The organism is Microbacterium sp. Ru50, assembly GCF_002920555.1.
Lineage (GTDB): Bacteria > Actinomycetota > Actinomycetes > Actinomycetales > Microbacteriaceae > Microbacterium > Microbacterium arborescens.
In genome coordinates this window covers 337,691-393,965 of sequence record NZ_PQSV01000002.1, presented here as the reverse complement: position 1 = coordinate 393,965, position 56,275 = coordinate 337,691, and the positions used below count along the sequence as shown (strand labels likewise).

Sequence of the window (56,275 nt, the reverse complement as noted above, 5' to 3'; positions counted from 1 at the left end):
GTCGGTGACGTGCATCCCGGGACGCACGTACTCTTTGGACAGGCGGCGCAGACGGCGACGCGTGGCGCCGTTCATCTCCGGGGTGTCGCGGCGGGTCGAGTGCGCCTCGATGAGGTCGCCCAGCGGACGCTCGAAGACGGTCAGGCTGAAGCGGTCGAGCGAGGCGCGGATGCCCTGCAGCAGACGGATGTACGCGCCGAGCTCGGCGAGCGTCGTGAACGGCCGCATCCGGGTCTGTCCGATGAGCTCATACCCGCGCTCGAGGATCTCCGGGATCTCGGTGCGGTGCAGCCGACCCGCCAGAGCGTGCGCGGCGCGTGCCTGCTCGGTCGTCTCGAACGCGACGCCGTACCAGGGCGAGTCGTCGGGACCGAAGCGGAACTCCCCCAGCCGCGCAGCGGTCGCGAGCGAAGCGGCGGCTTCAGCGCGTCGTGTCGAGAGGCGCTGGAGGGTCGCGGAATCGAACCGGGTGGCAGCCGAGGGCTGCGGAGACTCGGCGGCGATCGTCGTCAGCTTCTGCAGCACCTCGAGCGGCGAGACGCCGAGCATCGGATGCCGCTGCGTCAGCGAGACGCGATAGTCGCGCAGCACCGTGCGCAGGCGCACCAGCGCGTCGTCGATCTCACCCATCTTGGGGTGCTGCGCCTTCTCGTTCCGGGCGATCGCGCGAATGAGGTCGCGGTGGACGCCGCGAGGCGAGACGGCGAGCCCGGGCAGCCCGATGCCGGCGAGGCGGTGGCGGACGCCCTCCAGAGTGGAACGGCGGGCGCTGACCACGAGGACGCGCTTGCCTCGCCTGACCAGCTCGCCGACGGCGTTGATGATCGTCTGCGTGCCCCCCGTGCCGGGGAGCGTGTGGACGACGAGCGACTGCCCCGCGACGATGCGGTCGAGGACGCCTTCCTGCTCGGCGTCGGCGTCGAGCAGCAGGCGGTCGGATGCGGGCGGGCGGTCGTCCGAGGGAACGGCGTCGGGCACCGGGTACCGCGTCGCGATAAGAGCGCGGTCGTCCTCGTGGCCCGCGAGCGCATTGAGCACGGGCACGTCGAGGTCGGCGGCGTCGCGTTCCGCGCGGGCGGCGACATCGGCGAACGTCGAGACGATCAGGCGCGGCTGCACGGTGAACGTGTCGACATGCGCCGTCAGGGCGCGGAGGTGGTCGATGACGGGCTGCGGCTTGAAGACGCCGCCGTCGTACGCGAGCGCGGCCAGCCCGCGCCGGTCGAGGTCGATGCCGAAATGCGTGCGGGCGATCTCGACGAGCTCGGGGTTGACCGAGAAGGAGCCGTGGAGCTTGAGATCGAAGTCGCCGTGATGACGGCGGATGGCGAGCGGTCGCAGGAGGACGGGCGCGTTGTAGGTGAGTCCCCCGGCACGCCACGAGGCGAACCCGACGCCGAGATGGACGGTGTCGAGGCCGCGCGTCGTGCGGAGCTCGACGTCTTTCGCGGTGATGCGCCCGGCCGCGAGCCGTGCCGTGCGCAGTCCGACCTCGTCGCGGAACAGGTTCGACAGCAGCGTCGACCGGCCCGTGATGAACTGCGGCAGACTGCCGGGATGCGCCTTGGTGATGTCGATGCCGACGTCGTCGGAGGCGATGTAGTGCAGCAGCGTCGACCGGCCGCCGAGCTGAGCCGCCTGCACGCGGATGCGCTCGCGCTCCGGGTCGGCGACGTGCGCGACGGCGACGTCCTCTTCGGCGACGTCGAGCTGCGCCGGGGTCACCGATTCGACCCGAACCTCGTCGGCTGCGTCCGGACGGACGGCTCCTCGATCTCCTCGCCACACAGCACACACCCTAAGCGGCGCGACCGCATCCGACACTCAGGCGCCGCCGAGTTTCGCGCTATTGCCGACACGCCGGAGGATCGGCGTTTCCTCCCCAGCCTTCCCGCCGGCGATCTCCTCCCCCGGTTCGCTGACCCCGCCCGTCGTGCGCGAGGCCGCCCGAGATGATGGAGCAATGATCGACGCAGCTTTCGCGGTGCACGCCACGCCGATCGGCGACGCCCTCCTCGTGGTGACCGGAACCGGCCTGGTGCACCTCGACATCCTCGACCGCCCCGCCGACATTGCCCTCGTCGACCTCGCTCCCGCCCTCGGAGCGTTGCCGGTGCACGATCCCGGCGCGACCGCCGATGCCGCGGCAGAGCTCGACGCCTACTTCGCGGGACGGTTGCAGCGCTTCCAGACCCCGATCGACTGGCTGCTCGCGCCGACCGGATTCGCCGGCGAGGCGCTGCGCGCCGTCTGCGACGTCCCGTACGGCGAGGTCGCGACGTACGGCGAGATCGCGATCGCCGCCGGCTCGCCGCGTGCGCACCGCGCCGTCGGATCGGCCTGTGCGCGGACACCGATCTCGATCGTCGTGCCCGCCCACCGCGTGGTCCGCAGCGACGGAGCGATCGGCGAGTACGGCGGCCACCCCGAACGCAAGCGCTTCCTGCTCGACCTCGAGAGCGGTGCAGGCTCCGGCCGCGTGTAGGCCGCGCCGGAACGACGACGGCCCCGGGCAGCGCACGCCCGGGGCCGTCGTTCGATCGGCGGTGTCACTCCCTCTAGTGGTCGACCGCCTTCTCGGCGCCGTGGCCGGTGAGGGATCGCACGTCCATCTCGGCGGCCTTGACCGGGTCCTCCTGGCGGCGCTCGGTGACCGAGCCGAGCCAGCCGAGGAAGAAGCCCAGCGGGATCGAGACGATGCCCGGGTTGTTCAGAGGCCAGATCGCCGTGCCGACGTTCTTGAACACGCTCGTCTCGGTACCCCAGAACACCGGCGACAGGACGATGAGGATGATGGCTGCCGCCAAGCCGCCGTACATGCTCCACACCGCGCCGCGCGTGGTGAACCTCCGCCAGAACAGCGAGTAGATGATCGTCGGCAGGTTCGCCGACGCAGCGACCGCGAACGCCAGGGCGACGAGGAAGGCGACGTTCTGTCCCTGCACGCCGATACCGCCGACGATCGCGAGGATGCCGATCACGATCACCGTGCGACGGGCGACCTTGACCTCGCCGTCCGGCGGCACATCGCCCTTCTTGACGACGTTCGCATAGATGTCGTGCGCGAACGAGGCCGCCGCGGTGATGGTGAGACCGGCCACGACCGCGAGGATCGTCGCGAACGCCACCGCCGAGATGAAGCCGAGCAGCAGGGGGCCGCCCAGCTCGAGGGCCAGCAGCGGGGCCGCGGAGTTGACGCCGCCGGGCGCCGATGCGATGCGCTCGGGGCCCACGAGCGCACCCGCGCCGTAGCCCAGGACGAGAGTGAGGAGATAGAACAGACCGATCAGCCAGATCGCCCACACGACCGAGCGCCGGGCCTCCTTCGCCGTCGGCACCGTGTAGAAGCGCATGAGCACGTGCGGCAGGCCCGCGGTTCCGAGGACGAGCGCCACGGCGAGCGAGATGAAGTCCCACGGGTTGGCACCGTACTGCAGGCCGGGTCCGAGGATCGCCTCGCCCTTCGGCGACGCGGCGACCGCGCTCTCGAGCAGGGTGTTGAGGTTGAACCCGTTGATCGCGAGCACCCAGATCGTCATCACGAGCGCGCCGCCGATGAGGAGGAACGCCTTGACGATCTGCACCCAGGTGGTGCCCTTCATGCCGCCGATCAGCACGTAGACGATCATCAGCACACCGACGACGGCGACCACGATCGACTGCCCGACCTGCTCGGTGATGCCCAGCAGCAGCGAGACGAGCCCGCCGGCACCCGCCATCTGCGCGAGCAGATAGAAGAAGCACACGGCGAGCGTCGTGATGGCGGCCGCCATGCGCACCGGCGTCTGCTTCAGCCGGAACGACAGGACGTCGGCCATCGTGAACTTGCCGGTGTTGCGCATCAGCTCGGCGACGAGCAGCAGGGCGACGAGCCAGGCCACGAGGAATCCGATGGAGTACAGGAAGCCGTCGTAGCCGTTGATCGCGATCGCGCCGCAGATGCCGAGGAAGGATGCCGCCGACAGATAGTCACCCGCGATCGCGAAGCCGTTCTGCGGACCGGTGAACGAACGGCCCGCGGCGTAGTAGTCCGCGGCGGTCTTGTTGTTGCGGCTGGCGCGGATGACGATGAACAGCGTCACGGCGACGAACGCACCGAAGATCGAGATGTTCAGCACCGGATTGTTGTCGACCGTCTCGCCCGCCGCGACGACGGCCGCTCCGACGCCGTGCACCGCTTCCCAGAATCCGTTCACGAACCCGCCTCCTGCCGTTCGAGGTCATGCCGGATCGACGCCGAGATCGGGTCGAGCTTGTGATTGGCGTACCAGACGTAGCCCATGGTGATCGCGAACGTCGTGACGAACTGGCCGAGTCCGAACAGCAGACCGACGGTGATGTCACCCCAGACGCGCTGGGCCATGAAGTCGGTCGCGAACGACGACAGCAGCACGTAGACGAAGTACCAGACGAGGAAGACGATCGTGAGGGGCCACACGAAGCTGCGGTGTTTGCGCTTGAGTTCCTGGAACGGCGCCGACTCTTCGACGGCGACATAATCCACTGCGCCGGGCGGCGGCGAGTGGGTGGGCGATGCGGACATGTGGCCTCCTTGCCTCATGGTGAGCAGCTCTCCAGCGGTCGTCGTCGTCGAGCGACCGCGATGGTAGGGTCGACGCTACGAAAGGCGGCAACGAGGCCGTCACCCCCGGAAGTAGGTAGTGCGTGACGGCACTGGCGGCACCCGAGAACGACGCGCAGCTGGTCTCCCGCGCGGTGGACGACCTCGCACGCAGCACACGCTTTCCCGTCGTGTTCGGCGGCCTCGAGAGCCAGGGCTCGGTTCACGTCACCGCGATCGCCGGAGCGCGGTCGCATTCGATCGACGACCTGGTGGTGAGGATCGGGCGCGGACTGGGCGGCGCCGCGATGGTCGAGAAGCGCCCGCGCCTCGCCCTCGACTACCGCACCGCGCGCACCATCACCCACGACTACGACCGGGCGATCCTCGGCGAGGGGATCTCCACGCTCTTCGCCGTCCCGATCGTGACCGATGGCCGAGCCCGCGGGGTGCTGTACTGCGGTTCGTGGTCGCAGGCTCCCGTCGGAGACCTCGTCGCACGGCCGGCGTTCCGCGCGGCGGATGCGATCAGCACCGAGCTGCGCATCCGCGACGAGGTGCAGCGACGGCTCGTCCTGGCCCCGACGCCCGAAGCGGCGACGGGCCTGTCCGCCGCGGCTCGTGAAGACCTCCGCGAGAGCTTCGCCGAGCTGCGCAGCATCGCGGCGACCGTCGACGACGCCGACCTGCGGGCGCGGCTCGCCGCGATCGAACGCCGCCTGACGACGGTCGCGGGCGACGGAGCGACCTCGGCGAAGGACGCCGACGTGCAGCTCTCGCCACGCGAGCTCGACGTGCTGGCGTGCTGCGCCCTCGGCTCGACGAACGCCGAGATCGGCGCGGCGCTGAGCCTGAAGGAGGGCACCGTGAAGTCGTACCTTCAGTCCGCGATGGCCAAGCTCGATGCGTCGACGCGGCACGCGGCCGTCACACGCGCTCGACGCCTCGGTCTGCTCCCCTGACCCGCGACGCCCGCCGATATTCGCTGACGTCGTTGCCGGACCACGCCGCGACGCGCAGGATCAGGCCGCGATGCGAAGACGGCCGCGGTGCTGCTCGATGACCGCCGCGTACTCCGCGATCATCCGGTCGCGACCCAGTCGGCTGCGGGCGGCGAGCGCGGCAGCGGCGAATCCTTCGCGTTCGAGGGCGGCACGTCGCCACCCGGCCGCAACAGCGTCGGGGTCACGCGGGGTGACGATGCCGATCCCCTCGACGAGGCGGGCCGCGTCGCCGACATCCGTCGTCACCGGCACCGCGCCGCTTGCCGCTCCCTCGAGCAGACAGAGGGGCGCCGCCTCGCCGAAGGCGCTCGTGAGCGCCACGACGTCGGCCGCCCGGTAGATCGCGGGCATGTCGTCGCGGATGCCGAGGGCGTGCACGCGGTCACCGCCCTCGGCGGAGAGCATCTCGACCAGCCGGGGGTTCTCGCGCGTCATCCCCGCGCCGCACATGACATAGTGCGCATCCGGCACCATCCGGCGGTGCGCGGCGACCGACCGCAGGAAGAGCTCGGGATCCTTCATCTCGTCGAACCGGGCCGCGTAGGCGACGACGACCGCTTCCTCCGGGATGCCGAGCTCGCGGCGCACGGGGTCATCCCCGCGGGTGATGGCCGGGCGGAACCGCGAGAGGTCGATGCCGTTGTCGACGACGTGGCGCCGCGCACTGCCGAGAAGCGGCGCGTACGCGGCATCCGTCGACTGCGCGCACGAGACCGCCGCCGTGACGATCCCGCGCCGGACGCTCTCGCCGAGCCACGCGAGGGCGTCGCCGGAATGCTCGGGATCGGAGCGATGGAGGCAGGTCACGACGGGCCGAGCGGGCATCATCATGGCGTCGTCGAGCGCGAGCAGCAGTCCGAGCGGCTGCTCCTTGAGCGTGAGCACGACGTCCGCTGCGGCGATCGCCCGCGACGCCGCGCGCAGCTGTCGTGATGAGTACGCATGCGGCGCATGCGGCACCGCCCCCGCGGTCTTTCCCAGCGAGGCGACGGCGATGCCCGCCGAGCGCAGCGAGCGATAGCGCGGATCGGCGGCCATGTGCTGCACCGTGGACTCGCGCCTGGCCCGCGACGCGATCGAGAGCACGCTGTGGTGCTGTTCGCCCCGCGCGTGCAGGCCCGCGACGACGTCGCTGTGGAGGATCCGAGCCCCGCCGGCGAAGAAGCCCTCGGTGAGGGAGAGGACGCGAAGCGGAGCGCTCATTCAGGACCTTCGGGATCGACGCGGCGGGTGCGATCCATCGTGCGGCAACGCCCGCCCGCGGCGAGTGAACCGCGGACGAGCGTTGCGTGAACGAACGGCGCCGGACGCCGATCCCGAGCGCCGGGCTCAGAGGATGGGCTTGCCTCCCGTGACCGCCAGACGCGCGCCCGAGATGTACGACGCCTCGTCGGATGCGAGCAGCACGTACGCCGGAGCGAGCTCGGCGGGCTGGCCGGCCCGTCCGAGGGGTGTCTGCTCGCCGAAGCTCTCCACCGCGTCGGGCGGCAGCGTGGCCGGGATCAGCGGGGTCCAGATGGGTCCCGGGGCGACGCTGTTGGCGCGGATGCCGCGCTCACCGAGCATCTGCGCGAGCGAGGCGGTGATGCTCGCGATGGCGGCCTTCGTCGCGGCGTACGGCAGCAGGTTCGGCGAGGGCTGATCGGACTGCACGGAGCTCGAGCCGATGATCGACGATCCCGGCCCCATGTGCGGCAGCGCCGCCTTCACCAGGTGGAAGTACGCGTCGACGTTCGTCGCCCACGTGAAGTCCCACTCCTCGTCGGGGATCTCCTCGAGGGTCTCGCGGTTCATCTGGAACGCGGCGTTGCTGACCAGGATGTCGATCCCCCCGAGCTCCTCGACGGTGCGCCGGACGACCTCGCGGCAGTGCGCCGGGTCGGAGATGTCGCCGGGGATGAGAACGGCGCGACGGCCCGCATCCTCGACGAAGCGCTTGGCCTCTTCGGCATCCTCGTGCTCGTCGAGGTAGCTGATGGCGACATCCGCTCCCTCGCGGGCGTAGGCGAGCGCCACCGCCTTGCCGATGCCGCTGTCGCCACCGGTGATGAGGGCGCGCTTTCCGGTGAGCTTTCCGGAGCCGCGGTAGGTCTCTTCGCCGTAGTCGGGCTTCGGCACCATCTCCTGGTCGGTACCCGGGACGTTCTGCTGCTGGGGTTCCATGGTCATCCCTCTCTTTCGTCGAACGGTGAACGGTTGGTCTACCCGATCCCGACTGGGCTCCGGATACACGGGGCTTGACACCCGGTCGCCCGATCCGGCATCGCGTCGCCCGGGCGACCGGCGCGTCAGTCGACGCCGCGGGAGCGGGCGATCGACACGGCAGGCGCGATGCCGCCGTCCTCCCAGACGGCGCCGTGACCCGGAAGGACGAGGCGGGCGCCCGTCTCGGCGAGCCGGCTCAGCGAATCGAGCGCCTCGCGGCTGTGCGCGGTCGCGGCCCGGGCCACGACGCGCGGGCCGACGCGCCCCGTGTAGGGATCGAGGGTGACAAGGGCGTCACCGGTCAGCAGGATGCCGCGGGACTCGAGAAGAAAGGCGCAGTGCCCATCGGTATGACCGGGCGTCGCGATCGGAAGGATGCCGCCGGCGAGCGGGATGGAATGTCCGGGCACGATCGACGGATCGGTCCGCACGCCCTTCACGCCCAGCGCTCCCGCACTCACCATCCGGGCGAGGATCGGCATCGCCGCCGGATACCGGAACGGGTAGGGGAATCGCGGAGCTTCGTGCGCGTACCGGTACGGATGCCGCGCCAGCTCCTCGTCGCCCGGGTGCACGTCGGCCACGAGGTGGTGCTCGTCGGCGAGGCGCTCGCACATCCCCACGTGATCGAAGTGCCCGTGGGTGAGCAGAAGCATGTCGATGTCGGACGGGCGGGCGCCCACGGCCGCGAGGGCCTGCTCCAGGAGCGGCCACGTGCGCGGGAGTCCCGCGTCGATCAGGACGAGCCCGTCGTCGGAGGCGATGAGGTAAGCGTTCACGCCGCCGCGAGCGAGCTGGAACACGCCCTCGGCGACCTCGGACACCCGCGGTCGGTGATCGGTCGTCATGATGCTCCCTCCGGTCCCGCACGATGATCCGCAGCCCCTCGGCCGAGCGCCCGGGGCTTGACAGATCGATCCGCGGTCACCCGCCGCGCGGGCGCGATGGTCGCACCGACCCCGGGACCAGTCAAGGCCCGTGGCTGTCGCGGAGGGGCAGACGTACGTTCGCGGCGCCGGCGCACTCGGCGCTCGGCCGATCCCCAGGAGGCGAGATGTTCTTTCATCGACAGGAACTGCAATTCGAGGCCCGTCCGGAGAAGCCCGACGCGATCTTCGCGCGACGGATGCAGGAGGTGCTCGGCGGCCAGTACGGCGAGATCACCGTGGCGATGCAGTACGGGTTCCAAGCGTGGAACGCCCACATCCCGGGCAAGTACCGCGACCTGCTCTACGGCATCGGGGCCGAGGAGTTCGGCCACGTCGAGATGCTCGCGATCATGATCGCGCAGCTGCTCGAGAAGGCCCCGGCCGAGCAGTCCGAAGCCGCCGCGAAGTCCGACCCCGTCCTCGGCGCCGTTATCGGCGGCATGGACGTGCAGGCTGCGATCGTCGCCGGCGCGGGCGTGCGCCCGGTCGACTCGAACGGCAACCCGTGGCAGGGCTCGTACGTGACGGCCAGCGGCAACCTCCTCGCCGACTTCACCGCCAACGCGAACGCCGAGATGCAGGGGCGCCTGCAGGTCGCGCGGATCTATCACATGACCGACGACAAGGGCGTGCGAGACATGCTCTCGTTCCTCTTGGCGCGCGACACGATGCACCAGAACCAGTGGATCCGGGCCGCCCAGGAGCTGCGCGAAGAAGGAGTGGAGGACATCCCCGTGCCGTCGAACTTCCCGCTCTCGAACGAGGCGCGCGAGCACGCCTACAAGTACATCAACTTCTCGGACGGTGCCGCAGCCGCCGAGGGTTCGTGGGCCTCGGGACCCACCCCCGACGGCAAGGGCGAGTTCACCTACCTCGACGGGCCCGACACCTCGGTTCCCATGCCGCCGCCCACGCAGCCGGACCCCCGTTTCTACGGCACCGACGCGAAGCCGAACATCATCGACAAGGCCGAGGGCGTCATCCGCGACAAGCTCTGACCTCGAGGGGCACGGCCGCGGGCGACGCGGCCGTGCCCCGATGCAAGGGATCTCGCCCGACACCCCGGCCGGAACGGCATCCGATCGGGGTGTCGGCAACGATCCCTTGCATCGACGCGCAGCTCAGAGCGGCCGGGAGCGGGCTCAGTCGGCGGTGAAGCCGGCGAGCTTGTGGGTGCCGTCGCAGAACGGCTTGATCGCGCTCACCCCGCAGCGGCAGAGCGCCACCGTGCGGCGGGTGCGCGGAATCGGGTTGCCCGCGTCGTCGAGCAGCTCGACGTCGCCGCGCACGAGCAGCGGCCCGTCGGGGCAGGCGGTGATGGTCACGGATGCACCCTGGTGCTCGCTCATCGTCTCTCCTTCTTCCTCAGTGTCCTCATGCTGTTCGCCGCTCGCCGCAGCCGCGTGCCGCGATAGCGCACCCCGCCGCGCAGCCGCAGCGACAGCGCTACCCAGCTCGCCAGACCCCGCTCGATGACCCACGGCACCGCCCACAGGGCATCCGTCCGCCCGAAAACGCCACGTCCGCCGTCACGGCGGCGCCCGACCTCGGCGGCGACGATGACCGCTGTCCCGGAGAGCGCCAGGGCAACCGGCCGGCGGCGCAGCGCGAGGATGAGGGGAACCACCGCCAGCTCCAGCGCGAGGCGAGCCGGCTGCGCGAGGCTGTCGTACGCCTGGCGCACGCGCTGTTCCCGGAAACGGCCTGCCGTCGCGGGCAGGCGGGCGACGAAGATGTCGCGCGCGATGCGCCGGCGGCCGCCACGGGCGATGATCGTGCGCTCGAGCTCGAGGTTCTCGAACAGGACGTCGGTGTCGTAGCCGGGGCGAGCGAGGCCGGTCCGTACCGCGACGGTGCCCGAGAAGTCGCCTCCGAAGGCGCGGTTGACGAGGGTGCGGCCGGTGTCCCAGCGGGCGTGCCACGGCCGAGGCCGCAGCCAGACGTTCTGCGGCCGCACGATGTCGGCATCCGACAGCGCTGCGACGACCTGCTGCAGGGGGCCGTCGTCGTACCGGACGTCGTCGTCGGCGATGACCGTGAGCGGATGCCGGGCGAGGACGAGCCCCGTCATCGCTCCGCGCGCTTTTCCGTTGCGACCCGGCACCGACGGCGGCACCACTCGCGCGGGCGCCCAGTCACGACGGTGCGCGGCGAACAGGTGCGCGGGCGAGCCGTCGACGACGGTGACGTCGACGCGGCAGGTGAGCCAGGCGAGGTACTCCCCCAGCTCGGCCGCGTCGGACCGATGGGCTTGGTCATCCCAGCGCAGCGGCAGAACGTACTCGACGTCGTCGCGCATCACGCCGTGAGGTCGGGAAGGACGCCGCCGCGAAGCGCGCTCCGCTCCTCCTCCCAGGCAGCGAGCACGTGGTCGCCGACCAGGTCGTCGAGGACGAGGCAGGCCCGAGCGCCGAAGAGGATGTCGGGCAGCAGTTCCGGCTCGTCCTCGGCGAGGGAACCCGCGAGGTCGCGACCCGCGATCTGCTCATGCACGGCGTCGGCCTCGACGTGCTCGTCGAAGTACCACGTGACGTCGGAGCCGAACCCGAGCCGCCGGAAGCCGTCGCCGTACGAGCGGTTGGGGATCGACGAGGTCATCTCGAACGCCGCGAGGTGCCCCACGATCGCCCCGCGGAGGCGCCGGTGCAGTCCGAACAGCGACATCGCGTTATGGCTGGCCAGGACGACGGCGGGCACGGCGTCGATGTACGCGCCATAGGTGTCGTCGAGACCGGCGCCGCGGACGGTCTGGGCGAAGATCGTCGCGTGCACGCGGGCCGGGTCGCCGCCGCCGTACTCGTCCGACTGGATCTCGACGAGGGCGGCCTTCGACCGGCCCCGCAGTCGCGGGATCGCCCACGAGTGCGGGTCTGCTTCGCGCAGCGTGTAGACGGTGCGGAGGATGAGGAACTCACGCAACTGCTCGAGAGAGGCCTTCTTCGCGACGAAGCGCGCCATGCCCGGTCCCGCGGTCGGGGCAGTCAGGTCGAACAGCCAGCGTGCGACGGCGTCCCGTTCCGCCTCGGGCGGGTCGGCGATCTCGGCCGCGGCGCGCAGGGCCCCCTCGAAAGCGCGCTCGATGCGCCCTCTTGCGGCGATGAGCGACGGCTCCCATTCCCACGAGGCGTCCAGCCCCGGCAGCGAGCCGTAATGGACGGCATACATGAGGAACAGGGAGAGCTGCAGGTCGTCGTCGCACACGATGTCGGGCGTCTCGGCGAGCGCGCGCCCCACGAGCTCGGGAGCGTCGATCGGCAGACCACTCGTCGCCGGGGCGATGAGCGCCCGCTGGAGCATCGCGCTCACGGGCCCCCGGGCACCGAACGGCAGGGGATCGGCGCCGCCGAGGTCGAAGGGGATGGTCTCGATGGTGATGCTCATGGGGCTCCTCGGGGGTGACAGCGGCGACCGTACGTGGCCTGCGCGGCGTCCTTCGAGCGGGTTGACCCGTGCGATCTCGGTGTGCAAGCGGCGCCTCCGTTGCGGCGTGACGCGCGCGGGCGGTAGCGCGTCGACGTCAGCTCGTCCAGCCCGTGGGCGGCAGGCGCGGTCGCGCGCAGTGTGACGGGCACGAACCCCGGCAGAGAGGCGATCGATGAAAGCCATGACCTACCGCGGACCGTACAAGGTCCGCGTGGAAGAGAAGCCCGATCCGAGGATCGAGCACCCGCACGACGCGATCGTGCGGGTGACGCTCGCCGCGATCTGCGGATCGGACCTGCACCTCTACCACGGCATGATGCCCGACACCCGGATCGGTCACACGTTCGGCCACGAGTTCATCGGCGTGGTCGAGCAGCTCGGCGGCGCCGTGACGAACCTCGCTGTCGGCGACCGCGTGATGGTGCCGTTCAACATCTTCTGCGGCTCGTGCTACTTCTGCGCGCGTGGGCTGTTCTCGAACTGCCACAACGTCAACGCGAATGCGACGGCGGTCGGCGGCATCTACGGCTACTCGCACACGGCGGGCGGCTACGACGGCGGTCAGGCCGAGCGCGTGCGCGTTCCCTTCGCCGACGTCGGCCCCACCGTCATTCCCGACTGGATGTCGGATGAGGACGCGCTCCTGCTCACCGACGCCTATTCGACGGGCTACTTCGGCGCCCAGCTGGGAAGCATCGTCGAGGGCGACACCGTCATGGTGCTCGGCGCCGGGCCGGTCGGCCTCGCTGCGGCGCAGTCGGCCTGGCTGATGGGTGCGGGGCGGGTCATCTCGTTCGACCACCTCGACTATCGGCTGACGAAGGCTCGTGAGTTCGCGCACGCCGAGACGGTGAACATCTCCGAGCACCGCGACGTCGTCGTCGAGATGAAGCGGATGACCGACTACCTCGGTGCCGACGTCGTCATCGATGCCGTGGGTGCCGAGGCGGACGGCAACGTCACCCAGCACGTCACCTCGGCGAAGCTCAAGCTGCAGGGCGGCTCGCCCGTCGCCCTGAACTGGGCCATCGACGGAGCACGCAAGGGCGGATCGGTCTCGGTGATCGGCGCGTACGGTCCGCTGTTCAGCGCGGTGAAGTTCGGCGACGCCCTCAACAAGGGCCTCACGCTGCGGATGAATCAAGCACCGGTGAAACGGCAGTGGCCGCGCCTGTTCGAGCACATCCGCGCGGGATACATCTCGCCGAGCGACCTGATCACCCACCGCATCCCTCTCGAGCACATCGCCGAGGGGTACCACATGTTCTCATCCAAGCTCGACGACTGCGTGAAGACCGTCGTCGTCCCCTCGGAAGGCTGACCCGTGAGCGCGAACTCCTCCGACGTCCCCACCCCGTACACCCCGAACGTGCCCCGGCCGGCACCCGATCGCGCGGCGTTGCGCGCCCGCATCCCCGGATGGGGCGCCGACCTCGACCCGGCAGACCGTCCGTCCGGCAGCGTCGAGAGGATCGACGAGACTGCCGCCGATCGCGGGATGCCGCCGCGACAGGCCGACGACCCGGGCCGCGAGCGCTCGATCGAGCACGCGTTCCTCACGCCCGTCTACGGCACGGCGCAACCGCTGCACGGCCTCTCGGGGCGAATCCGCCGGCTGGCCTATGCGCGTTTCAGCGAGGGCCGTGCCGCGCACTGGCTGCTGCTCATCGCCGGTGATCGCGTCGAGGCCGTCGGCGCACATGTGCGCTCGTTGGCGACGGCTCGGCCCGACAACCCCATCACCGAGACCGGGGTTCTGAGTGAAGCCCGTCGGCATCCGATCCGGTCGCGGTTCGGCCGAGGACGGGTCGACCAGCGGCACACCTGGCTCGATCCCCTCCTCGTCGCCGGGCCCTGGGTCCTCGCCGGGTGGGTCGTCATCCGTATCGTCGGACGGGCGTTCAGACGTCGCTAGGCCGATCGAGCGGGCGCGGGATCTCGGCAGCCGTCGCGGGGTCGTCGAGACTGTCGAGAACCGCTCCCGAGCTCGGCTCCGCCGCGGCGCCCCGCCGGAGGCAGGCCTGGACGAGATCGGCGGCGAGCCGGGTCGTCAGCCCCGGGGCGATGCGGTGGCCGAGCAGCGCCGCGCGCGCCTTCCACCCGACGGCGACGCACTCGCGACGGGAGACCGCCGACCGCAGGATCGCGTCGGCCACGAGCTCGGGTTCGTCCATCAGCGGCAGCCGCAGCGCGCGACCCGCGTGGTTGCCCGCGTGACGCCAGAACGGTGTCCGAACGGCCCAGGGCAGCACCGCCGTCACCGCCACGCCCGTCGCACCGGCGAGCCGCAGCTCCTGTCGCAGGGCACGGGTGAGCGACAGCACGCCGGCCTTCGTGGCCGCGTACGACGCCTGATACGCCAGCGGGACGACGCTCTCGACCGACGCGGTGTTCACGATGACGCCACTCCCCCGCGGCACGAGACGGCGGAGAGCGACGTGCGCCCCGCGCACGGCACCGGCGAGATTGGTGTCGACCACGCGGAGGTGCTCGTCGAGGGGCGCCTCCCAGAACGGGCCGATCGTGGCGACGCCCGCATTGCCGACCCAGACATCGATCGGTCCGAACATCCGCTCCGCCTCGGTGGCGAGGCGTTCGAGGTCCTCGGTGCGGCCGGCGTCGCCCGGCACGACGTGAGCCTGACCGCCCCGGTCACGGATACGTCGAGCGAGCTCGTCCAGCGCTTCGCCGCGCCGCGAGAACACCACGACCCGCGCGCCGGCCTCGCCCGCGCGTACGGCCACGGCGCGACCGATGCCGCTGGACGCGCCGACGACCACGATCGTCCGGCCGGTGAGATGGGGATGCGGAGTGGTCGCGCTCATCGACGCAGGATCGTCCCGGCGGTGCGGATGCCGAAGCCGGTTGCGTTCCCCGCGCGCACACGCTATTCCGCGTCGCGTCCTCCGGAGCCGGCGCGGGAACGACGACGTCGGCGGTGCTCCTGCCCCTCAGTGCTCCGGGAACAGAGCACCGCCGACGCCGATGACGACCGCAGCCGTCATCGGTCGGTGCGGGCGTCCTCGGCAGCCTCTTCAGCCTCAGCGCCTTCTTCGGGCGACTCGGAACCGGCCGATGCCGCGTCGTCCGCGTCGTGCTGGTGCTCGTCGTCTCGTCCGTGGTGGTCGACGCTCATGTCACTTCTCCGATCGGCTCGCGTGGCGTCCCGCGCTCGCGGGACACCTCCACTGTGCACGCCGGGCGGATGCCGCGAACCGGGCTTGCCCCGAAAGCGGATGCGTGCGAGACGCAGTCCGCTCTCGAGGGACGCCGGACTGTCAGTCGCTGGGCTCCGAGCGGTGGCGCGGCTTGCGCGCCGGGCGGTCGTCGCGCTCGCGCGGGCGATCGTCGCGGTCGTATCGACTCCGCGAGCTGCGGCTCGGTCCGCCCGTGTCGACGCGGATCTCGATCGCCTTGCCCGAGATGCGGGTGTCGGCCAGGCGGTCGAGCGTCGACTGGGGCATGTCGTTCGGCAGCTCGACGAGCGAGAAATCGGGACGGATCTGGATGGCGCCGAAGTCGCCGCGGCTCAGACCGCCCTCGTTCGCGAGCGCGCCGACGATCTGACGGGGCTCGACGCGGTGACGCTTGCCCACCGCGATGCGGTAGGTCGTCATGTTCGGGTTGCTTGCGCGCGGGCGACGCTCAGGACGCCCATCGCGGTCGTCGCGATCGAACGATCGGGGGGCGCGGTCCTCGCGCGGAGCGCGGGCGCGAGGCTCGGGGTCGGGTTCGAGCAGCAGCGGGGTCTCGCCCTGAGCGACGACGGCGAGCGCGGCGGCGACATCCACTTCGGGCACGTCGTGGTGACGGACGTAGTGGGCGACGATGTCTCGGAATCGCTCGATGCGGTCGGTGTCTTCCAGGGCCGCCGTGATGCGGTCGTCGAAGCGCGACAGGCGCGTGACGTTGACCTCGTCGACGCTCGGCAGCTGCATCTGCGTCAGCGGCTGGCGCGTCGCACGCTCGATCGCGTTCACGAGCCCGCGCTCGCGCGGGGTGACGAAGCTGATCGCGTCGCCGGTGCGGCCGGCACGCCCGGTGCGGCCGATGCGGTGGACGTACGACTCGGTGTCGGTCGAGATGTCGAAGTTCACCACGTGCGAGATGCGTTCGACGTCGAGGCCGCGGGCAGCGACATCCGTGGCGACCAGGATGTCGAGCTTGCCCGACTTCAGCTGGTTGACGGTGCGCTCGCGCTGCACCTGGGCGACGTCACCGTTGATGGCGGCGGCGGAGTAACCGCGGGCGCGCAGCTTCTCGGCGACCTCCTCGGTCGCGCTCTTCGTGCGGGCGAAGACGATCATCGCCTCGAAGTTCTCGACCTCGAGGATGCGGGTGAGGGCGTCGATCTTCTGCTGGTACGACACGATCAGGTAGCGCTGGGTGATCGTCGAGGAGGTCGTCGTCTTCGACGCGACGGTGATCTCTTCGGGGTCGTTGAGGTACTGCTTCGACATCCGGCGGATGGCCGCGGGCATCGTCGCCGAGAACAGCGCGACCTGCTTCGTGTCGGGGGTGTCGGCGAGGATCGTCTCGACGTCCTCGGCGAAGCCCATCTTCAGCATCTCGTCGGCTTCGTCGAGCACGAGATACTTCAGCTCGGACAGGTCGAGCGTGCCCTTGTCGAGGTGGTCCATGATGCGGCCGGGCGTACCGACGATCACGTGGACACCGCGGCGCAGTGCCGAAAGCTGCACACCGTATCCCTGGCCGCCGTAGACCGGCAGCACGTGGACGCCGCGGGTACGGGACGCGTACTTCTCGAACGCTTCGCAGACCTGCAGCGCGAGCTCGCGCGTCGGGGCCAGCACGAGAGCCTGAGGGGTCTTCTGCGTCAGGTCGAGCCGGTCGAGGATCGGCAGCGCGAAGGCGGCGGTCTTGCCGGTACCGGTCTGCGCGAGCCCGACGACGTCGCGTCCCTCGAGGAGCGTCGGGATCGTCGCCGCCTGGATCGCCGACGGGGTCTCGTAGCCCACGTCGGAGAGTGCCTTGAGCACCTGCTCCCCCAGCCCGAGGTCGCGGAAAGTGATGACGGGCGGCTCGTCGGCGGACTCGGGTACAGGCTGTTCAGCAGAAGTGGACACGCTTCAGGGTAGTCCGCCTCCGCTGAGAACGCGCGATCGGCCCGGCGCGCTTCGGCCCGGTGCCCTAGCCTCGAAGCAGGTCGAGGGACTCGAGGGGGTATCGATGCCGGAGTGGTTGCTCTTCACCATCGCCGCGGTGGTCTTCTCGATCGCGGCCACCTGGCTCGCGAAGCGCGCGCTCGAGGCGCGGGTCGGCTGGGTGCGCGGGCCGCTCGTCTCACTCATCGTCTTCGTCGTGTTCGGACCGCTCGGCGTCTGGGTGCTGCGCGGAGCGGGCGTGCTTCAGGAGCAGGGTGGTCTGCTCACCGACCAGCCCGTCGCGTTCGGCTTCGTGCTGCTCGTGCTCGCGTGGCTGTTCGCGATCGTCCTCATCGCCCTCATCACGCTCGAGCTCATGTGGCCGGCGCGGCCGCCGATGGGGCCCGTCACCTACGTTCGCGAAGCGTTGCACCGGCGCCGCCGGGCGGTGCGGTACGCACGTATCGTCGCGATCGCCTCGCGGCACGGCCTCGGCGGGATGCGCAGCGAATCCGCGCGCGCCGAACTGCCCCGAGCGCTCGCGGCCACCCTCGACGACGCGGGCGTCACCTTCGTCAAGCTCGGCCAGATCCTCTCCACCCGCAACGACCTCCTCCCCTCCGAGATCACGAGTGCGCTCGCCTCGTTGCAGATGGACACGACGCCCATCCCCTGGCATGAGGCGAAGGCCGCGATCGAGAAGCAGCTGGGCCGGCCGATCGAGCTCGTCTTCGCCAGCATCGACGAGACGCCGCTCGCAGCGGCATCCGTCGGTCAGGTCCACAGCGCACGGCTGAAAGACGGTCGCGCCGTCGTCGTGAAGATCCAGCGCCCCAAGGCGCGCGCGCAGGTGGCCACCGACCTCGACATCATCGAGCGGGCGGCCGCGGACCTCGAGCGGCGCACGACATGGGCGAAGGATGTCGGCGCCTCGGCCCTCGCCGCGCAGTTCTCCGCCGCACTGCGCGAAGAGCTCGACTACCGGGTCGAGGTCGCGAACATGGAGATGCTGCGCGACTCGATGACGGCCGCCGACGCTCGCGCGGTGCGGATCCCGGACGTCTATCCCGACCTCTGCACGGAACAGCTCATCGTCATGGAGCACGTGCAGGGCATCCCGTTCAGCCGGCTGCCCGAGCCCGGCAGCGACGCACCGAACGCCGTCGCTCCCGACGAGGCGACGCGCATCGCCGACGCCGTGCTCGACGTCATCGTCGGGCAGATCGCGCTGCGCGGCGTCTTCCACGCCGATCTGCATCCCGGCAACCTCATCCTGCAGCCCGACGGCATCGTCGCCCTCATCGACTTCGGGTCGGTCGGAATCATCGAGCGCAGCATGCGGCGCCTGTTGCTGCCGATGCTCGTCGCGCTCCACAACGAAGACGACTCGGGGGCGACGGATGCCGTGCTGATGCTCGTGAAGCCGCGCGGCGACGCCGAGCTCGACGTCGGAGCACTCCAGCACGACATCGGCGTGATCCTCACACGACTGCACAACTCCACCTCCGACCAGCACCTCTTCACCGCACTGATCGAGGTGCTCCGGCGCCACCGACTCGCACTCCCGCCCGGTCTGCTGCTGGGATTCCGGACGCTCGGCGCGATCGAGGGGACGCTGCGGCGACTCGATCCCGACTACGACATCATCAAGCGCGCACTGTCGCGGGCCCCGCAGTACGCCCTGCACATGAACGACCCGCGCTCGGTGGCGATGACCGCTCAGGTGCAGCTGCAGCTCGGGATCGAGCGGGCGCGTGAGCTGCCCCGCCGCGTGGACGGCATCCTCGGCGATCTCGAGGCGGGCCGTCTCACCCTCCGTCTCCGCGCGCTGGAGTCGCCCGACGACCGCTCGTGGGTCGAGTCGCTCACCGGACGCCTCACCACGACGCTCGTCGGGGCCACCCTGGTCATCGTCGGCGTCATGATGGGCGTCGTCCAGCACGGTCCGCTGCTCACCGACTCGGTGTCGGTCTTCCCGTTCCTGGGTAGTGTGGTCGGGCTCGGCGGCCTTCTGCTGCTGTTGCGTTCGCTGCGCTCGGCGCTCGTCCGTCGCGATGGAAGGTGACCCATGAAGATCCGCGATCTCGTCCACTTCGTCGCCGCGGCCGACACACTGCACTTTCCGCGTGCCGCCGAGAAGCTCGGAGTATCGCTCCCCGTGCTGTACTCGTCGATCGACCGCCTGGAAGAAGAAGTCGGACATCCGCTGTTCACGAAGGACGGCGGCAAGCCGCGCCTGACCCCGGCGGGCACCCTGCTGCTCGCCGACGCCCGAGCCGAGGTCGCCGCGGCTCCCGCGCCGGCCGTCGCGCCGAAGCAGAAGGCGTCGGGCGGCGGAAAGGCCAAGGCCTCGAAGGGCTCGGGCCGTGCCCCCATCGTCAAGGGACAGCCCAAGCCGTACAAGAAGCGTCAGGGACGCTGACCTTCAGGTGCGGGTGGCGGTCGTCCCGCGCGTTCGCGCCTCCGCACCGGTCCGCGGGCTCCAGCGGAACAGATCGATGAGCCGCGCGAGCGCAGGAACGCGCGCGAGCAGGAGCAGCAGGCCGTAGCCGAGGGCACCGCCGGCGACGTTCGAGAGGAAGTCGTTGACATCTGCGATGTGTCCGCCCGCGAAGTACGCCTGAGCCGCGAGCTGCAATGCCTCCACGGTCAGGCTCGTGATCGCCGCCGCGCCGACGACCTTGAGCCACGTCGGCCGGGCGAGCATGAGCGGGATCAGGATGCCGAGCGGCACGAAGACGAGCATGTTCATCAGCGCGTCGTCGAGCTCGTAGTCGGCGAACGGGATGAGCGCCAGACCCGGCGTCCACGGGGTTCCCGAATCGGGCTTGTCGAGGAAGATCGGGAAGATCGTGTTGCCCACGATGCCCGCGGAGTAGACGGCGACCGCCGCGGCCACGGCCGCGCGAGCCGGCGAGAAGCTGCGCCGGGCCCACAGCACGGCCAGCAGCACGGCGAAGACGACGATGCCGAAGGGGATGACAACGGGGAGGACCGGTACTTCGGCGAAGGGATTGCTCATCACCGTCGACGCTATCGCGACGCTGCCCCACGCCGGGACGGCGCCGTCACCGCACCCGCGGGTCGATGAGGAACTTCATCGTGTCGGGATCGGAGTTGCGCCCGAAGAAGTCGGTGAGGTCATCGAGTCCGCCGCGCGCAGTCACGAGGTCGTCCACTTTCACGGCCCCCGACGCGACCAGCTGGATGGCGAGCGGCCACGTGTCGACATAGCGGAAGAGCCCCTCGACGACGAGCTCGCGACTCTGCAGCAGGAAGAGGTCGAGGTCGACGGTCGACGACCCCATCCCGACCAGGACGGCGCGGCCGGCGCCGCGGAGCGAGCGCAGCCCGGCGGCGATCGCCGCCCGGGCGCCGGACGCGTCGATGAACGCGTCCATCCGCCGATCGAGCGACGCCACCTCGGCGGGCTCCATCACGCGCGTCGCCCCGTGCGTGAGCGCGACCCGTCGACGAGCGTCGACCGGGTCGACCACCACGACCTCGGCCGCGCCGAACGCACGCGCCGCAGCGCCGGTCAGGATGCCGATGGGACCGGCACCGGCCACCAGCACTCTCGAGCCCGGCACCACCCCGGCCTTGCGCACGGCGGCGATGCCGACCGACAGCGGCTCGAGCAGCGCGCCCTCGTCGTCGCTCATCGTCTCGGGCAGCGGGTGCGCCGCGTCGCCGGGAACCGCGAGGTAGCGCGCGAACGCGCCGTTCTCGGGCGGTGCCGAGGGGAACCGCATCCGCTCGCACAGGTTCGTACGCCCCGCCCGGCACGCCGGGCACCAGCGGCAGGGACGTTGCGGGTCGATCGCGACCCGCTCTCCGATCCGGTGCGCGTCGGCGGGAGAGGCGACGGCGGCGATCACTCCGGCGGCCTCGTGTCCGAGGATGAGGGGGCTCTCGACGACGAGGTCGCCGACGCGGCCGTGCTCGAAGAAGTGCACGTCCGACCCGCAGAGCCCGACGGCGGTGAGCTCGACGAGCACGTCACCCGGTTCCATGACCGGCACCGCGACATCGCGGACCTCGAGACGTCCCGGCGCGACCAGAACGCTCGCCATCATGCGATCGGGGATGCCGCTCACGCGTGCACCCGCTGATCGGCCGATGCGGTCGCCGGCGACTGTGCCAGCGACGCCTCGATCTCCTCGTCGTAGCGCGCGAGCGCCGCGGACAGGTCGTCGGCCCGGTGGCGCGCTGCCTCGACCGGGTCGAGCGCGAACAGCAGCGTCTCGGGGAGCGATGTCGCGAAGTAGTCGACGCGCGCCGGAGCAGAGCGCAGCTCGCTCACCCGCGCCGCGACGCGCAACCGCAGGGCCGCCGCGGCATCGACGTCACCCCGGGCACGGGCTGCCCGCGCCCCGTCGAGCGTGTCGGCGTCGACCTCCGACGCGGCCGCCTCCGCCATTGCCGCCCGCCACGCATCGTCGGCCGCGACCCCCTCACCCGAATCCGCGCGAAGCCGCCCGAGCCGAAGCCACAGGGCTGCGCGATTGTCGAGCAGGTGCCAGGCCTCGCCGAGCGATCGCGGAGCGTCGAGAGCCCGCTCGAGGATGGCCGCAGCCTGCGCGGCATCCGGCTCGATCTCCTCGGCGTGTGCGGTCGACGCCCGGGCGAAGGCGCGGATCGCCATTCCCTCGCCGCCCTCCCACGGCTGCAACGGACGACTGAGCAGCAGGTCGAGCGCCTCGGCGGGACGCCCGTTCGTCGTCAGCAGGTCTGCCAGGGTCACGAGAAGGTCGTCGCGCACGATCAGCCGGTCGCGCTGCGGCTCGAGCCTGGCCAACCGGGCGGCGGCCGAGATACCGCGACGCTGCGCGAGCTGGTCGAGTTCGAACCACAACCGCGGGTCGTCGCTGACCTCGACGGCCCGGTCGTACAGCTCGGCGGCGGCGTCGAGGTCGCCCCCGACCTCTGCCGTCGCGAGCGCGGCGTTGCGCAGCAGCACGCCGTCGCGGGTCGCGTCGTCGAGCGCGGCGCGCCACTGGGCCAGCGCGTCGGCTCGGCGTCCGCGGTCGTAGAGCCACATGCCGAGCAGCGATCGGGCACGCGCATCCGTCGGATCCGCGGCCACGGCTGCGGCGAGAGCGTCGTAGGCGTCGAGGCCCGCGGGGAACACCCAGTCGACGGGTGCGCGCTGCGCGCGACGGCGAGCCTCGGCGGCGGCTTCGGTCTCGCCCGCTTCGGCGAGCAGACGCGCCCGGACGTACTCGGCGATCGGTGCCGCTCCTCCCGTGCCGGCCGCGGGGCGCGCGGCCGCGGCGGCGAGCACGGCGAGCGCCTCGTCTCGCTGCCCGACACGGGCGAGGTCACCCGCGAGATCGAGCAGCATGAGGCCGTCGTCGGGGAGGCCGCGCCCGCCGAGGTAGGCGGTGAGCACGTCGAGTCGATCGGTCTGCTCGAGCGTCGTGAGCTCGGCCGCCGCCTCCGCCTCACGCCCGAGGCGACGCAGCACGATCACCCGCAGGTTCCGCGCGAGCGGATCGTCCGACCCATGACGGAGCGCATCGTCGAGGCGGCCGAGCGCGGCGAGGGAGCGCCCGGCTCGCGCGTCGAGCAGAGCCATCTGCACACTGGCGGGGTGGGCCCACCGCACATCCCACGCGGCCTTCGCGAACGCGTCGTAGGCACGCTCGTCGTGGCCGCGACGCGTCTCGACGAGGCCGAGGCGGTAGTGCGCCTCACCGTCGGCGGGGTTCGGGTTGCGGAAGGTCAGCCGGTCGACGGCGGCACGCAGGTATGCCGCGGCGTCGTCGTATTCGCCGCGGCCGTAGGCGGACGCGCCGAGCGCGGTGTTCGCGCGCGCGTCGCCGGGGTCGCGGCGGAGCGCCTCTTCCCAATAGGGCTCGGGATGCCGCGTCGGGTGGCGGTACTGCGCGAGGTGTACGCCCGTGAGGTACAGCTCGTCGGCCGACGCGATGTCTGCGGGCAGCGGCGGCTCGGTCGCGACGGCGGGCTCGGGCGCGCCGTCGCCGTCGGGGCGCGGCCGCCAGCGGATGAGCTCGCGATCGCCGTCGCGGACGACGATCTCGACATCGGTGGCCACGATCCCCTCAGCGCACTCGATCGACTCGATGAACGCCCGGCCCGGCCCGAGGTCGACGACACGTTCCTCGGTGTCGGCCCCGACGCTGAGCCGCACCCGCGCGCCAGATACGTTCGCGGTGACGGCGACACCGATGTGCACGCGCCCCTCTTCGAGACGCACCGAGACCGCGGCATCCTTCGTCGCCTGGTGCGCCGCGCCGATGCCGGTGATCGGGAACCAGAACTGCGAGAACGTCTTGACCTCGCCGGGTGCGAGGTAGGCGAAGTCGGGCTGGTTGTCGGTGTACACCCCGGCCATCAGCTCGACGTAGGGGCCGTCGCCGTCGGTCAGCTGGTCGTCCCACGCGTGGCCGAAGGGCGCGTTGCCCCACGTCCACTGCTTCTTGCCCGGTGCGATGCGGCGGTCGGCCCAGTGCACGAAGCCGGCACCGACGGCGTGGTCATAGCCGCCGAAGAAGTCGTCGCGCGTCTCGACCACCATGTACGACGTGGGCACGGGGATGTTGCCGTAGTAGTCGATGCGGTCGGCATCGGGATGGGCCGCGTCGACCCGCGCCGGGTAGTCGACACCGTAGTAGGGACGGTCGGCTCGCGGGAAGGCGGTGATGGCACGACGCGCATGATCGGCGACGTAGCGGACGTCGGTCGGGAAGAACGACTGGTACTCGTCGTGCGCGCGCGCCGCGACGTTCGCCCACCACAGGAACGTCTGCGGCACCTCGGTGCGGTTGTGCAGCCGCGCGCGCAGCTCGATCAGCGAGCTGTCGGGGCGCAGGCGGATGCCGTGGGTGCCGCGCATGCGCGCGAAGGGGTCGTGGTCCGACATCCAGACGGTGACCGCCCCGTCGGGTTCGCGCTCGATCCAGCTCTCCATCGGCAGGAAGGTCGCGGGACGGTGGTGCTGCGGCCAGTTGAACTCGACACCCCCCGACACCCAGGGACCGGCGAGCCCGACGAGGGCGGGCTTGATGACGTTGTTCCGGTAGAAGAAGTCGTAATCGGCGGTCTTGTCGTAGCCGATGTGGATGCGGCCGCCGAGCTCGGGAAGCAGCACCAGCCGGATCCAGCGGTTCTCGATGTGCACCGCGCGCCAGTCGCGATCGCGCGGCGCGGCGGCGATCCGCTCGGTGAACGGCAGCGGGTACACCCGGCCGCTCGACCCCTGGTAGACCCGGCGGTCGAAGAACATCGGCAGCTTCTCCGGTTGCGCCGGCTCGTAGGTGGGGATCGTGAGCGGCTGCTCCCAGACGGCCACGCCGCCGTCGTCGAGCGTCGCCTGCTCGTCCGCGGGCGGCTCGGGAAGACGCAGCGAGGATGTCGAGGTCGAATGCATGCCTCCAGCGTCGCCGAGCGAGCGCGGCGGCGACATGGCGGAAGTGGCCGTGCACCTGGACGATTCGCCGATATGCCAGGATGGCGACCATGGCCATCTCGGACGGTTTCGCGGGTGAGAGGCTGTGCGTCGTGCCGGCGCCGGCCATCACCGCAGCACTGCAGCGCCCCGTGACCCGCCGACTCGTCGTCACCGATGCCGGCTGGTTTCCGCACGCCGCAGATCATGGCCGGACTCGCGAGCGCGGCATTCGCACGACGATCGTCATCGTCTGCACGGCGGGCGCGGGGTGGCTCGAGATCGCCGGGACACGCCACCGGGTGCAGGCCGGCACCGCCGTGGTGATCCCCGCGCGCACGCCGCACGCCTACGGGGCGGATGCCGATGACCCCTGGACGATCTGGTGGTGCCATGTCGTCGGCTCCGACGTCGATGACCTCACCGCGGCGGTCGGCACGACCGCCGCGCGTCCGCTCGTACGGCTGCACAGCGTCGAACGCGCGGTGTCGCTGCTCGACGAGATCGTGCGCGGGCTCGAGCGCGACCAGTCGCCCGTGCGCCTCGTCGCCGTCACGGGCGCCGCATTCAAGCTCATGACGCAGCTCGCCTCAGACCAGGCGCTGCCCGAGCGCGGCGACCCGCTCGAGCGAGCGATGACGTTCCTGTCCGAGCGGCTCGACAGCGCGGTGCCGGTGAGCGAGCTCGCAGCCCTCGTCGGCGTCTCGGCATCCCATCTGACGTCGCTGTTCCGGCGCGCGACGGGAGGCGGCGTCCTGGCCTACCACACGGGCCTCCGCATGACGGCGGCGCGCACCCTTCTCGAGCGCACCGACCGCACCGTCGGTCAGATCGCGACCGAGGTCGGGTACAGCGATCCGTTCTACTTCTCGCGGCACTTCCGACGCGTGCACGGGATGAGCCCGAGCCGCTACCGGGAGGACCGTCGCGGGTGACAGCCCTCAGTCGCGACCGGGGGCGGCCGTCGTCGGGGCCGCGAGGATCTCGGCGTTGAGGCGCCGCTGCCACGCGACATCCGACCACTGCGGATGATGCGGCGCCGCGTTCGAGCTGAGCACCATTCCCCACACCCCGTGCTCGAGTGCGGTGCGGACGCCATGCTCGGCGAGTTCGGTTCCGACCGGGCCGTCTTCGAAGTCGGCGCGCAGCGGGGTGTAGCCGACCCACCCCTCCCCCACGACGGCCGGGATGCCGCGGCGGCGAGACCACGCGGCGAGCGCCGTCACCCGCGACCCGATCTCGCGCAGCATCTCTTCGCGGTAGAGCCCGTAGTGGTTGTAGAGCCAACGGTCCCAGAGGTCGGGGTCGACCCAGTCGTATCCGTAGATCTGCTGATCGGTGATGACGGTGGCCTCGAACTTCCAGTCGGCGGCGCGGCCGTACTCGGCGAACGTGGGCGCGTCATCGACGAGCAGCGCTCGCATGGCTGCGCCCGGGAAGCCGTCAGTGCCTTCGGAACGGATGTCGATGCGTCGCTGCAGCGCGTCGAGCACGCCGTAGGCGTAGACGTGCAGCTGGCCGACCTGGAACCGCTCGGAGAGTGCCGCGAGGTCGAGGAAGGGCGCCTTGCCGTAGCTGGCGGTGACGAGGTGACCGGGGTGCGCGGCACGCACGCGGTCGAGGGCGGCATCCCCGCCGTCGACGAACGCGGGGACGATCGAGAAGTCGACCTCGTTGTGGAGCTCGGCGAAGGCGATCGTATCGTCCAGACCCGCGGCCTCGATCTCATCGAGCATCCGAATCGTCGCGGACGCGAGCAGGTCGTAGCGCTCTTCGAGCGGCACGGCGTCGATCGCGCGGAACCAGCGCTCGTCCGCCGCGAACGCCGGCGACTGCTGGTACTCCCAGCTCGCGAGGATGACGACGATGCCGCGTTCGCGGGCACCGCGCAGCAGGTCGAAGAAACGCGTGCGGAGGTCGAGCCGGTAGCCGCCGGGCACGTCGTACCAGCGCGTTCCGTTGCCGAACACCTCGCCGTGCGGCGAGCGCCCGAGTCCCTCGATCTCGAGGTCGCTCGCAAGGTCGTCGAGTCCGAGACCGCCGAACAGGAGCAGCGGCGCGGCGCAGATCCGGATGGCGTTGTAGCCGCGGTCGACGGCCTCATCGAGGGCTGCGCCGAGGTCGGCGTAGGGCTCGCCGGCGCCGGCCCGGGTGTACCAGGAGAAGTCCCACAGGGTGATCGTGAGGCGCGGCGGCAGGTGGGCGGGAACGGCGCCCGTCAGCGCCCGGGTGTCGGGGGCCGGGTCGTGTCCGGAGCCGAGGTAGCGGGTCATCGGGTCATCCCTTCGTCGCGCCGGCGGTGAGACCGGCTCGCCAGAATCGTTGCAGAGCGGCCATGACCACGATGAGCAGGACGGCCGAGACCGCGGCTCCCGTCACGACGAGCTCGTAGTACAGCGGTGCGCGCTGCGTCTGGCCGTTCCAGAGCATGAGCCCGAGGGTGACCGGGAACGTGCGGGCGTCGTTGAGCATGACGAGCGGCAGTAGGTAGTTGTTCCAGATTCCCACGAACTGGAAGAGGAACACCGTCACGAGGGCGGGCGCCATCATGCGGGTGGCCATGGTCGCGAAGATGCGCACGTCGCCGGCGCCGTCGAGGCGCGCGGCCTCGATGACCTCGTCGGGCACGCCGGCGGTGGCGTAGATGCGGCAGAGGTACACCCCGAACGGACTGACGATGCTCGGGAGCAGGAACGACCAGTACGTGCCGGTCAGGCCTACCGCGTTGAACATGAAGTAGGTCGGCAGGGCGATGACGGTCGCGGGAACGAGGACGCCGCCGAGGATCATCGCGAAGACGGCCTCGCGCCCGGCGAAGGCGTACTTCGCGAAGGCGTAGCCCGCCGCCCCGCTGAGGATCGTCGCGATGAGTGCGCCGAGCCCCGAGTAGAACAGGCTGTTGAGCAGCCACTGGGTATAGATGCCGCGATCGGTCGTGAAGAGGTTCTGGAGGTTCGTCAGCGGCTGCGGCGCATCGCTGAACCAGAGCCCGAAAGAGCCGAACAGGTCGGCGTTGCTCTTGGTCGCGGCGAACAGCACCCACACCACCGGAAGCGCGAAGTAGACGAGAGCGGCGACGAGCACGGCGAGGGTCGGCAGCGATGCCCAGAACCCCGCACCCGGTCCCCCCGTGCCGCCGCGGCGTGCCCCGCGGCGATCGCGACGATCGGATGCCGCGCCGGTGGTGACCGTGCGGGTGGACTCGGTGACGGGTGCGATCACCATGCGCGGTTGCCCTTCCGGTTGACCAGCCGCAGGAAGACGAACGAGAACACGAAGGCGATGACGGCCACGATGACGGCCATCGCGGCGGCGAGGTTCGGGTTGCTCTGCGTGAACGCCTGGTTGTAGGCGGCGAGGTTCGGCGTGTAGTCGGTGTTGATGGCGGTCGTGAGCGGACGCAGCACGAGGGGTTCGACGAAAAGCTGCAGCGTGCCGATGATCGTGAACACCGTGGTGAGCACGAGCGAGGGGCGCAGGAGCGGCAGCTTGATCTCCCACACGATGCGCCACTCGCTCGCGCCGTCGATGCGCGCGGCCTCGTACAGGTCGGCGGGCACCGCCTGGAGCGCTGCGATGAGCACGAGCATGTTGTAGCCGGCGAACGTCCAGATGCCGATGTTCGCGATGGCGAACATGACGGTGCCCGATTCGAGCGGCGCGGCCGAGATGCCGACGGCAGACAGCCCTTGGAGGATCGGACTCGTGCTCGGCACGTAGAGGAAGCTCCACAGGAGCGACGCGATGACGCCGGGCACGCCGTACGGCATGAAGAACGCGACGCGGAAGAACTGCGGCCAGCGGGCCCGGGTCGACTCCAGCAGCAGCGCGAGCACCGCCGAGAGCACCACCATCAGCGGCACCTGAATGAGAGCGAACACGGCGATGCGTCCAAGGCTCGAGACGAACGCGGGATTCGCCAGCGCCCGGGCGTAGTTGTCGAGCCCGACGAACAGCGTTTCGGGCGCGCCCAGCCCGAGTCCGCTCGCACGGACCGAGAAGAGGCTCTGGACGATCGCCCAGACGATGGGGGCGACGTAGAAGACGGCGAAGGCCAGGAGGAACGGGCCGAGCAGCAGCAACAGCGGCAGCCGGCTTCGGGTGGTGTGCATGCGATTCCCTTCGGGGCGCGACCCGCGCGGGGCGGACGGCGTCGCTGCCGTCCGCCCCGCTCGGTTCAGTCGGCGACCGAAATCCCCTTCGCCGTCATCTCGGCCACCATCCGCTCCTGCACCGCGGCGTAGGCCTCGGTGAGCGGGGTGCCCGACTCGACGGCGGCGGCGACCTCGTCGAGGAGGCTCGCGTTCAGCGCGTCGACCAGCGGTGGCCACTGCCAGTCGCGCGCGACCTGCTCACTCGATTCGGCGAAGACATCCCAGATGTCCTGGCCGCCGAAGAACTCGAACACCTCGGGGGCCGACTGGATCGAGGGGATCGAGTCGACGTCGGCGATCGCGGGCCAGCCGGCGCCGTTCTCGGTCAGCAGGCTCACGCTGTCGAGGTTGCTGTTGAGCCAGAGGGCGAATTCGGCCGCCTGCTCGGGGTGCGCCGACCCCTTCAGCACCACGTTCGCGGAACCGCCCGACCAGCTCGCCGAGCGGGGGTTCGCCTCATCCCACTGCGGCATGAGTCCGACCGACCACAGTCCCGAGGTCTCGGGGGCGTTGTTGCGGATGATCGCGTCGGCCCACGAGCCGCTCATCCACGAAACGATGCGCCCGGCCTGCACGTCGGCGAACCACTCGCTCGACAGGTCGGCCTGCACCTTCACGAGATCCTCGTCGATGAGGCGCTGCCAGTACTCGGCCATGCGGAGGGTGTCGGGGTTGTCGATCGCGACCTTCCAGGCGTCGCCCTCGACTTGGAACCAGGGCTCGCCCGCCTGCTCGGCGAGGCCTTCCATCCACGCAGCCTGGTTCGGCGCGAACGCCGCGATGTAGCGGTCGGGCGCCGTCGCCCGCACCGCCACGGCGGCCGCGTAGAAGTCGTCCCACGTCGCGGGGGCCTCGGTGATGCCCGCCTCGGCGAACACGTCGGAGCGGTAGTAGAGCCCCATCGGCCCGGCCGCCTGCGGGATGCCGTACACCCGATCGTTGAACGTCGTCGCGCCGATCTGCCAGTCGGAGAAGACGTCGACCTCGTCGCCGACGTAATCGGTGATGTCTTCGAGGGCGCCGTTGAGGAGGAACGTCGGCATCTGGTCGTAGCCGACCTGGGCGACATCCGCGGGGTTGCCGGCCTGGACATCCGAGAGCATCTTGGCGTAGCCGCCCTCGGCGCCCGAGACGATCGTCTGCAGCTCGACCTGGATGTCGTCATGCTGCTCGTTGAAGAGATCGACGGCCTGGTCGATACCGGGCACCCAGGTCTGGAACGTGAGGGTGACCGGCCCCTCGTCGGCGGGCGCGGAACAGGCCGCGAGCGGCGCGATGACGGCGGCGGTGACCGCCAGCGGGAGAAGGCGACGGCCGCGGAGCCGCCGGGGTGGAGTAGACATCGATGCCCCTTTGCATGTGTGCGACGAGCTGCTCGGGTAGCAGCCGGATTTCACACGCTAGAACCGCCGAGAGCGCGCGCACATAGCCGAATGAGCGTGCGCCCTGGACGATCCGCTGATCACCCCCTGAGGACAGCCCCTCTCCGGGACGCCTCATAAGTGGGCCTCATACGGTGGGAGCACACGGAGGGAGCAGGGATGCCGGAGGAAGTCGTGTCGGACGAAGCGCGGGTCAGCATCAGCGGCGGCGAACTGCGAGGCTCGCGCCTGAACGGGGTCGACCGCTACCTCGGCATCCCGTACGCGAAACCGCCCGTCGGCGAGCGCCGCTTCCGGGTCGCCGAGCCGGTCGACCCCTGGGACGGCGAGCGCGACGCGACACGGTTCGGCCCCACGGCCCCGCAGACCCCGTATCCGGGCGACCTCGGCGAGCTGCTCACCGTCCCGACGATCGAGGGCGACGACAACCTCACCGTCAACGTGTGGGCACCGGTGGGAGCGGCGGACGCCCCCGTCGTGCTGTGGCTGCACGGCGGCGCTCTCGAACGCGGCGCCGCCGCGCAGACGATCTACGACGGCACGACGTTCGCCCGAGACGGCATCGTCTTCGTCTCGGCGAACTACCGCCTCGGCGTGGAGGGATTCAGCGTGCTCGACGGCGTTCCCCGCAACCTCGGGCTGCGGGATGCCGCGGCGGCCTTGCGCTGGGTCAGCGACGAGATCCGGGCCTTCGGCGGCGATCCGGCGCGCATCACACTCATGGGCGAGTCGGCCGGCGGCGCTCTGGTCGCCGCGCTGGTGAGCGAACCCCGTTCACGCGCCCTGGTCGCGGGAGCGATCATCCAGTCGGGTCCGCTCGAAGCTGCGGAACCCGACAAGGCGCGCCGGGCGTCGGATGCGATCACCCGCGAACTCGGCATCCCGACGACCCGCGAAGCGTTCGCCGCCACGTCCACCGCCGATCTGCTGAGCGCGCGGTCGCGGGCCTCGGCCGGTTCGAGCCCGCTGCGCGGCGCGCCGGGATTCGTCCTCGCCCTCGATGAGGAGTCGCTGCCCGAGGTGCCCGAGGACGCGCTGACGTCGGCGGACCTGCCCATCATGATCGGGACCAACACCGACGAGTACCGCCTGTGGCTGACCCCCGACGCGATCGCCCGGATCGGGCGGCTGAAGGCATGGGTGGCGCGCCGCGCGATGGGGGTGTCCGAGCGGGCGGCCCGGGCCGTCGCACGCTCATTCCCCGGCGCATCGCCCGGTGAGGTTCTGGGGCAGCTGCTCACCGACCGGATGCTGCGCGCCCCCGCGACCCGTGTCGCTCGTGCGCGCACCGCACCGACGTTCGTCTACGAGTTCGCCTGGCGCAGCCCGGTTCGGGGTCTGGATGCCGCACACGCGCTCGAGATCGGCTTCGCCTTCGACCGGCTCGGCGACCCCGAGGCGCTGCTGCTAGCAGGCTCGGACGCCCCCGCCGACCTCGCGCGCGACATGCACGCGGCGTGGGTCGCCTTCATCCGCGGCGGCGACCCCGGCTGGCCGCGATTCTCGCCGTCGCGCACGACCCGCATCTGGGATGCCGCAACCCGCGACCTTCCGCAGCGCCGGGCAGAGGTGATCGACGCCCTGAGCTGACCCGGGCATACGCGAAATCTGCCGTGTCGGCTAGGCCCTCTCGGTAATTCGTCGGCGGTGCGAGAGTTTTCGTCCGGACCTCTCGCACCGACGAACGGAGCCGTCATGACGGACGCCAACACCTCACCTGCCACGGGCGACGACGCCGCCGTCGACGATGCCGACGCGCAGACGCCCGTCCCGGAGGCATCCGAGAACGCATCGGGCGTCACCCGCGCCGCATCGCGGGTCGTGCACGGTGTCGCCGATGCCGGCAAGGGCGCCATCCACAAGGCGCAGGATGCCGCGAAGGACGCGCTTCCCGACGCCGTTCCCGACGTCGCGGACAAGATCGTCGACGCCGCGGCCGGCTTCGCCACCGCCCGGATCGATCAGAACGTCAAGATCGCCGACGGGGCGCTCAGCCTCACTCGGCGCACCGGCAAGGCCGCACGGATCGCCGCGGTCATCGGGGTGGTCGCCGTCATCGCCGTGCTCATCGCTCGTCGCTCGTAACGGGATCGAAGCGCGCTCCCCCACGCTCGCCCCGGATCGAGAGCATGATCACGAGCGCGATCCAGCCGATCAGCGGCAAGAAGATCAGGAAGAACCACACGCCGCTGCGGTTCGTGTCGTGCAGACGACGCCAGGTGACGGCCAGCATCGGCAGCAGGGTCGCCAGCGAGAAGACGAGCACGATGACGTCGGGGAGGTCCTGCACGACGCGCGTGTCGATCGGCCGCCAGTCGCCCGTCGCGAACCCGTTGAGCACCTGGACCACGATCGGGAACAGCACGATGACGAGCATCGGCCACCAGAACTCCGACCGGCTCGCGCGTCCGCGGAAGGTCGCGTAGTTCTGCATCCACCGCCGCAGCGCCGCGAGCGGCGGGGCACCGACATACGGCCGGGTGAGCGGCGGCTCGGTGAGACGGTTCGGTCGGGGTGTCGCTTCACTCGTCATTCCCCGAGCCTACGGGGCGCCCTCACATGGGCGTCTACCGGAACACGCGACCGATCGATGCACCGATCTGTGAGATCTGCAGCCAGATCGCGAAGCTGTACAGGGGTCGCATGACCCACCGCAGCGGGGGGAGGCCTCGCCGCGAGGCGGTGCGTTCCCACGCTTGACGGACCAGCAGGCGGGTGCCGCCGGCGGCGGGTTCGAGTTCGATCCGCATCCGGCGCCTGTTCGATGTCGGCGAATCGGGCCAGGTCGTGACCCACTCGATCGCCGTCGCGGGCTCGCTCTCGATCAGCTCGATGCGGGCGCGTCGACGCTCCGGGTTGATGCGCTGCGGCTTGCCGTTCGGCGCCGTCTCGAGTGCGTACGCGGTCCATGCGGTGCCCGGCGCGGCTGTGGCAGGCAGGTCGTCGACCCGGCCGAAACCAAGATCCCATTCCGGCATCCGTGCGGGATCGCTGAGCAGCGCCCACACCTCTGCGACGGGAGCGGTGACGTGCGCTGCACCGGCGCTCGAGATCGACCGGCCGTTATCGGCGGCGCGAGTCGGCAGCGCGGGGTAGCGCTCCGCCTGATCGAGAAGCTCGCGCACCTGCTGCGGGCTCGTGTCGAGGCGCTGGAGAATCGCCTCGACGAGCCCGCTGCCCTCGTCGACCAGCTCGCGCAGGACCGCGGCGGCATCACCGCGCTTGCCCCCCTGACCCGCACGCCGGAGGACGTCGAGGGCGCGATCGTTCCACGCGAACTCCCCTCGCTCGTGATACGTGATGCGGCCGGGACCGGGCATGGCGGCCTGCACTCCGAGTGACGCGAGCTGATCGGCGTGCTGCTGCTCGACTGCCGCGCGCGTGCGCTCGAGAGAGGCGCCGAGCGCGCGCAGAACCTGGCCGGCGACCTGCTCGTTGATCGTCAGGGCCAGCAGAAGGTGGTCGATGTCACCGTTCTGCTCGCCGAGTCGAGATGCCTCCTCCGCACCGGCGAGGGACAGGTCGTACATCGTCGCGGTCGCGACCGTCAGCTTGCTCATCGGGTTCTCCTCGGGATGTCGATGGTCGGATCGATCCGTTTGGCGTACTTCTTGTGCACGGCCTGGCGCGAGACGCCGAGCGCGTCGGCGATCTCTTGCCAGCTCATGCCTGCCCGCAGGCCCGCCTCGACCTGCGCCAGCTCGAGGCGTTCGGTGAGAGAGCGCAGCGACGCGATGGCGCGGAGACCCGCACGTGGATCACGCGTGTCTGCGGCGACGCCGGCGATCTGAGTGGATTCCATGTAAGCAACCTAGGTTGCTCGTAGTCATCTTGTCAACCTTGGTTGCTCATCAGGTCCGTGCGCCTCTTGCGTCATGGTCCTGATACATTTCGTGTCATCATCGAGGTACAAGCGAAAGGCATCACGCATGCTCATCCCTTCTCTCGCGAGCTTCGGGCCCCTGGATCTCACCGGGGCCATCGCGACGTGGCCTCCGATGTCGTTCGTCCTCGGACTCGTGGCCGCCGCGACCGTCGTCGCGATCCGGGCCAACACGAGCGGCGGTGACGAGCGCGGCGCCGGACTCATCGGTGCGCGCCGGTCCGCGGTTCGGCGTCGCTACGCGGGAGAGCACATCGCCCTCGCCGTCGCGGGGGTCGTCATCGCGCTCGGCTTCGTTCTCGAGTTCCTGTTCCGCGGCTATATCTGGGACGGCTCCGGCGCGTCGTGGTGGCGCGTCGCGACACCACTCGTCGTCGCGCTGGTGGGCGTCGTCACCGCGCTCGTCCTGGTCCGCACGCGCGGATCGGGCGCCCCCGAACGGCCCGTGTCGCCACCGGTGCGCAGATCGTGGGTGTCGTTCAGTTCACCGGTGGCCCTCTCCGCCGTGACGGTCGCAGCCCTCGCGCTCGCGGGGACCACGGTGGCGGCTGGGCTCGCGTCGTCGCCCGACGATGCCGGCGACTGGCTCTGGCTCGTCATCCCGATCCCGAACGCCGCGGATGTCGACCCGCTGCGCGTCGTCTTCTACGGCTGGGTCTACGGCGTGCCTGCCCTCGTCGGGCTGGTGCTGCTGGTGATCGCCGCCTGGCGCGCCCTCGATCGCAACGCGGCACGCTCGTTCCTCCGGCCCGAGACCGTCGCGATCGAACGCGCAGCCCGCCGCCGCACCGCGGGCGGGGTCGTGTGGCTCACGACGGGCGCGTGCCTGCTCGCCCTCGCGGGCGGGTGGCGCCTCATCGGCAACGCGGGTTCGACGACGACGCTCCTGATCGACGGTCCGGGCACATCGACCTCGTACGACGTCGCGTGGCGCTACGCCGAGCTTGCGTCTCTCGCCGGTGCCGCAGCACCGATCATCGAGATCGTGGCGCTCTGCATCCTTCTCGTCGTCGGCGGATCGCTCGTGCCGCGTGCCGATCACGCCTCGGCAACCGCCCCGGCATCTGCGGGGCCGGGGTCGTCGGGGACGGATGTCGGGTACGCCCGATGACCCTCACCCGATTTCTCTCCGCGACTGACGAGAGCACCCCGTCGCGCGAGATCTACCTGCAGCTGCGCGGACTCATCGTGTCGGGCATGCTCGCGGCCAACGAACGCCTCCCCACCGTCCGTCAGACCGCTGCCGACCTCGGCGTCGCGCCCGGCACCGTCGCGAAGGCCTACAAGCTGCTCGAGCAGGAGGGTCTCGTCGTCACCCGCACCGCCGCGGGAACCCGCGTCGCCGAATCGGCGGCGGTACTCCCCCGCCCCGTGCTCAAGCGGATCCGCGAGCTGACCGATGAGGCGCTGCGCACGGGCGCGGGGATCGACGATGTCGTGAGCGTGCTGCGGGCGCAGTGGGGCGCTCAGATCGAGCAGCCGCCGGCCGATTGAGGGAGGGTGCGGGAACGCGGCCGATGAGCGCGCGGGCATCAGGCCTCGGTGACGCGGCCGCCCTCGACGTGCCAGCGACGGTTCGTGCTCACGGCATCCAGCATCCGCCGGTCGTGGGTGACGAGCAGCAGCGTGCCGTCGTACGACTCGATCGCCTGTTCGAGCTGCTCGATCGCGGGTAAGTCGAGGTGGTTCGTCGGCTCGTCGAGCACCAGGACGTTCACGCCTCGAGCCTGCAACAGCGCGAGGCCGGCACGCGTGCGCTCCCCCGGCGACAGCTCGTCCACCGGGCGGAGCACATGATCGGCTTTGAGGCCGAACTTCGCGAGCAGCGTCCGGACCTCGCCGGACGCCATCTCGGGCACGAGCGCCTCGAACGCGTCGGCCAGCGGGCGTGAGCCCACGAGCAGCGAGCGCGCCTGATCGATCTCGCCGATGCTCACGCTCGACCCGAGTCCCGCCGATCCCTCGTCGGGAGTCTGCCGACCGAGGATGGTGCGCAGCAGCGTCGACTTGCCGGCACCGTTGGGCCCGGTGATGCCGATGCGGTCGCCAGCGTTGACCTGCAGCGAGACCGGTCCGAGCGTGAACGAGCCCTGCCGGACGACAGCACCGTTAAGCGTCGAGACGACGGAGCTCGACCGCGGCGCAGCACCGATCGTGAATTCGAGCTGCCACTCCTTGCGGGGTTCCTCGACTTCTTCGAGCCGGGCGATGCGGCTCTCCATCTGGCGCACCTTCTGCGCCTGCTTCTCGCTCGACTCCGTGGCGGCTTTGCGCCGGATCTTGTCGTTGTCGGGGTTCTTCTTCATCGCGTTGCGGACGCCCTGGCTCGACCACTCCCGCTGCACCCGGGCACGCGCGACGAGATCGGCCTTCTTGCCCGCGAACTCGTCGTACTTCTCGCGCGCGTGACGGCGCACGGTCGCCCGCTCTTCGAGGTAGGCGTCGTAGCCGCCGCCGTAGATGCGGTGCGAGTTCTGCGCCAGGTCGAGCTCGAGCACGCGCGTGACGCTGCGCGCGAGGAACTCGCGGTCGTGGCTGACCAGCACGACTCCCCCGCGCAGCCCGCGCACGAACGCTTCGAGGCGCTCGAGCCCGTCGAGGTCGAGGTCGTTCGTGGGCTCGTCGAGCAGCACGATGTCGAAGCGCGAGAGCAGCAGGGCCGCGAGTCCGACCCGCGCCGCTTGACCGCCCGAAAGAGATGTCATGTGCATGCTGTCGGAGTCGAGTTCGAGCCCGAGGTCGGCGAGCACGATCGGCAGGCGCTCGTCGAGGTCGGCGGCGCCGCTCGCGAGCCAGCGTTCCAGGGCCGTGGCATACCGGTCGTCGGCGCCGGGGATCGAGGGATCGCCGAGGTCGGATGCCGCGGCATCCATCTCCGCCGTCGCCTCCGCACACCCGGTGCGACGGGCGATGTACGCGGCGACGGTCTCGCCCTCGACGCGCTCGTGCTCCTGCGGCAGCCAGCCGACGAACGCGTCAGCCGGAGCAAGGCTCACGGTTCCCGCCTGTGGCGCATCACGCCCGGCGAGGATGCGGAGGAGCGTCGACTTGCCGGCACCGTTGGCCCCGACGACGCCGACGACGTCGCCCGGACTGACGGTGAGATCGACACCGTCGAAGAGTGTGCGGTGGCCGTATCCGCCGGCGAGGCCCTGAGCGACGAGAGTTGCGGTCACCGGACGATTCTTCCATCTGGGCGGAGGGGCTATCGCCTCAGACTTCGCTAGCGAGGTCGAGCGGAAGCGTCTCGACTACGGCTCGGACATTACGACGCGCTCGTCGACGTCGGACGAATTTTGGAAGTCGGTGCGGACGTCTCGCAATCTCCGACCGTCCGCGACTGCCCAGAAGTACCACCCGTTCGTCGCTCCTCCCTGGAGCGCGGAGCCCGCGGCCGACGGAGAAGTATAGCGCTTACCGTCGATGTCGATTGCACCGTCCGCAGTAATGATTGCTTGCCTACCCTTATGGTCGCGGTGGGTCGCGAATAGCCTGTCGCCGGGCGCAAGGAAGCCCCCTGCGATCAAGTGCCGTAACTCAACCCAGTCGCCCGCTTTGCTCTGAGGGTCAGCGACCTTGCCGTGGTGCCCTTCGGGGACGGGCCAGACCCGCAACAACGTATCGATGAGCTCTGCAGTGCGCTCATCGATCAGCTCTTCGTTCCACGCGTCTATCTCAGTGCGCTTGATCACCCTGCCGGTCAGAATGATCGTGTTGTGGTCTTGTAGCGCGGCTCTCTTTACGGGCCAGGCGCCGTTCGAGACCTTCGAGTTGAGCGACTTGGTCAGGAGCGTGAGGTTACCCAAGCGATGAACCCGAGCCTGCCTCCCCTCGGCCTCGTCAGGAGCGTCGACGGGCCAGGTGTCCCGCCAGGATCTTGGGAGCAGGTGTTCGATCGGGTAACCCTTGCGCTCGATTTGAGGCTGACCGGTAACGTCGCGGTAGCGGTCCTCAACCGCCTCGAGCATCATGCGCAGTCGACCTCGCGGGAACCGCGTATACGCTGCTTCGGTGGTCAAAGCGCGGCGGACCTCTTCGTCGCCGGGCCAATAGGTACTCGTTACGTTGAGGCGCGCGAGATGGGCTGAAACCCGCTCCGCGAGGTCGCTCGCCGGCACGTTCGCGTTCGCGGCAATGACGTCAGCGATGATGCGGCCGAGATCACTGCCCGACAGGCGCAGGAGTTGCCGGCGAAATACCCAACTCTCCGCCGCATTGATGATTCGACCCACCGAGTCCTCTGATAGGCCCCGGCCGGGCTCGTGCAGCCATATGAGGAGCGGCTTAAGCACCTCCACGCCTGCCGCCTGCATACGGTAGACGGCCAGTTCAGTGGCTGTGAGGCTTCCTCCCGGACGGCGCGCTGCTTCCGTCCACGACTCGTACTGATGCGCCTGCATCTTGATGATTGGCAAGAGTTCGGACATCGCATGACCGGACTCATGTTCGACGTAGGACTTGAACCTCGTGAATGTCGACTGAGGGCTGACCTCTTCGCCGGTTCGCGCGACGAGCCACTGGTTGAGGAACAGAGAACTACGGCTCACCAGGTTGCGGCCAACACTCACTTCTTCCATCCAAAACTTGGTCTCAAACGGCCAGTCCTCCCGGTAGGCCCTGCGTGTGTCGACACCGTCAGCCTCGAGCTTCTGGAAGACGAAGTTTCGCACTAGGTCCGCGGCGGTGAGCGGAGTGCCGCGAGCATTCAGCGTCTCGAAGATCTCCTGTGAGTTCTCGGAAGCTTCCAGCTCGATAGAGACAAGTTGCAGACCGTCGAGCAGAACTGTTGTGAGCTCTTTCGCTTTGATCAGGTACTCAGCCGAGTCGGGCGCACCCAACCATTGCTGGACGGCCGTCGAGAAGTACTCGTGGGCGCGAACGATCTGCGAATCCACGTGCGTCAAGTAGGCATGGTCGACCGGCGGATCGGCCGTCATCACCTCGTCGAAGGCCGCACGATCCTTGTTATGATGACGGACCTTGAGGCGACTGTCGCGCTCTTCGACATAGATGTCGTCGTTCTGGGTGAGCCGCTCAAGTTGTCCTGAGAGGCGGGTCTGTCCGCTCACCGCGAGCAAAGCGCAAGCTGCGTCGGCCAGAATCTGGAGCGTTGTCAGACGCTGCTGACCGTCGATGACGTTCCACGTCGTCATGCGCTTACTCTTTGCGTCGTGCGCCTGGAGAACGACCGCGCCCATGAAGTGTGTGGCGTTGGAGCGCGGATCGTTGATCCGTAGCTCCGTCACGCGCCGGATGTCATTCCACAACGGGATCCACTGTTCATCCTCGCGCCAAACGTAGGGCCGCTGAAAAAGAGGGACAAGGAAGTGCTGAGGCAAGTTGAACAGCTGCAGCGGTGTTCGCTTGAAAGTCTCCACGAAATCTATACTCCCTCATCGGACGTTCCCGCCGCACACTACAGCCATTCATCACGCCGCCGTCCGCTCGGCGGCAAGCGGACGGGTGATGATCCCTCACTGATGCCGTGTCGAGGCGCACGCAGGTAGCCACGTCGGACGAGCCGCCAGTGGCCGAGCGGCGAGGGGCTGAGGGTCACCGCGACCGACGGTGTCCGTCGCTGGTCTGCTTCAAGACGGTGTCAACGACGAGCGCGGCGGATACAACCAGGGTCAGGAGCGGATCGACCAGTTCGCGGTGGATCTGCAGAACATAGTTGTCCGCTTTCGTGAACCCCTCTTTGCCGAATCCGGCCCACGTCTTGGTAATACGTGCGATCTCGGAACCTCCCGCGTCCTGGATACTGAAATCCCAGGCCCGCCAATCCTCCGCATTGACAGAGCCGAGCGTCGCGCCGTCGGCTTCCATACGAAAGCGAACGTTGAACCTGCCCCCGAGTACCGACGCCATGACCCCGAGACTCTCCTGGGCAAGGTGTCCAACAAGATTGCCATCCGCACGCATCACCGTGACTTTCGACTTCCAGACCGTGGCGGGTCGCGTCAATGTGAGGCGCGGAGTTCCGTCTGCGTCGACGATCTCTAGCCGCTTCGTCGCATTCTCGCGGCCGACCGCTAGCCGAGCCATGCTGATCCCAAACTCGCGCACCCCGCCAACCTTGCATCCGTGTCGATCGAAGACGGTGTACTCAGCTCTTCTCTCGAACAGCTTGGCCTTCTGGTTGACAACCAACACGCGTTCGGTGAACAGGGTCCCCCCGCCACCTTGCGCCTGCTCCGAAATGCCGAGCCTCCGGACCTGCTTGAGCACTCTCGCGTCGTTTGGAGTCTGGCTGCTGCGCAACGGCGCGGGACTCTGCACCTCCTGAAGCGCGCCGACGGCGGGCGGCATCACCACAGGTGGATCGATCGTCTGTTGACCACGAGACCCCACGTGCTCCGTCCACTGAGCGCCGTCCCAATACCGATGCTCATAACGTCCGAACGGGTCCGAGAACCAACCGGGGGCGGCATGCTGCGACATGAAGCTGAGACTACTGCCGGCCTCGCAACTGCCGCACTGCGTGCGTTCATGAGTCTCGGCTTCGTTATCGGAGCCGACGTTCTCATCGCGATCGTGATGGCTCTTCGTTGTCCTGGAATCTGCCGTCGGGCGTAAGAAGGACGAAGCCCCACCGATTCTGCCCTTGGACGTGGCCCCCCTCCGCCAGCGGCACACGCGCCCCGGAGAACGCCCGCTCGAACCTCGCGACGGCGCCTCGGTGCTACGGACGCACCCGAGCCCCGCGTCCGTCGAAGACGACGACGTCGTCGTGCTGCAGCTGGCGTCCACGGCGGCGGTCGACCCCGCCATTGACCGTGACGAAGCCGTCGATGATGGCTTCCTTAACGTCGCCGCCCGAGTCGAGCAGGCCCGCGAACTTCATGAACTGTCCGAGGCGGATGCCGTCGCTCCCGATCGAGACGTCGATGATGCGGGGAGTTTCAGCCATGCGGAAATGCTAGCCGAGCACTACGGGCGCAGGATCAGGATGTCGCCGGGCTGGATCTCCACCGGGGGCATGAACTTGCCGTTGTACGCCATCACGGTGATGTAGTCGATGCACAGGCGATCACCGATGCCCCACGCCGTGTCGCCGGACGCCACCGTGTACGACGAGATCTCGCCCTCATCGTTCAGCCCGACCTCGCCAGATGCGTAGGCGGTCGGACCGAGGTCGGAGATCGTGCCGCCCAGCCGGGCCGCGGGATTCCAGGCGTCGTAGGGATTGATCATGGCCCACGTCGGGCAGTCGCCCGGACCTTTGGCGCGGACGGTGACTCCGCCGTCGATGTCCTGGTATCCGGCCGTGCCGCCCTGACCGTCGAGCGGTGTGGTGATCTCCGCCACGGCGTCCGACGGTGGACTCACAGACGGCGACGCTGGCGGCCGGACGTTCGAATCAGAGTCCGTGCTCATCGAATCAGCGAGCCCCGAAACGGCCGGCATAGCCAATGCGACAAGACCGGCGACCGCGAGCCCGGCGGCGCCCAGCAGAATTCCCTCGCGTTTATTCATTGCTGAGGAGGCTATCGGACACTCCACTTTTCCGCACCGACTCGAGAACGGCCTTCCGGTCTTTCATGCCAACGCGAAGATCGTCAGCCGAGGACCTTTCCGCGCTTCAGCGCACTGACCGTCAGCACGATCCCGATGACCGCCTGCACTCCCCCGATCGCGAGCCACGAGCTGACGGCATCCACTTCCGGCATCGCCGCCACGGCGATGTAGTTGCCGACGTGGAAGCCACCGTGCACGCCGACGGCGGCCCACAGCGACCCGGTCCACAGCAGCAGTCCGACGGCGAGCAGGGAGAACCCGAGCGGAAGCGCGAGGTACAGCACGTGCTCCGAGACCGATCGCTGTCCGCCCTGCGACACCAAGTGGATGGCGGTGAAGACGAGCGTGGTCACCGTGATCGCCCAGACGGGGCGGTCGCGCAATCGCCAAAGCAGCCATCCGCGAAACAGCAGTTCCTCGGGCAGTGACTGCTGCACGAAGGCGAGCCCGAGGTAGTAGATGATCAGCAGTGCGCTGATGAGGACGGCATCCTGTTCCCCGGCGGGAAGTTCGTCGTCCCGGACGGGACCGATCGCCGGAAGCGCTGCATAGACGATGACCACGGTGAGCGCGGAGACTCCGATGCCGAGCGCAAGCCACAGGCCCGAACTGCGTCGCCAGGTCCACCCTGCGGCTCGCAGGGTTGCGCGCTCGACCGTGGTCATCCAGATGCGCAGCACGAGCAGGACGAATCCGAGCACCGACAGTTGCACGACTGCGGCCAGCGCGAACCCCCACGGGGACGAACCGCCGAAGACCTCCGCCGCCCCCGGAATCAGAACCACAACGGCGGGAATCACCCCCGCCACGAGGTTCGCCGCCATCAGAATCGCGACCGCGACGACTGCTCTCACGATGATGCCGACCGGACCAACACCGAGTCGGGGCTGGCCCGGTGAATGAACGAAGTCGCCCGAAGGTGCGGCGCTGGATGCCGGTGAGGAGGTCATGTCGCAAAGCTAAAAGCCGGCCCTGGGCTGAGCATCGTTCTCGGGTCAGTGCTGCTCATTCCGGCAGTCACTTCTCGCCGGGAAAAAGTCGTGACTCGGGTCACCGCCATGACCCGGGTCGCCTGCATACGCTGATGCCATGGCGCGCATTCCGACTCTCCGCACCGGTCTGCTCGACATCGCCGTGAGCTTGGGCTTGGCCGGTCCGGTTCTGATGGTGCTGTACTCCTACGACTCCCGTCCCCTCTGGCTCACGGTGACGGTCACGGTTCTGACGGTCGTCTCCGTTGCCCTCTGGGTCATCTGGCGCAGGTCGGGCCAGCGTTCGCGTGTTGCGGCCGCCCTATTCGCGGTCATCGCCGTCGTCGTGATGTCGTTCGGCAACGGCGCCCTCTACTACGGCATCATCTGGGCGGCTCTGCTGATGCTGGGCGTCACGTTCTCCGCGACGAGAGTGCTGTGGGGCTATGCGACCACGCTCGTACTCATCGTCCTGTCCCTGCATCTCGCCAGCGGAAGCCCGGCAGAGTTCATGCTCGCGGAGGCCATCGGCACGGCAGTACTCGCGGGGATCGCTGCGGCAGTCGCGGTCGTGCTGCGAGACAGTCTGCGTGTGAACGACGATCTGCAGGATGCCCTTGCGCGGCTCGACGCGGCGCATGCCGAGTTGCAACGACGGTACGCCGCCGATCGCGATCTGGTCCTCGCGCAGGAACGGGAGCGCACGGCCCGCGAACTGCACGACGACCTCGGCCATCGCCTCACGGCGGTCGGCCTCTCGTTGGACTACGCCAGTCGCGTCGCCGATCCGGCTGCAGCGCGCGATGAGATCGTTCACGCCCGAGCGGTCGTCGGCGAGAGCCTGGAAGCGATGCGGCGACTCGTCCGTGCGATGCATCCGATCGAACTCGGCGAGCTCGGCGACCTCGATGCGTTCCGCACGCTGGCCGAGAGCTTCCGTGGCACGGGACTGACTGTCGCGGTCGAGATCGAGGGTGAGCGCTCTCTGCCACGCGAGCACGCACTACTCCTCCTCCGCTTCGTTCAGGAAGGTCTGACGAACTTCATCCGACACGCGGATGCCGCAACCGCCAGCCTGCGCATCGAGGTCGGCGCCACGTCGATTCAGGCGACGCTCGACGACGATGGCGTCGCGTCCCAGGGTGGGACACCGCCGGCTGCGGGCTTCGGCCTGCGCTCGCTGCGTGCACGGGCCGAGGAGCTTGGTGGCTCGCTGGCGGTTGAGGGAGGGGCGTCGGGTTTCCGACTCTCGATGCTGCTGCCCGTCCGGGCGGGCGGCGAGACTGCGGGTAACCCGGAAGATGTGAGCGTGCCGGCGGGAGTCGCGTGAGCGTGATCCGGGTGCTCGTTGTCGATGATCAGGAGCTTCTTCGTCGCGGCCTGCGAATGATCCTCGAGACAGACAGCGGCGTCAAGGTGGTCGGCGAAGCGGAGGACGGTTCGCGAGCGCTCGCGCTCATCCCGACCGTCCGACCCGACATCGTGCTCGCGGATGCGCGCATGCCGGTCCTCGATGGATTGGGCCTCGTCCGAGAGTGCGCGCGGCATCATCCGGGTCTGCCGGTGCTCGCCCTTACGACGTTCGACGACGCGGAACTCGTTCGATCGCTGCTCGAAGCGGGCGCCGCGGGGTTCCTCCTGAAGGATGTCTCAGCCGACCGCCTGCTCGACTCGATCAGGCAGGTCGTGAATAGCGGCTTGGTCATCGACCCGCGCGTCGCGCGCGTCGCTCTCAGCCGCGACGGCAATGCCGCGCCCCCTCTCTCCCCCGAGCTGACGCAGACCGAGCAGGCCGTCGCGGGCCTGCTCGCGCTCGGGCTACCGAACGCGGAGATCGCGGCGCGCCTGCACCTGGCTCACGGCACCGTGAAGAACGCGGTCTCGGCGCTGCTGAGGAAGTTGGGACACAGTGACAGGACGTCGCTGGCGTTGGAGTTGGCGCGCGGGCGGTGAGCGGCTCGGACGCATAAAGGCGAGGTGAACCACCCTTGGCTTCCGCGGGGACCGTCTGCGTGCACATACACCCCGTCCAGACGCGGCTCCCTTTCCGACCGACATCGAAATAGACCGGGCGCACTACCGGAGAATGCATCCTCAGCGACCAACGGGTTAGTCCGGTGCACTGATCATGCGGAAAAGCAATCTGAGGCGCCACTGGCGCAGGATCCGATCATCACCGGGGCGGAAATCATGCCTCTGCCGTCGATTGACGGCCCGACGCCAACACGATGACGTGGCCCATCCTTTCACAAGCGGCCACCGGTTCCGGCTCCGGGCGCCAGATGCCGCTTTCTGGGTCGGAAGCTCGCTCCGTCGTTCACTGTGAAATCATCCGACGCGTTGTCGTTAAGTGCACGGGTCACCGGTCGCGCTCGAACGATGACTCCTTCCGGCGCACTCCGCGGGAACCGCCTCGGGACACTCGAAGGACTCGAACGGCATACTCGGGCTTCTCTGGCGCTAACACCAGGCGGCCTATTCAGTTATTGCTATGTGATCGACATCCGAGCTCTTGTCCCAGAGACCGACCTTGCGCGAAGTGAATGCCTCGACACCGCTCTCGTTGGCGTAGCGGAGGCTGGCGTTCTCAAACTGGCGAAACTGCCAGATGGCGGCGTCCATGTAGTTCGGGTTGAAGACGCCGATCTTCGCGAGCATCTCGAAGTCCGCGATGGTCAGGCCCGTGACGCGCTCAAAAAGCGCGGGGTCGAGCGAGCGGATGACGTGCGTCAGAGCCTCTTCGCGAAAGTCAGTGAGGTACATGAAGACGGGCACGCGGGCGACGAACTTCTGCAGCTTCTTGCGGAGCTCTGTCCGCAGCTTGGCCGTCTCCTTCTTCTCCTTCTTCTCACCCTCGTCGAGCCCCTCAGGCTTCGCGCGCTTGGCCGCCTTCAGCTTCTGGGTGGAGGTGATGACTTTCTGGACATCCGTGGAGAGGTTCCGGAAGTCCTCAATCTTCTCGAGCGACGCGAGCAGGTCAGCGTTGTCGAGGAGGCGCGTGAGTGTGGACTCGTTGATGTCGACCAGCAGGGGCGAGTTCCACCGGCTTGCTAGCGCCGAGGCCCCGATGCCGGCGGTGGCCCAGTTGAGCACGTCGGTCGCATCGAGCTCGTGCATGCGCCCGCCATCGAAGGCGAAGATGGGCAGGTAGTTGATGAGCTCGCCCAACGCCTCCGCCGTGGTCTGCTTCTCCCCTGTCGCGAGCCGCGTGCCGTACTCGGCCAGCAGCGACAACGCCCTGTTCGGATCGAACTCGAACACATAGCAAGTGTCTTTATGCACGACGCGCGGCTGGTCGACGGGCTTGTCCGACCACGGCGACTGGACGCGGAAGGCTGCCTGGAAGTAGGACTCCGGAGACTTTAGCGAGCGAAGCATGAAGATGCTCGCCCACTGCTTGATGGTCACGCCGGTCATGAGCTTGCCGCACGAGAGTGTGATGGAGCCGGACTTGCCTTCGCTCTCGGCCTGGTGGATGACCTCATCCACCGGCGGCTTGGCTGCGGCACCCTGTCCGGCGCGTCCGCCGGCGGCGACGTGGATGACGAAGCCTGAGTAGAACGGATGCGCCTCGAGCATGGCCTTCATCGCAAAGCACGAGGCGACGTCGTTCATGTACCAGACACTGTGCCCTACCGCGCCGCTGAACCGCTGGTCCTCGTACGGGAACGGGGGCTTCGCACCCAGCAGCTCGGCCTTCATCTGGGAGGCGAGCTTGCCTCGGAGCATGTCTAGGAACTGCGCCACCTGCGTGGGCTCAGCGAACTCGTAGTCGTTCCGGCCACCGCCTTCGACCCTGCGGGCGCGGAAGTACTCGTTCAGCGAGAAGCTGTTGTACTCGCCGTCGTCGGCGAACTCTTCAGCCGTCTGCGACATCCGGTAGGTGTACATCTCCATCCGAGGCAGGTCAATGTACGGATTCTCGCCACGGTCGACGGGCCACTGCTCCTTGTTGCGCTGCTCGTCGATGTAGGTCCAGTTGTAGACCTGGGTCTCGCTGAACTCGCCGTTCGTGATGGCCCGGAACGGCGTGCCGGACAGGTAGAGGTAGTGACACGAGTTCAGCCCGAGGTCGGCCTCGGTGACCTGCTCCTCGGGCTCCTCCGCCTCAGCCAGCTTCCTGTCGGCCGGGTCGTAGAGCTCGCGTGCACTCTCGCGCCACGCACCGAAGTGGTACTCGTCGATGACGATGACGTCCCAGTCCAGAACGTGGATGGGCTCGTTGCGTTCCTTCACGGCGCCCTCGACGCGGCCGTTGAGGTCTTGGAAAGATGCGAACCAGACGAACGGGTCCGTACCGTCGGCGATGGCGGCAGCCTCGTGTGCGGGGACGGTCGCGTCGACGAACTTCCAGCCCTCGAAGTCCACGTGTCCGAGCAGGTCGTCCTTCCAGGCGCTGTGAACCGCGGGCTTGTACGTGAGGACAAGGACCTTTGACCACTCCATCTCGCGTGCGAGCTGGTAGGTGGCGAAGGTCTTGCCGAAGCGCATCTTCGCGTTCCACAAGAAGTGCGAAGGCCGCGAATCGTCACGATGCTCGAGGAAGTACGAAGCGGTCTCGGCGACCGCTTCCTCCTGCTCTGGCCGCATGCCGAAATCGAGCGTCCGGGTCGGGTCGAAACGTCGCCCCGCGCGGACGACCCCAATGGCCGCTTTGACCTCATCAAGCGTCGCTTCAAACCACTCGCCGCCGACGCGACGGATGCCCGCTGCGGCGAGCGCGCGGTGAACATCGTAGTCACGGAAGGGCGAACCGTCTGCACGCACCGCAGAGTCGTCGAGAAGGATGTCCACGCCGGTCAAGCCGGGGTAAGCGGTGTTTAGCTGCTGGAGGATGCGCTGCCGCGCGGTCGGCTTCGTGGTCTCGCCGACCTTGATGACGCCCACCCCGTATACGACACCGACCTCAGTGTCTCGCTGCCACGCCTGGTCCTTACGTCCCGGGACGGTGTACGCGTAGACACGTCGCGCTTGGGCGCCGCTGCCGACGGTCTCCTCGACACTGGCGACGACGAGGCTCACTCAGACACCTCGGCATTGGCCGGCATCTCACGGACCTGCGACTCGATGAACGCGATCTCGTCGTCAGTTAGGCCGTATCGCGCATAGAGAGCCTCATCCGTCCACGCGCGGTCAAGCGGCAGGTCGGGAACGAAGGCATATACATCCTTCGCTGCGTCCTGCGTGCCTTTGCGAAGCGAGACCAGGAAACGAACGAATCGTGTTCGGAGGTATGCGGCGTACCACTCGGCATCGGAGCTCGCATAGAAACGGCCAGCAACAAGGTAGGTCTCGCTGCATGCGGTGCCCGGGCCGGCCACGATGGGCTTGCCGAGGAACATGGTCTCGACGGCAGCGCTGGTGCCCTGTACGCGGGTCATCAGAACCTTCCAGTCGTCGACCCATGCGTCGTTTTGCTGAATCGTGGACCGCTCAATCCAGGTGACCTTCTGCGAGCCGTAGAACTTCACGGGGTTCTGAAGCTTGTCCTTCTTGGCGACGCCGTGATGGTTGGTCGGGAACCCGAAAGGCTTACGGCTGGAGACGCGAGCGTCGAGGGTGGGTTCCTGCTGGGCGCTGACCTTCTCGAGGATGCTCACGGCCTCGTTGCGCCGGACGAGCACGTCGAACTCGTCGAGGTACCGTGCGGCCGGCTCGCCTACAGGCTTGCCGTCCCACATCGTCTGGACCGTGCACGGTCCCGAGTAGTCGCGCTGCCAAAGGAAGTACGAGACGCCGCCGCGAATTTTCACGCCGGGGAAGGCGTCGTAGAGCTTCGGGTAGTCAACGAGCGTCTTCATCCGACGGTCGCTGAGCATCCGAGCACGATACTTATCGAGTCCCTTGCCGCCGGCGAACCATCGCGAAGGGGTGATCATGACGACGTACCGGGGTTCCAGCTCGATGGCCTTCTCGACGAAGTGCTGGTAGATGGGTGCCGCGCTCGCGCCGTGGCCGCCGTCCTCCAGCTGGAAAGGCGGGTTGCCGACGATGACGTCGAACTTCATGTCCTGATGCTCCTCAGTGGGGTAGGCGCCGTGGATGAACGCGTAGGCGTGATTCTCCAGAGCGCTTCCGCGCTCGATGTCGTCGGGCGAACCGCACTGCGTGCAACGTCCCCGGCGATCGAAAGTGTGCTCGGCGTAGACGAAGGGGATGTTTCCCGCAGCCTCGTTGAACGAGACAACCGAGTTCTCGCTCGAGGCGTCGCGCGAGTAGTACAGGCTGCGGCGTCCGATGGCGCCGGTGAGTTCGGTAATGGCAGAGCCGAACAGCATGTTTCTGAAGATGTGATCACGGCGGCGTTCGAAGTCAGGTTCCCACTCCGCGAGACCATTCAGCAGGCGCCGGGCAGCTTCCCGCAGAAAGATGCCGGACTTCACTCCGGGGTCGAGCCAGCGGTAGTTCGGGCTGGACCACACCGTGGTGGGGAGCAAGTCGAGCATCGCGTTGGCCAGCTTCGGTGGAGTCGGTACTTCGTCGTTCGACAGTTGGGCGAGCGAGTCCAGGATGTCGGGGACGTGCCGCCTCGCACCTTGAAGGGTCATGCTCATCGGTTTCCTCCGACCGTCGGCGTGGGATGGAGCGGTAGTCGCGAGTAGTGAACGGGAACGGCGTCCTGCTCAATGTCGAAGACTCCGAGCATTCCGGGTTGTTCCACCATCGGTGACCAATGTCGGACGAATGTGTGTCCGCGTGAGGGCTGATAGTCGACGAACCTGATGGAATGGGCGTCAGCGAGGCTGTCGGCGCGGATGATGTTGGTCTCGAGGATTGCCTCGACCGCGTCGGCGAAGCCCGCGGTTGCGGCCTTCGTGTTGAGCTCCATGTCAAGGTGCGAGTTGATGACGGCGCGGAGGCGGTCCTTCGACTCGTCGACGTTCTGCGGGTCGATGTCGATGGCGTAGATGGAAGCGAGCGCGCGAAGCGTGCGGTGTTCGAAGCGCGCGCCGGCCCCGTACCGAGCGACAGTGACGTGCCTCAGCTTGCGGACGAGAATCTCCTCGAGGAAGTTGCCCGAGCCGCAGGCCGGCTCGAGGAACTTTCGGTCGGTGTTCTCGGGGTACGCGTCGCTGGGAAACATGTCATCGACCAGCCCGAGCATCGCGTCCACCTCGCGCTTGTGCGTGTAGACCTCAGCCAGCTCGCGTACGCGCTGACGGGACTTGAAATGCACGTGCTGGAGAGGTTGATTATCCGGTATGGGCGTCGCCATCGAGGCTCCTCACTGGTGGATCATGAAGCGCCGAGTTCGCACCTCACCGCCACTTACTCACCTTATGGCGCGCCGGGGACATACGTAGGATGCCCTGCGGTTGAGGAGGATCTTGCCGCCGCAAGCACCCGCCCGCGCGAGCGCTCTCCAGTTCCATCCTGCGACTGGTCAGCTGAGGAGGGCATAAGCACGCTGCGCGCATCCCTCCTCGCGCATCGGCCTCTGTGCGAAGCTCCGCGTCGACAGCCCAACCGTCCGTAGAGCACTCTGTCTCTCATGCATCACGAGACCCGCCTCGACAGTCGGGAGCGGACCGGTGAACGAGGGCTTATGCTCACCGTGGCTGAGTCATCGAGACGGCGTGGCGCAAAGCCAGCACGCCGCGAAAGACGGCCGAGGCTTGGCAGGGGCGTGGACGTCTGCAGGTAGCTGCACTAGGGAGTGCGCGAGCCAGGACGGGGCCGGGGCGGACGTTTCATTGCCTCCTTGAGCTATGCGCGTGGGTGCTCCGAGCCAAGGACACGAGCGGGGGATCATCCGTATGCAACAGGCGCCACGTCAACGCGTACCTCAACGTCGCAGGCGGGCTTCTGTCGGCTCCGAAGGGAGCGCCGGAACGCGAAGTCCGATCTCCTTGATCGTTAGGATCAGCAACAGCCGAGCCATCCAGCCGCTTCTAGCTCGCAACGGATCGCCGATCTCTGTCCCGGCTTTCGCGGAGCGGCATGAGTTTACGCTTGGGGCGGCCCCGAGTCACCGCTGCCGACGCCGCGGGTGGCACCCCGTCCTGTAATGAGTGACACGGCACTTGAGCTCGGTCTCAGCTGACGTCGGCCTCCCAGTTCGGGGAAGCCGTCGCACTCACGGTGGAGCAGTGAAGCCGACGCGGACGCCGTCACGACCTCGACAAACGTGCCCCTGGAGGGATTCGAACCCCCGACCCGCTCCTTAGGACGGAGTGGCTCTTCCACTGAGCTACAGAGGCTAGGCACCCCAAGTCTAGACGGCCGCGGGCCGCGGCATCCCGCCTCTCCTCAACCCCAGCGCGCCCCCGCCCTAAGCTGACCAACGTGACCCGAGATGCCCCAGCCGCCGCGCCAGCGCGCAGGCCGCTGCGGACGGCACTCGGGATCATCGCCGCGTTCGTCCTTTTCTTCACCGCGATGGCCACGTGGATCGGCGGACTCGTCGCGTTCGACGCCCTCGGCATCCCGATGCAAGGCGACGAGTGGCTCGGCTGGGTGCTCGCGGGGCTCATCGCCGTCGCGGTGTGGCCGCTCGCAGGACGGCGAGCGCACCGCGAGTTCTGGGCTCATCAACACCACGGCGCCACGCCACCGAAAGCCTCCGTGACGACACCGGACCGCGTTCTCCGCATCCTCGTCATGGTCGTCGGCGCCGCGGGTCTCGTCGCGCTGTGCGGGCCGCGAAACATCACCCTTGCGCTGGCCGAGGCGTGGCAGATCATCGCACCCGGCGGTCGCTCATCGGGCGCGCTCCTGCAGTTGATCGGTCTGCTGCTGTGCTTCGCACTGATGGTTCCGCCGATGCTGATCACGCAGCGGAGCCTGCGCCGCACCCCGCGCGATCACCCGGATCGCCTGGGCCTCGAGCTCCGCCAGAACTGGTACGTCTCGGCGGCGACCGCGTGGGTCTGCTGCCTGCTGCTCGGGCTGATCGTGAGCTTCGTTCTCGCCAGAACCCTCTGACGCGGTAGCCGTCCGCCGACCTTCAGAATCCCCTGGGAGTCGGCGCTCACGTTTGCGTTCGGCTCGGATTCTCGGAATCGTGGCGGGCTCCGCAGCAATCCACGGAAGGAGAGCTTCATGCTCACGCTCACCGAGAACGCCGCCACCGCGGTGAAGAACCTCACCGCCCAGATCCCCGCCGAGACCGGCGGTATCCGTATCAGCGACTCCGGCTCTCCCGAGACGGGCTTCGCCCTCTCCCTCGCCGAGGCCCCGCATAGCGAGGATGCCGTCGTCGAAGCCGACGGTGCTCGCATCTTCGTCGACCCGGCGGCAGCCCTCGCGCTGGATGACCGCGTGCTCGACGCGCAGGTCGACGGTGAGGGCGCGATCAGTTTCGCGCTCGGCGTCCGGGGCTGATACCCCGACAGACTTCGAGAGCCCCGGCATCCGCATCCTCAGCGCGGAGGTCGGGGCTCTCGTCTGTTCGGGCCCCGCACGCTGAAAGGCCCCTCGATAGGGTCGAAGGGATGGAAGCTGAGATCATCCCCCGCATCGTCCTTTTCGTCACGATGGCCGGCTCGGGTGCTCTGCTGATCTGGATGGCGCGGGCTGCGGCATCCGGAAAGCTGAAGCGGAACTCGCTCGCCGGCATCCGCACACCCAGCACCATGGCCAGCGACGAAGCCTGGCTCGCCGCGCACGAGCGTTCGAAAGGTGCGACTCTGCTCACCGGCTACCTGGCGGTCGCGATCGGCGTGGTATCTCTCATACCGATGCCGCCGGCAGCGCTCGGGATCATGGTGCTCGTGGGCGCCGCGCTCATGGTCATCGTGATGATGTGGGGAACCCGAGTCGGCACCAAAGCGGCGCTGGCGGCAACCGAGGCAGCACGATGACAACATCCCCCGTCGAGATCGACCTGTACGACGATGTCGTCTTGCGGTCGCTCCGCACGGAGGATGCCGCGGCACTCGCCGAGGCCTACCGCGTGAACTCCGAGCACCTCGCGCCTTTCGAGCCCCTCCGCCCGGCGGATTTCACCACCGAGGCAGGTCAGCGCACCGAGATCGCCGCCCTCATCGCGAGCCGCGAGGCCGGTGCGGCGCTCCCCCTCGTGCTTGCCCACGGCTCGCGAATCGTCGGACGAGTGACGCTCTCGGGCATCACCCGCGGAGCCTTCCAGAGCGGCACCCTCGGCTACTGGATCGACCAGCGCTACGCGGGCCGCGGCCTCATGACCGCTGCGGTCAACGAGATCTCACGTCTCGCGACGAATGAACTCCAGCTGCACCGCATCCAGGCCGGCACGCTCGTCGACAACGTCGCCTCGCAGACCGTCTTGAAAAAGTGCGGCTTCGTCGAGTTCGGACTCGCGCCCGAATACCTGCTCATCGCCGGCCGCTGGCAGGACCACCGGCTGTTCCAGAAGATCCTCGCGGACTGAGTCTTCGCCTCAGCCTGCGGAGCTGCTCACCTGGCACCTCGCGCCCACTCCCGGTGTCGTTAGGGGCAACAGGTGACAGGTGAATCGCGCCGACACCCGCCGTCACTCGCCGCGATCGGCGAGCCAGTACAGCGCACCGTCGGCCGTGCGCTCGAGCACCCCGGAGTCGACGGCGTGGCGGCGGAAGAACGCAACGTCCGTCACGAACATGCTCAGCCGCTCGTTGAGCGCAGGCTCGCTCACCCGTTCGCCCGCGCTGACGACCCGGCGGGCCACCGCCGCCACGGCGGGGTCGAGCTCATCCAGCGCGAGGTCGCCAGCTGAGATCCGCAACCCCTGCAGAACGGCGAGCGCGCCGAGCTGAGCGTCGAGCGCGGCGAGTGCGTCATCCAGGAAGCTATCGCTCAGGCGCGCGCCGTCATCCGTCCGTTCGGCGATGCCGCTCCGGACGAACGCCTCCGACTCGCCATCGACGGATGCCGACGGCGCCGGCCCGATCAGGTCGGCGAAGGCGACCCGCAGCCGCGGGCTCCGGAGCATCATGACGAGAGAGCGGACCGGACGCAGCGACGAGTCGGACATCTCTCGATCCTCACCGAGCCACGCGCGCGCAGCAAGAAGACGGCGAACCTCGCGCCCATGTAGACCCAGGTACTGGTGCGCCGGACAAGTCCGAACCGCAGTCCGATGTGGCATTTCGTGCCCCTTCGTAGCGTCGATGGGGACGAAAGGTGACACATGATTCGCGTTGAATCGCTATCGAAACGGTACGGGCAGAAGGTCGCGGTCGACGGCCTCGACTTCGCCGTCGAGCCGGGCCGGGTGACGGGGTTCCTCGGCCCGAACGGCGCCGGCAAGTCGACCACCATGCGCATGATCGTGGGGCTCGACAAGCCGACGTCCGGCACGGCCGAGGTCAACGGTCGCGCGTACCGCGACCTGCCCGCGCCGCTGCGCGAGGTCGGGGTGCTGCTCGACGCGCGCGCCGCGCACAAGCGCCGCACCGCCTACAAGCACCTCCTCGCGATCGCGGCGACCCACCGAATTCGCGCCCCACGCGTGCGCGAGGTCATGGAGCGCACCGGCATCGACGCCGTGGCGAACAAGCGCGTCGGCGGCTTCTCGCTCGGCATGGGCCAGCGGCTGGGAATCGCCGCAGCGCTGCTCGGCGACCCGCAGACGATCATCCTCGACGAGCCCATCAACGGGCTCGACCCCGACGGCATCCTGTGGATCCGTCGCCTGCTGCGCGAGCTCGCCGCCGAGGGTCGCACGGTGCTGCTCTCCTCACACGTCATGAGCGAGATGGCGCAGACCGCCGACCACCTGATCGTCATCGGCCGCGGCGCGATCATCGCCGACGGGCCGATGCGCGACGTCATCGCGGGAGCGACGCAGCCGGTCGTCCGGGTGCGCACGCACGACACCGAGCGGCTCGTGGCGGCGGTCGCACGCCCGGGAGTGACAGTCATCACGCGCGAAGACAGCGCACTCGACATCACCGACCTGACGGCAGAAGAGGTCGCGCGCATCGCCGGAGCCGCGGGAGTCGTGCTCTACGAGGTGACGTCGGTATCGGGATCGCTCGAAGACGCCTACCTCGCGCTCACCGCGCAGGCCACCGAATACCTGTCGGCACCGAGCCAGAGCGATAAGGACAACTGATGGCCCTCACCACCAAGCCCCACCGCCTCGACGCCCGCACGCAGCGCCCGCCCTTCACCGCCATCGTGCACTCCGAGTGGATCAAGGTCCTGAGCCTGCCGTCATCCGTTCTCGCGCTCGTCAGCATCCTCGCGGTCGGAATCGGCGGCAGCCTGTTCCTGGGTCTGACCCTCGAATCATCCGGCGTGCCCTCGGTTCCATCCATCGAGCGCACGATGGCCGACGTCACGGTGCCGACGGTCGTGCTCGGGCAGATCATCGCCGGTATCTTCGGCGTCATGACGATCGGCGCCGAATACTCTTCCGGCGCCATGCAGACGACGCTCGTGGCGGTGCCCCATCGGATGCGGATGCTGGCGGCCAAGACGCTCGTCACCTTCACGACCGTCACCGCCGTGGCCCTCGCCGCGGTGTTCGGGGCATGGGCGGTCACGAACCCGATCTACGACGGCTTCGGTCTGGGGGCTCCCCTCACCGCACCGGGCGTGATGCTCGCCCTCGTGGGCTCGGCTGTGTACCTCGGCCTCTGCGCGGTGTTCGGACTCGGCGCGACGGCCCTCGTCCGCTCGACCACGGCGGGATCGATCATCGTCTTCGCAGCGACCCTGCTGCTGCCCGTGCTGAGCTCGGTGCTGCCGTTCGGACTCCTCTCGCGCGTCATCCGTCTCGGTCTGCTCGGAGGCGCCGGTGACGCCATGGGCCGGGTCGGAATCGAGGGAGGACCGTTCCTCGACCTTTGGAGCGGACACGTGAGCGTCGGAGCCGGCTGGCTGATCGCCGCGGTCTGGGCCGCGGCGGCGCTCGTGGTCGGCGCGATCGCGCTGCGGACGAGGGACGCGTGAGCCCGTCCCAGCGGCGACGCAACGTGGCGGATGCCGTCATCCTCGTCTCCTACCTGGTCGTCGCGGTGTTCCTCGGGTATCTGTCCGTCGAATCGACGATCGCCACTCCCCTGTGGCCGATGCTGCTGCTGACGCTTGCCGGGGTGGCGGATGCCGTGGCCTCACGGCGGCATCCGGCGATCGGTTTCGGAGCCGCCGTCGCCCTGATGCTCGTCTCGTTCGCGGTCGGCACGGGGGCCGAGGCCCTCCTCGTCGTGATCGCGCTCTATCGCGCCGGCCTCGACGAGGCACGCCGCGCGTGGCTCTGGTTCGGGTGGGCGACCGCGGGAGCACTCGTGGCGTCGCTCGCGCTCGCCGTGCGGGTGCGCGTCGGTCCGCCACTGCTGGGCCTGGCACCACGCGAGGATGCCGCGGCCTGGGCGACCGACTGGGCGAGCATCGCCGTCGTGGTGATCGCCGCCAGCCTCATTGCAACCCTGCTCGGCATCAACGCTGGGCACGGCCGGCGGCAGGCCGCAGCGCTCGCTGAGCGGGCGGAGCACCTGCGGCGCGAGCGCGATCAGGAGGCGAGCATCGCCGCCGCGGCCGAGCGCGAACGCATCGCCCGCGAGATGCACGACGTCATCGCGCACAGCCTCGCGGTGATGGTCGCGCTCGCCGACGGCGCGCAGGCCTCGGTCGATCAGCGTCCCGACGAGGCGCACCGCGCCATCGGTCGGGTGAGCGAGACCGGGCGGCGGACGCTCGGCGAGGTGCGACGACTGCTGACCGCGGTGCGCGACGAGCGCGATGCGCCGCTGACGACGGAGGCGCCCCGGGTGGAGCGGATCCCGGCGCTCGTCGAGGAGTTCCGAGCGGCCGGCATCCCCGT

53 protein-coding genes and 1 tRNA gene (2 of these 54 cut by a window edge) are annotated in these 56,275 nt (G+C 69.1%); 21 read left to right on the top strand and 33 right to left on the bottom strand.

Annotated elements, in window-relative coordinates; all coding sequences use genetic code 11:
- Positions 1–1,797, bottom strand: the 5' end (the start) of a protein-coding gene (locus C3481_RS11940) for an ATP-binding protein (protein ID WP_064954939.1). It extends 1,932 nt beyond the left edge of the window; the window shows 1,797 of its 3,729 coding nt (coding positions 1–1,797); the start codon lies at positions 1,795–1,797; the stop codon falls past the left edge of the window.
- Between the two features lie 166 nt (positions 1,798–1,963).
- On the opposite strand from C3481_RS11940, the gene C3481_RS11935 reads away from it, so the two are divergent.
- Positions 1,964–2,485 carry a methylated-DNA--[protein]-cysteine S-methyltransferase gene (locus tag C3481_RS11935; RefSeq protein ID WP_023954648.1) on the top strand — a complete coding sequence of 174 codons (522 nt, stop codon included), beginning with the start codon at positions 1,964–1,966 and terminating at the stop codon, positions 2,483–2,485.
- A gap of 73 nt (positions 2,486–2,558) precedes the next feature.
- On the opposite strand, the gene C3481_RS11930 is transcribed toward C3481_RS11935, so the two are convergent.
- Both C3481_RS11930 and C3481_RS11925 read right to left on the bottom strand, forming a co-directional pair.
- Complete coding sequence (locus C3481_RS11930; protein WP_036306006.1) at positions 2,559–4,175, bottom strand: cation acetate symporter; 1,617 nt, start codon at positions 4,173–4,175, stop codon at positions 2,559–2,561.
- Positions 4,176–4,192: 17 nt separating this feature from the next.
- A complete protein-coding gene (locus tag C3481_RS11925) occupies positions 4,193–4,543 on the bottom strand; it encodes a DUF485 domain-containing protein (protein ID WP_023954652.1) in 351 nt (116 codons plus the stop codon).
- A gap of 122 nt (positions 4,544–4,665) precedes the next feature.
- Here C3481_RS11925 and C3481_RS11920 point away from each other — a divergent pair, with 122 nt between their 5' ends.
- The gene (locus tag C3481_RS11920; protein ID WP_103842497.1) at positions 4,666–5,523 is read left to right on the top strand and encodes a LuxR C-terminal-related transcriptional regulator; all 858 of its coding nucleotides are present in this window, start codon (positions 4,666–4,668) and stop codon (positions 5,521–5,523) included.
- 60 nt (positions 5,524–5,583) lie between these two features.
- On the opposite strand, the gene C3481_RS11915 is transcribed toward C3481_RS11920, so the two are convergent.
- The 3 genes from C3481_RS11915 to C3481_RS11905 all read right to left on the bottom strand — a co-directional run bounded on the left by C3481_RS11915 (position 5,584) and on the right by C3481_RS11905 (position 8,618).
- On the bottom strand, positions 5,584–6,768 hold the full coding sequence (locus C3481_RS11915; RefSeq protein ID WP_103842494.1) for a glycosyltransferase: 1,185 nt from the start codon (positions 6,766–6,768) through the stop codon (positions 5,584–5,586).
- A 126-nt stretch (positions 6,769–6,894) separates the two neighbouring features.
- Positions 6,895–7,734, bottom strand: a complete 840-nt coding sequence (locus tag C3481_RS11910) for an SDR family oxidoreductase (protein ID WP_071917956.1) — start codon at positions 7,732–7,734, stop codon at positions 6,895–6,897.
- 119 nt (positions 7,735–7,853) lie between these two features.
- Entirely contained in the window at positions 7,854–8,618 is a 765-nt protein-coding gene (locus tag C3481_RS11905) for an MBL fold metallo-hydrolase (protein WP_023954660.1), read from the bottom strand.
- A 206-nt stretch (positions 8,619–8,824) separates the two neighbouring features.
- Here C3481_RS11905 and C3481_RS11900 point away from each other — a divergent pair, with 206 nt between their 5' ends.
- Entirely contained in the window at positions 8,825–9,697 is an 873-nt protein-coding gene (locus C3481_RS11900; RefSeq protein WP_023954662.1) for a manganese catalase family protein, read from the top strand.
- A gap of 144 nt (positions 9,698–9,841) precedes the next feature.
- Here the strand turns inward: C3481_RS11900 and C3481_RS11895 are convergent, their stop codons facing one another.
- The 3 genes from C3481_RS11895 to C3481_RS11885 are packed head-to-tail and all read right to left on the bottom strand — an operon-like array spanning position 9,842 to position 12,080.
- Positions 9,842–10,048, bottom strand: coding sequence for a CDGSH iron-sulfur domain-containing protein (locus C3481_RS11895; protein ID WP_103842492.1), 207 nt, complete (start codon positions 10,046–10,048; stop codon positions 9,842–9,844).
- Positions 10,045–10,998, bottom strand: coding sequence for a glycosyltransferase (locus C3481_RS11890; RefSeq protein ID WP_103842490.1), 954 nt, complete (start codon positions 10,996–10,998; stop codon positions 10,045–10,047). The genes C3481_RS11895 and C3481_RS11890 overlap by 4 nt, the downstream gene beginning before the upstream one ends.
- Entirely contained in the window at positions 10,998–12,080 is a 1,083-nt protein-coding gene (locus C3481_RS11885) for an iron-containing redox enzyme family protein (RefSeq protein ID WP_103842488.1), read from the bottom strand. The genes C3481_RS11890 and C3481_RS11885 overlap by 1 nt, the downstream gene beginning before the upstream one ends.
- A gap of 214 nt (positions 12,081–12,294) precedes the next feature.
- Between C3481_RS11885 and C3481_RS11880 the strand changes: the two genes are divergently transcribed.
- Both C3481_RS11880 and C3481_RS11875 read left to right on the top strand, forming a co-directional pair.
- Positions 12,295–13,443, top strand: coding sequence for a zinc-dependent alcohol dehydrogenase (locus tag C3481_RS11880; RefSeq protein ID WP_064954948.1), 1,149 nt, complete (start codon positions 12,295–12,297; stop codon positions 13,441–13,443).
- Positions 13,444–13,446: 3 nt separating this feature from the next.
- Positions 13,447–14,037 (top strand): hypothetical protein, encoded by a 591-nt coding sequence (locus C3481_RS11875; protein ID WP_374754862.1) that lies wholly within the window; start codon positions 13,447–13,449, stop codon positions 14,035–14,037.
- Here the strand turns inward: C3481_RS11875 and C3481_RS11870 are convergent.
- From C3481_RS11870 to C3481_RS11860, 3 genes are all read right to left on the bottom strand, one after another.
- The gene (locus C3481_RS11870) at positions 14,024–14,947 is read right to left on the bottom strand and encodes an SDR family oxidoreductase (protein ID WP_103842486.1); all 924 of its coding nucleotides are present in this window, start codon (positions 14,945–14,947) and stop codon (positions 14,024–14,026) included. The two genes, C3481_RS11875 and C3481_RS11870, sit on opposite strands and share 14 nt — an antisense overlap.
- Before the next feature lie 176 nt (positions 14,948–15,123).
- Positions 15,124–15,258 (bottom strand): hypothetical protein, encoded by a 135-nt coding sequence (locus C3481_RS16800; RefSeq protein ID WP_023954676.1) that lies wholly within the window; start codon positions 15,256–15,258, stop codon positions 15,124–15,126.
- A gap of 142 nt (positions 15,259–15,400) precedes the next feature.
- On the bottom strand, positions 15,401–17,209 hold the full coding sequence (locus C3481_RS11860) for a DEAD/DEAH box helicase (protein WP_023954678.1): 1,809 nt from the start codon (positions 17,207–17,209) through the stop codon (positions 15,401–15,403).
- 103 nt (positions 17,210–17,312) lie between these two features.
- Between C3481_RS11860 and C3481_RS11855 the strand changes: the two genes are divergently transcribed.
- Positions 17,313–19,292, top strand: a complete 1,980-nt coding sequence (locus C3481_RS11855; protein ID WP_103842484.1) for an AarF/ABC1/UbiB kinase family protein — start codon at positions 17,313–17,315, stop codon at positions 19,290–19,292.
- Positions 19,293–19,295: 3 nt separating this feature from the next.
- Complete coding sequence (locus C3481_RS11850) at positions 19,296–19,649, top strand: LysR family transcriptional regulator (RefSeq protein WP_064954952.1); 354 nt, start codon at positions 19,296–19,298, stop codon at positions 19,647–19,649.
- A 3-nt stretch (positions 19,650–19,652) separates the two neighbouring features.
- On the opposite strand, the gene C3481_RS11845 is transcribed toward C3481_RS11850, so the two are convergent.
- From C3481_RS11845 to C3481_RS11835, 3 genes are read right to left on the bottom strand one after another with little or no spacing between them, the layout of a single operon-like run.
- Positions 19,653–20,249, bottom strand: coding sequence for a VanZ family protein (locus tag C3481_RS11845; protein WP_103842482.1), 597 nt, complete (start codon positions 20,247–20,249; stop codon positions 19,653–19,655).
- A 46-nt stretch (positions 20,250–20,295) separates the two neighbouring features.
- Positions 20,296–21,324: an alcohol dehydrogenase catalytic domain-containing protein gene (locus C3481_RS11840; RefSeq protein WP_258039107.1), complete on the bottom strand. Its 1,029-nt coding sequence runs from the start codon at positions 21,322–21,324 to the stop codon at positions 20,296–20,298.
- Positions 21,321–24,620: a DUF5107 domain-containing protein gene (locus C3481_RS11835; protein ID WP_181021923.1), complete on the bottom strand. Its 3,300-nt coding sequence runs from the start codon at positions 24,618–24,620 to the stop codon at positions 21,321–21,323. The genes C3481_RS11840 and C3481_RS11835 overlap by 4 nt, the downstream gene beginning before the upstream one ends.
- Before the next feature lie 89 nt (positions 24,621–24,709).
- Here C3481_RS11835 and C3481_RS11830 point away from each other — a divergent pair, with 89 nt between their 5' ends.
- The gene (locus C3481_RS11830) at positions 24,710–25,573 is read left to right on the top strand and encodes an AraC family transcriptional regulator (RefSeq protein WP_064954954.1); all 864 of its coding nucleotides are present in this window, start codon (positions 24,710–24,712) and stop codon (positions 25,571–25,573) included.
- 6 nt (positions 25,574–25,579) lie between these two features.
- Here the strand turns inward: C3481_RS11830 and C3481_RS11825 are convergent, their stop codons facing one another.
- The 4 genes from C3481_RS11825 to C3481_RS11810 form a co-directional block, all read right to left on the bottom strand.
- A complete protein-coding gene (locus C3481_RS11825; RefSeq protein WP_103842478.1) occupies positions 25,580–26,911 on the bottom strand; it encodes a cellulase-like family protein in 1,332 nt (443 codons plus the stop codon).
- 4 nt (positions 26,912–26,915) lie between these two features.
- On the bottom strand, positions 26,916–27,863 hold the full coding sequence (locus tag C3481_RS11820; RefSeq protein WP_023954694.1) for a carbohydrate ABC transporter permease: 948 nt from the start codon (positions 27,861–27,863) through the stop codon (positions 26,916–26,918).
- Complete coding sequence (locus C3481_RS11815) at positions 27,857–28,750, bottom strand: carbohydrate ABC transporter permease (RefSeq protein WP_023954696.1); 894 nt, start codon at positions 28,748–28,750, stop codon at positions 27,857–27,859. Before C3481_RS11815 ends, C3481_RS11820 begins: the two co-directional genes overlap by 7 nt.
- Before the next feature lie 65 nt (positions 28,751–28,815).
- A complete protein-coding gene (locus C3481_RS11810) occupies positions 28,816–30,135 on the bottom strand; it encodes an ABC transporter substrate-binding protein (protein WP_023954698.1) in 1,320 nt (439 codons plus the stop codon).
- 198 nt (positions 30,136–30,333) lie between these two features.
- Here C3481_RS11810 and C3481_RS11805 point away from each other — a divergent pair, with 198 nt between their 5' ends.
- Positions 30,334–31,764 carry a carboxylesterase/lipase family protein gene (locus C3481_RS11805; protein WP_103842476.1) on the top strand — a complete coding sequence of 477 codons (1,431 nt, stop codon included), beginning with the start codon at positions 30,334–30,336 and terminating at the stop codon, positions 31,762–31,764.
- 105 nt (positions 31,765–31,869) lie between these two features.
- The gene (locus tag C3481_RS11800; RefSeq protein ID WP_103842474.1) at positions 31,870–32,259 is read left to right on the top strand and encodes a hypothetical protein; all 390 of its coding nucleotides are present in this window, start codon (positions 31,870–31,872) and stop codon (positions 32,257–32,259) included.
- On the opposite strand, the gene C3481_RS11795 is transcribed toward C3481_RS11800, so the two are convergent.
- Genes C3481_RS11795 through C3481_RS11785 form a run of 3 tightly spaced genes read right to left on the bottom strand, consistent with a single transcriptional unit; the run spans position 32,240 to position 33,976 of the window.
- Positions 32,240–32,707 carry a DUF805 domain-containing protein gene (locus C3481_RS11795; protein ID WP_103842472.1) on the bottom strand — a complete coding sequence of 156 codons (468 nt, stop codon included), beginning with the start codon at positions 32,705–32,707 and terminating at the stop codon, positions 32,240–32,242. The two genes, C3481_RS11800 and C3481_RS11795, sit on opposite strands and share 20 nt — an antisense overlap.
- Positions 32,708–32,741: 34 nt before the next feature.
- Complete coding sequence (locus C3481_RS11790; RefSeq protein WP_103842470.1) at positions 32,742–33,734, bottom strand: SRPBCC domain-containing protein; 993 nt, start codon at positions 33,732–33,734, stop codon at positions 32,742–32,744.
- Entirely contained in the window at positions 33,731–33,976 is a 246-nt protein-coding gene (locus C3481_RS11785; RefSeq protein ID WP_103842468.1) for a helix-turn-helix domain-containing protein, read from the bottom strand. Before C3481_RS11785 ends, C3481_RS11790 begins: the two co-directional genes overlap by 4 nt.
- A gap of 127 nt (positions 33,977–34,103) precedes the next feature.
- Here C3481_RS11785 and C3481_RS11780 point away from each other — a divergent pair, with 127 nt between their 5' ends.
- Complete coding sequence (locus C3481_RS11780) at positions 34,104–35,168, top strand: hypothetical protein (RefSeq protein WP_103842466.1); 1,065 nt, start codon at positions 34,104–34,106, stop codon at positions 35,166–35,168.
- Positions 35,165–35,551, top strand: a complete 387-nt coding sequence (locus C3481_RS11775; RefSeq protein WP_103842464.1) for a GntR family transcriptional regulator — start codon at positions 35,165–35,167, stop codon at positions 35,549–35,551. The genes C3481_RS11780 and C3481_RS11775 overlap by 4 nt, the downstream gene beginning before the upstream one ends.
- 38 nt (positions 35,552–35,589) lie before the next feature.
- Here the strand turns inward: C3481_RS11775 and C3481_RS11770 are convergent, their stop codons facing one another.
- From C3481_RS11770 to C3481_RS11745, 6 genes are all read right to left on the bottom strand, one after another.
- Positions 35,590–37,233 carry an ABC-F family ATP-binding cassette domain-containing protein gene (locus tag C3481_RS11770; RefSeq protein ID WP_103842462.1) on the bottom strand — a complete coding sequence of 548 codons (1,644 nt, stop codon included), beginning with the start codon at positions 37,231–37,233 and terminating at the stop codon, positions 35,590–35,592.
- Between the two features lie 75 nt (positions 37,234–37,308).
- Positions 37,309–39,435, bottom strand: a complete 2,127-nt coding sequence (locus C3481_RS11765; RefSeq protein WP_103842460.1) for a DUF262 domain-containing protein — start codon at positions 39,433–39,435, stop codon at positions 37,309–37,311.
- Positions 39,436–39,610: 175 nt separating this feature from the next.
- Positions 39,611–40,498, bottom strand: coding sequence for a phospholipid scramblase-related protein (locus C3481_RS11760; RefSeq protein ID WP_103842457.1), 888 nt, complete (start codon positions 40,496–40,498; stop codon positions 39,611–39,613).
- A gap of 241 nt (positions 40,499–40,739) precedes the next feature.
- On the bottom strand, positions 40,740–40,967 hold the full coding sequence (locus tag C3481_RS11755) for an RNA-binding S4 domain-containing protein (RefSeq protein WP_103842455.1): 228 nt from the start codon (positions 40,965–40,967) through the stop codon (positions 40,740–40,742).
- A gap of 20 nt (positions 40,968–40,987) precedes the next feature.
- Positions 40,988–41,365 (bottom strand): LysM peptidoglycan-binding domain-containing protein, encoded by a 378-nt coding sequence (locus C3481_RS11750; RefSeq protein ID WP_103842453.1) that lies wholly within the window; start codon positions 41,363–41,365, stop codon positions 40,988–40,990.
- Between the two features lie 251 nt (positions 41,366–41,616).
- Positions 41,617–42,525, bottom strand: coding sequence for a CPBP family intramembrane glutamic endopeptidase (locus tag C3481_RS11745; RefSeq protein WP_103842451.1), 909 nt, complete (start codon positions 42,523–42,525; stop codon positions 41,617–41,619).
- Between the two features lie 139 nt (positions 42,526–42,664).
- On the opposite strand from C3481_RS11745, the gene C3481_RS11740 reads away from it, so the two are divergent.
- Together C3481_RS11740 and C3481_RS11735 are read left to right on the top strand one after the other, a co-directional pair.
- Complete coding sequence (locus C3481_RS11740; RefSeq protein ID WP_103842449.1) at positions 42,665–43,876, top strand: sensor histidine kinase; 1,212 nt, start codon at positions 42,665–42,667, stop codon at positions 43,874–43,876.
- Positions 43,873–44,499, top strand: coding sequence for a response regulator transcription factor (locus tag C3481_RS11735; protein ID WP_308457283.1), 627 nt, complete (start codon positions 43,873–43,875; stop codon positions 44,497–44,499). The genes C3481_RS11740 and C3481_RS11735 overlap by 4 nt, the downstream gene beginning before the upstream one ends.
- Before the next feature lie 522 nt (positions 44,500–45,021).
- Here the strand turns inward: C3481_RS11735 and C3481_RS11730 are convergent.
- The 4 genes from C3481_RS11730 to C3481_RS11715 all read right to left on the bottom strand — a co-directional run bounded on the left by C3481_RS11730 (position 45,022) and on the right by C3481_RS11715 (position 50,747).
- A complete protein-coding gene (locus tag C3481_RS11730; protein WP_103842445.1) occupies positions 45,022–47,568 on the bottom strand; it encodes a DEAD/DEAH box helicase family protein in 2,547 nt (848 codons plus the stop codon).
- Positions 47,565–49,100 carry an Eco57I restriction-modification methylase domain-containing protein gene (locus tag C3481_RS11725; RefSeq protein ID WP_103842442.1) on the bottom strand — a complete coding sequence of 512 codons (1,536 nt, stop codon included), beginning with the start codon at positions 49,098–49,100 and terminating at the stop codon, positions 47,565–47,567. Before C3481_RS11725 ends, C3481_RS11730 begins: the two co-directional genes overlap by 4 nt.
- A complete protein-coding gene (locus C3481_RS11720) occupies positions 49,097–49,723 on the bottom strand; it encodes a hypothetical protein (protein ID WP_219817666.1) in 627 nt (208 codons plus the stop codon). The genes C3481_RS11725 and C3481_RS11720 overlap by 4 nt, the downstream gene beginning before the upstream one ends.
- A 952-nt stretch (positions 49,724–50,675) precedes the next feature.
- Positions 50,676–50,747 (bottom strand) — tRNA-Arg (locus tag C3481_RS11715).
- 85 nt (positions 50,748–50,832) lie between these two features.
- On the opposite strand from C3481_RS11715, the gene C3481_RS11710 reads away from it, so the two are divergent.
- From C3481_RS11710 to C3481_RS11695, 4 genes are all read left to right on the top strand, one after another.
- Positions 50,833–51,471, top strand: a complete 639-nt coding sequence (locus C3481_RS11710; RefSeq protein WP_146053646.1) for a hypothetical protein — start codon at positions 50,833–50,835, stop codon at positions 51,469–51,471.
- A 117-nt stretch (positions 51,472–51,588) separates the two neighbouring features.
- On the top strand, positions 51,589–51,870 hold the full coding sequence (locus C3481_RS11705; protein WP_023954731.1) for an iron-sulfur cluster assembly accessory protein: 282 nt from the start codon (positions 51,589–51,591) through the stop codon (positions 51,868–51,870).
- Positions 51,871–51,980: 110 nt separating this feature from the next.
- Positions 51,981–52,349 carry an SdpI family protein gene (locus tag C3481_RS11700; protein ID WP_103842436.1) on the top strand — a complete coding sequence of 123 codons (369 nt, stop codon included), beginning with the start codon at positions 51,981–51,983 and terminating at the stop codon, positions 52,347–52,349.
- Positions 52,346–52,897: a GNAT family N-acetyltransferase gene (locus C3481_RS11695; RefSeq protein ID WP_103842434.1), complete on the top strand. Its 552-nt coding sequence runs from the start codon at positions 52,346–52,348 to the stop codon at positions 52,895–52,897. The genes C3481_RS11700 and C3481_RS11695 overlap by 4 nt, the downstream gene beginning before the upstream one ends.
- Positions 52,898–52,999: 102 nt before the next feature.
- Here C3481_RS11695 and C3481_RS11690 read toward each other — a convergent pair whose 3' ends face one another.
- On the bottom strand, positions 53,000–53,479 hold the full coding sequence (locus tag C3481_RS11690; RefSeq protein ID WP_103842432.1) for a DUF2087 domain-containing protein: 480 nt from the start codon (positions 53,477–53,479) through the stop codon (positions 53,000–53,002).
- Positions 53,480–53,635: 156 nt separating this feature from the next.
- Between C3481_RS11690 and C3481_RS11685 the strand changes: the two genes are divergently transcribed.
- The 3 genes in view from C3481_RS11685 to C3481_RS11675 are tightly spaced (each overlapping or abutting the next) and all read left to right on the top strand, a layout consistent with a single transcriptional unit that may run on beyond the window.
- The gene (locus C3481_RS11685) at positions 53,636–54,562 is read left to right on the top strand and encodes an ABC transporter ATP-binding protein (RefSeq protein WP_103842430.1); all 927 of its coding nucleotides are present in this window, start codon (positions 53,636–53,638) and stop codon (positions 54,560–54,562) included.
- Positions 54,562–55,404, top strand: coding sequence for an ABC transporter permease (locus C3481_RS11680; RefSeq protein WP_103842428.1), 843 nt, complete (start codon positions 54,562–54,564; stop codon positions 55,402–55,404). Before C3481_RS11685 ends, C3481_RS11680 begins: the two co-directional genes overlap by 1 nt.
- On the top strand, positions 55,401–56,275 hold the 5' portion of the coding sequence (locus tag C3481_RS11675; protein ID WP_146053644.1) for a sensor histidine kinase. Its footprint extends 322 nt past the window's final position; only the first 875 of its 1,197 coding nucleotides appear in the window; it begins with the start codon at positions 55,401–55,403; its stop codon lies off the right edge, out of view. The genes C3481_RS11680 and C3481_RS11675 overlap by 4 nt, the downstream gene beginning before the upstream one ends.

Excerpts from the sequence above, each read along its gene's own strand:
- C3481_RS11935 (WP_023954648.1), top strand. The coding sequence starts at position 1,964 with ATGATCGACGCAGCTTTCGCGGTGCACGCCACGCCGATCGGCGACGCC.
- C3481_RS11925 (WP_023954652.1), bottom strand. The coding sequence starts at position 4,543 with ATGTCCGCATCGCCCACCCACTCGCCGCCGCCCGGCGCAGTGGATTAT.
- C3481_RS11915 (WP_103842494.1), bottom strand. The coding sequence starts at position 6,768 with ATGAGCGCTCCGCTTCGCGTCCTCTCCCTCACCGAGGGCTTCTTCGCC.
- C3481_RS11910 (WP_071917956.1), bottom strand. The coding sequence starts at position 7,734 with ATGACCATGGAACCCCAGCAGCAGAACGTCCCGGGTACCGACCAGGAG.
- C3481_RS11905 (WP_023954660.1), bottom strand. The coding sequence starts at position 8,618 with ATGACGACCGATCACCGACCGCGGGTGTCCGAGGTCGCCGAGGGCGTG.
- C3481_RS11900 (WP_023954662.1), top strand. The coding sequence starts at position 8,825 with ATGTTCTTTCATCGACAGGAACTGCAATTCGAGGCCCGTCCGGAGAAG.
- C3481_RS11895 (WP_103842492.1), bottom strand. The coding sequence starts at position 10,048 with ATGAGCGAGCACCAGGGTGCATCCGTGACCATCACCGCCTGCCCCGAC.
- C3481_RS11890 (WP_103842490.1), bottom strand. The coding sequence starts at position 10,998 with ATGCGCGACGACGTCGAGTACGTTCTGCCGCTGCGCTGGGATGACCAA.
- C3481_RS11885 (WP_103842488.1), bottom strand. The coding sequence starts at position 12,080 with ATGAGCATCACCATCGAGACCATCCCCTTCGACCTCGGCGGCGCCGAT.
- C3481_RS11880 (WP_064954948.1), top strand. The coding sequence starts at position 12,295 with ATGAAAGCCATGACCTACCGCGGACCGTACAAGGTCCGCGTGGAAGAG.
- C3481_RS11870 (WP_103842486.1), bottom strand. The coding sequence starts at position 14,947 with ATGAGCGCGACCACTCCGCATCCCCATCTCACCGGCCGGACGATCGTG.
- C3481_RS16800 (WP_023954676.1), bottom strand. The coding sequence starts at position 15,258 with ATGAGCGTCGACCACCACGGACGAGACGACGAGCACCAGCACGACGCG.
- C3481_RS11855 (WP_103842484.1), top strand. The coding sequence starts at position 17,313 with ATGCCGGAGTGGTTGCTCTTCACCATCGCCGCGGTGGTCTTCTCGATC.
- C3481_RS11850 (WP_064954952.1), top strand. The coding sequence starts at position 19,296 with ATGAAGATCCGCGATCTCGTCCACTTCGTCGCCGCGGCCGACACACTG.
- C3481_RS11845 (WP_103842482.1), bottom strand. The coding sequence starts at position 20,249 with ATGAGCAATCCCTTCGCCGAAGTACCGGTCCTCCCCGTTGTCATCCCC.
- C3481_RS11835 (WP_181021923.1), bottom strand. The coding sequence starts at position 24,620 with ATGCATTCGACCTCGACATCCTCGCTGCGTCTTCCCGAGCCGCCCGCG.
- C3481_RS11830 (WP_064954954.1), top strand. The coding sequence starts at position 24,710 with ATGGCCATCTCGGACGGTTTCGCGGGTGAGAGGCTGTGCGTCGTGCCG.
- C3481_RS11825 (WP_103842478.1), bottom strand. The coding sequence starts at position 26,911 with ATGACCCGCTACCTCGGCTCCGGACACGACCCGGCCCCCGACACCCGG.
- C3481_RS11820 (WP_023954694.1), bottom strand. The coding sequence starts at position 27,863 with ATGGTGATCGCACCCGTCACCGAGTCCACCCGCACGGTCACCACCGGC.
- C3481_RS11815 (WP_023954696.1), bottom strand. The coding sequence starts at position 28,750 with ATGCACACCACCCGAAGCCGGCTGCCGCTGTTGCTGCTGCTCGGCCCG.
- C3481_RS11810 (WP_023954698.1), bottom strand. The coding sequence starts at position 30,135 with ATGTCTACTCCACCCCGGCGGCTCCGCGGCCGTCGCCTTCTCCCGCTG.
- C3481_RS11805 (WP_103842476.1), top strand. The coding sequence starts at position 30,334 with ATGCCGGAGGAAGTCGTGTCGGACGAAGCGCGGGTCAGCATCAGCGGC.
- C3481_RS11800 (WP_103842474.1), top strand. The coding sequence starts at position 31,870 with ATGACGGACGCCAACACCTCACCTGCCACGGGCGACGACGCCGCCGTC.
- C3481_RS11795 (WP_103842472.1), bottom strand. The coding sequence starts at position 32,707 with ATGACGAGTGAAGCGACACCCCGACCGAACCGTCTCACCGAGCCGCCG.
- C3481_RS11790 (WP_103842470.1), bottom strand. The coding sequence starts at position 33,734 with ATGAGCAAGCTGACGGTCGCGACCGCGACGATGTACGACCTGTCCCTC.
- C3481_RS11785 (WP_103842468.1), bottom strand. The coding sequence starts at position 33,976 with ATGGAATCCACTCAGATCGCCGGCGTCGCCGCAGACACGCGTGATCCA.
- C3481_RS11780 (WP_103842466.1), top strand. The coding sequence starts at position 34,104 with ATGCTCATCCCTTCTCTCGCGAGCTTCGGGCCCCTGGATCTCACCGGG.
- C3481_RS11775 (WP_103842464.1), top strand. The coding sequence starts at position 35,165 with ATGACCCTCACCCGATTTCTCTCCGCGACTGACGAGAGCACCCCGTCG.
- C3481_RS11760 (WP_103842457.1), bottom strand. The coding sequence starts at position 40,498 with ATGTCGCAGCATGCCGCCCCCGGTTGGTTCTCGGACCCGTTCGGACGT.
- C3481_RS11755 (WP_103842455.1), bottom strand. The coding sequence starts at position 40,967 with ATGGCTGAAACTCCCCGCATCATCGACGTCTCGATCGGGAGCGACGGC.
- C3481_RS11745 (WP_103842451.1), bottom strand. The coding sequence starts at position 42,525 with ATGACCTCCTCACCGGCATCCAGCGCCGCACCTTCGGGCGACTTCGTT.
- C3481_RS11740 (WP_103842449.1), top strand. The coding sequence starts at position 42,665 with ATGGCGCGCATTCCGACTCTCCGCACCGGTCTGCTCGACATCGCCGTG.
- C3481_RS11725 (WP_103842442.1), bottom strand. The coding sequence starts at position 49,100 with ATGAGCATGACCCTTCAAGGTGCGAGGCGGCACGTCCCCGACATCCTG.
- C3481_RS11705 (WP_023954731.1), top strand. The coding sequence starts at position 51,589 with ATGCTCACGCTCACCGAGAACGCCGCCACCGCGGTGAAGAACCTCACC.
- C3481_RS11700 (WP_103842436.1), top strand. The coding sequence starts at position 51,981 with ATGGAAGCTGAGATCATCCCCCGCATCGTCCTTTTCGTCACGATGGCC.
- C3481_RS11695 (WP_103842434.1), top strand. The coding sequence starts at position 52,346 with ATGACAACATCCCCCGTCGAGATCGACCTGTACGACGATGTCGTCTTG.
- C3481_RS11690 (WP_103842432.1), bottom strand. The coding sequence starts at position 53,479 with ATGTCCGACTCGTCGCTGCGTCCGGTCCGCTCTCTCGTCATGATGCTC.
- C3481_RS11685 (WP_103842430.1), top strand. The coding sequence starts at position 53,636 with ATGATTCGCGTTGAATCGCTATCGAAACGGTACGGGCAGAAGGTCGCG.
- C3481_RS11680 (WP_103842428.1), top strand. The coding sequence starts at position 54,562 with ATGGCCCTCACCACCAAGCCCCACCGCCTCGACGCCCGCACGCAGCGC.